The sequence below is a fragment of the Rhodococcus sp. NPDC003383 genome (assembly GCF_053589115.1).
The window spans coordinates 1-57,237 of sequence record NZ_JBSFRG010000033.1; the positions used below are offsets into that span (position 1 = coordinate 1).

Annotated in this window: 56 protein-coding genes, 1 tRNA gene and 1 riboswitch (1 of these 58 only partly in view); of the genes, 24 read left to right on the forward strand and 33 right to left on the reverse strand. The window is 70.5% G+C overall.

Going from position 1 to position 57,237, the window contains the following annotated elements:
* Positions 1-148 precede the first annotated feature (148 nt).
* From ACWDTS_RS23310 to ACWDTS_RS23335, 6 genes are read left to right on the forward strand one after another with little or no spacing between them, the layout of a single operon-like run.
* Positions 149-451, forward strand: a complete 303-nt coding sequence (locus ACWDTS_RS23310) for an urease subunit gamma (RefSeq protein ID WP_068160404.1) — start codon at positions 149-151, stop codon at positions 449-451.
* A gap of 10 nt (positions 452-461) precedes the next feature.
* Complete coding sequence (gene ureB, locus ACWDTS_RS23315) at positions 462-830, forward strand: urease subunit beta (RefSeq protein WP_197252624.1); 369 nt, start codon at positions 462-464, stop codon at positions 828-830.
* Between the two features lie 4 nt (positions 831-834).
* Positions 835-2,538, forward strand: a complete 1,704-nt coding sequence (locus ACWDTS_RS23320; protein WP_450119116.1) for an urease subunit alpha — start codon at positions 835-837, stop codon at positions 2,536-2,538.
* A gap of 19 nt (positions 2,539-2,557) precedes the next feature.
* Positions 2,558-3,214 carry an urease accessory protein UreF gene (locus tag ACWDTS_RS23325; RefSeq protein WP_450119117.1) on the forward strand — a complete coding sequence of 219 codons (657 nt, stop codon included), beginning with the start codon at positions 2,558-2,560 and terminating at the stop codon, positions 3,212-3,214.
* Positions 3,180-3,968 (forward strand): urease accessory protein UreG, encoded by a 789-nt coding sequence (ureG, locus tag ACWDTS_RS23330; protein ID WP_450119118.1) that lies wholly within the window; start codon positions 3,180-3,182, stop codon positions 3,966-3,968. The genes ACWDTS_RS23325 and ureG overlap by 35 nt, the downstream gene beginning before the upstream one ends.
* Positions 3,965-4,717 carry an urease accessory protein UreD gene (locus ACWDTS_RS23335; RefSeq protein WP_450119119.1) on the forward strand — a complete coding sequence of 251 codons (753 nt, stop codon included), beginning with the start codon at positions 3,965-3,967 and terminating at the stop codon, positions 4,715-4,717. The genes ureG and ACWDTS_RS23335 overlap by 4 nt, the downstream gene beginning before the upstream one ends.
* Positions 4,718-4,753: 36 nt before the next feature.
* Here ACWDTS_RS23335 and ACWDTS_RS23340 read toward each other — a convergent pair whose 3' ends face one another.
* Complete coding sequence (locus tag ACWDTS_RS23340; RefSeq protein ID WP_450119120.1) at positions 4,754-6,349, reverse strand: GMC oxidoreductase; 1,596 nt, start codon at positions 6,347-6,349, stop codon at positions 4,754-4,756.
* Positions 6,350-6,423: 74 nt separating this feature from the next.
* A complete protein-coding gene (locus ACWDTS_RS23345; protein WP_450119121.1) occupies positions 6,424-6,993 on the reverse strand; it encodes a TetR/AcrR family transcriptional regulator in 570 nt (189 codons plus the stop codon).
* 133 nt (positions 6,994-7,126) lie between these two features.
* On the opposite strand from ACWDTS_RS23345, the gene ACWDTS_RS23350 reads away from it, so the two are divergent.
* A complete protein-coding gene (locus ACWDTS_RS23350) occupies positions 7,127-8,158 on the forward strand; it encodes a tyrosine-type recombinase/integrase (protein ID WP_450119122.1) in 1,032 nt (343 codons plus the stop codon).
* Positions 8,159-8,300: 142 nt separating this feature from the next.
* Positions 8,301-9,704, forward strand: coding sequence for an NAD(P)/FAD-dependent oxidoreductase (locus tag ACWDTS_RS23355; protein ID WP_450119123.1), 1,404 nt, complete (start codon positions 8,301-8,303; stop codon positions 9,702-9,704).
* Positions 9,705-9,758: 54 nt separating this feature from the next.
* Here the strand turns inward: ACWDTS_RS23355 and ACWDTS_RS23360 are convergent, their stop codons facing one another.
* Both ACWDTS_RS23360 and ACWDTS_RS23365 read right to left on the reverse strand, forming a co-directional pair.
* Entirely contained in the window at positions 9,759-10,193 is a 435-nt protein-coding gene (locus ACWDTS_RS23360) for a PaaI family thioesterase (RefSeq protein ID WP_450119124.1), read from the reverse strand.
* A 238-nt stretch (positions 10,194-10,431) separates the two neighbouring features.
* Positions 10,432-11,145: a hypothetical protein gene (locus tag ACWDTS_RS23365; RefSeq protein WP_450110752.1), complete on the reverse strand. Its 714-nt coding sequence runs from the start codon at positions 11,143-11,145 to the stop codon at positions 10,432-10,434.
* A gap of 206 nt (positions 11,146-11,351) precedes the next feature.
* Between ACWDTS_RS23365 and ACWDTS_RS23370 the strand changes: the two genes are divergently transcribed.
* The 13 genes from ACWDTS_RS23370 (at position 11,352) to ACWDTS_RS23430 (ending at position 27,655) form a co-directional block, all read left to right on the forward strand.
* Positions 11,352-12,779: a FecCD family ABC transporter permease gene (locus ACWDTS_RS23370; protein ID WP_450119125.1), complete on the forward strand. Its 1,428-nt coding sequence runs from the start codon at positions 11,352-11,354 to the stop codon at positions 12,777-12,779.
* Positions 12,780-12,793: 14 nt separating this feature from the next.
* Positions 12,794-13,897 carry a FecCD family ABC transporter permease gene (locus tag ACWDTS_RS23375; protein WP_450119136.1) on the forward strand — a complete coding sequence of 368 codons (1,104 nt, stop codon included), beginning with the start codon at positions 12,794-12,796 and terminating at the stop codon, positions 13,895-13,897.
* Positions 13,894-14,817 carry an ABC transporter ATP-binding protein gene (locus ACWDTS_RS23380; RefSeq protein WP_450119126.1) on the forward strand — a complete coding sequence of 308 codons (924 nt, stop codon included), beginning with the start codon at positions 13,894-13,896 and terminating at the stop codon, positions 14,815-14,817. The genes ACWDTS_RS23375 and ACWDTS_RS23380 overlap by 4 nt, the downstream gene beginning before the upstream one ends.
* Positions 14,818-14,860: 43 nt before the next feature.
* Positions 14,861-15,271: a BlaI/MecI/CopY family transcriptional regulator gene (locus ACWDTS_RS23385; RefSeq protein ID WP_197252634.1), complete on the forward strand. Its 411-nt coding sequence runs from the start codon at positions 14,861-14,863 to the stop codon at positions 15,269-15,271.
* Between the two features lie 13 nt (positions 15,272-15,284).
* A complete protein-coding gene (locus tag ACWDTS_RS23390) occupies positions 15,285-16,238 on the forward strand; it encodes a M56 family metallopeptidase (protein ID WP_197252635.1) in 954 nt (317 codons plus the stop codon).
* An 86-nt stretch (positions 16,239-16,324) separates the two neighbouring features.
* Positions 16,325-17,785: an NADP-dependent phosphogluconate dehydrogenase gene (gene gndA, locus ACWDTS_RS23395; protein ID WP_450119127.1), complete on the forward strand. Its 1,461-nt coding sequence runs from the start codon at positions 16,325-16,327 to the stop codon at positions 17,783-17,785.
* Between the two features lie 7 nt (positions 17,786-17,792).
* On the forward strand, positions 17,793-18,692 hold the full coding sequence (locus ACWDTS_RS23400) for a DMT family transporter (RefSeq protein WP_450119128.1): 900 nt from the start codon (positions 17,793-17,795) through the stop codon (positions 18,690-18,692).
* Positions 18,693-18,906: 214 nt separating this feature from the next.
* Positions 18,907-20,328 carry a hemolysin family protein gene (locus ACWDTS_RS23405; protein ID WP_450119129.1) on the forward strand — a complete coding sequence of 474 codons (1,422 nt, stop codon included), beginning with the start codon at positions 18,907-18,909 and terminating at the stop codon, positions 20,326-20,328.
* Positions 20,325-21,413, forward strand: coding sequence for a hemolysin family protein (locus ACWDTS_RS23410; RefSeq protein WP_450110757.1), 1,089 nt, complete (start codon positions 20,325-20,327; stop codon positions 21,411-21,413). Before ACWDTS_RS23405 ends, ACWDTS_RS23410 begins: the two co-directional genes overlap by 4 nt.
* Positions 21,414-21,420: 7 nt before the next feature.
* Entirely contained in the window at positions 21,421-22,377 is a 957-nt protein-coding gene (locus tag ACWDTS_RS23415) for a 3-methyladenine DNA glycosylase (RefSeq protein WP_450119130.1), read from the forward strand.
* Positions 22,378-22,451: 74 nt separating this feature from the next.
* Positions 22,452-24,635: a malate synthase G gene (locus ACWDTS_RS23420; RefSeq protein WP_450119131.1), complete on the forward strand. Its 2,184-nt coding sequence runs from the start codon at positions 22,452-22,454 to the stop codon at positions 24,633-24,635.
* 106 nt (positions 24,636-24,741) lie between these two features.
* On the forward strand, positions 24,742-26,502 hold the full coding sequence (locus ACWDTS_RS23425) for a substrate-binding domain-containing protein (protein ID WP_450119132.1): 1,761 nt from the start codon (positions 24,742-24,744) through the stop codon (positions 26,500-26,502).
* A gap of 4 nt (positions 26,503-26,506) precedes the next feature.
* Positions 26,507-27,655: a metallophosphoesterase gene (locus ACWDTS_RS23430; RefSeq protein WP_450110761.1), complete on the forward strand. Its 1,149-nt coding sequence runs from the start codon at positions 26,507-26,509 to the stop codon at positions 27,653-27,655.
* Between the two features lie 35 nt (positions 27,656-27,690).
* Here ACWDTS_RS23430 and ACWDTS_RS23435 read toward each other — a convergent pair whose 3' ends face one another.
* The 14 genes from ACWDTS_RS23435 to ACWDTS_RS23500 all read right to left on the reverse strand — a co-directional run bounded on the left by ACWDTS_RS23435 (position 27,691) and on the right by ACWDTS_RS23500 (position 41,135).
* Entirely contained in the window at positions 27,691-30,090 is a 2,400-nt protein-coding gene (locus ACWDTS_RS23435) for an ATP-binding cassette domain-containing protein (RefSeq protein ID WP_450119133.1), read from the reverse strand.
* Between the two features lie 181 nt (positions 30,091-30,271).
* Entirely contained in the window at positions 30,272-30,682 is a 411-nt protein-coding gene (locus ACWDTS_RS23440) for a VOC family protein (RefSeq protein WP_197250438.1), read from the reverse strand.
* 10 nt (positions 30,683-30,692) lie between these two features.
* The gene (locus ACWDTS_RS23445; protein ID WP_197250437.1) at positions 30,693-31,130 is read right to left on the reverse strand and encodes a helix-turn-helix transcriptional regulator; all 438 of its coding nucleotides are present in this window, start codon (positions 31,128-31,130) and stop codon (positions 30,693-30,695) included.
* Between the two features lie 179 nt (positions 31,131-31,309).
* Complete coding sequence (gene gcvP, locus ACWDTS_RS23450) at positions 31,310-34,162, reverse strand: aminomethyl-transferring glycine dehydrogenase (RefSeq protein WP_450110763.1); 2,853 nt, start codon at positions 34,160-34,162, stop codon at positions 31,310-31,312.
* 170 nt (positions 34,163-34,332) lie between these two features.
* Positions 34,333-34,427, reverse strand: a riboswitch (glycine riboswitch).
* Between the two features lie 88 nt (positions 34,428-34,515).
* Entirely contained in the window at positions 34,516-35,082 is a 567-nt protein-coding gene (locus tag ACWDTS_RS23455; protein WP_231609861.1) for a MerR family transcriptional regulator, read from the reverse strand.
* A 314-nt stretch (positions 35,083-35,396) separates the two neighbouring features.
* Positions 35,397-35,870, reverse strand: coding sequence for a bifunctional nuclease family protein (locus ACWDTS_RS23460; protein ID WP_197250434.1), 474 nt, complete (start codon positions 35,868-35,870; stop codon positions 35,397-35,399).
* A gap of 144 nt (positions 35,871-36,014) precedes the next feature.
* Positions 36,015-36,755, reverse strand: a complete 741-nt coding sequence (gene ftsR / locus ACWDTS_RS23465) for a transcriptional regulator FtsR (RefSeq protein ID WP_197250433.1) — start codon at positions 36,753-36,755, stop codon at positions 36,015-36,017.
* The gene (garA, locus tag ACWDTS_RS23470) at positions 36,755-37,222 is read right to left on the reverse strand and encodes a glycogen accumulation regulator GarA (protein ID WP_197250432.1); all 468 of its coding nucleotides are present in this window, start codon (positions 37,220-37,222) and stop codon (positions 36,755-36,757) included. The genes ftsR and garA overlap by 1 nt, the downstream gene beginning before the upstream one ends.
* A 179-nt stretch (positions 37,223-37,401) precedes the next feature.
* Positions 37,402-37,806, reverse strand: coding sequence for a glycine cleavage system protein GcvH (gene gcvH, locus ACWDTS_RS23475; RefSeq protein WP_450110764.1), 405 nt, complete (start codon positions 37,804-37,806; stop codon positions 37,402-37,404).
* Positions 37,807-37,849: 43 nt separating this feature from the next.
* Complete coding sequence (locus tag ACWDTS_RS23480; RefSeq protein ID WP_450110765.1) at positions 37,850-38,587, reverse strand: DUF881 domain-containing protein; 738 nt, start codon at positions 38,585-38,587, stop codon at positions 37,850-37,852.
* A gap of 3 nt (positions 38,588-38,590) precedes the next feature.
* Entirely contained in the window at positions 38,591-38,956 is a 366-nt protein-coding gene (locus tag ACWDTS_RS23485) for a small basic family protein (protein WP_197250429.1), read from the reverse strand.
* Positions 38,953-39,813, reverse strand: coding sequence for a DUF881 domain-containing protein (locus ACWDTS_RS23490; RefSeq protein WP_450110766.1), 861 nt, complete (start codon positions 39,811-39,813; stop codon positions 38,953-38,955). Before ACWDTS_RS23490 ends, ACWDTS_RS23485 begins: the two co-directional genes overlap by 4 nt.
* Positions 39,810-40,436, reverse strand: a complete 627-nt coding sequence (locus tag ACWDTS_RS23495; RefSeq protein WP_450110767.1) for a CDP-alcohol phosphatidyltransferase family protein — start codon at positions 40,434-40,436, stop codon at positions 39,810-39,812. Before ACWDTS_RS23495 ends, ACWDTS_RS23490 begins: the two co-directional genes overlap by 4 nt.
* 81 nt (positions 40,437-40,517) lie before the next feature.
* Positions 40,518-41,135 carry an NUDIX hydrolase gene (locus ACWDTS_RS23500; RefSeq protein WP_450110768.1) on the reverse strand — a complete coding sequence of 206 codons (618 nt, stop codon included), beginning with the start codon at positions 41,133-41,135 and terminating at the stop codon, positions 40,518-40,520.
* A gap of 174 nt (positions 41,136-41,309) precedes the next feature.
* Between ACWDTS_RS23500 and ACWDTS_RS23505 the strand changes: the two genes are divergently transcribed.
* On the forward strand, positions 41,310-41,705 hold the full coding sequence (locus ACWDTS_RS23505; protein WP_450110769.1) for an MmcQ/YjbR family DNA-binding protein: 396 nt from the start codon (positions 41,310-41,312) through the stop codon (positions 41,703-41,705).
* Between the two features lie 31 nt (positions 41,706-41,736).
* On the opposite strand, the gene ubiG is transcribed toward ACWDTS_RS23505, so the two are convergent.
* Positions 41,737-42,525 carry a bifunctional 2-polyprenyl-6-hydroxyphenol methylase/3-demethylubiquinol 3-O-methyltransferase UbiG gene (ubiG, locus tag ACWDTS_RS23510; RefSeq protein WP_450110770.1) on the reverse strand — a complete coding sequence of 263 codons (789 nt, stop codon included), beginning with the start codon at positions 42,523-42,525 and terminating at the stop codon, positions 41,737-41,739.
* Between the two features lie 789 nt (positions 42,526-43,314).
* On the opposite strand from ubiG, the gene ACWDTS_RS23515 reads away from it, so the two are divergent.
* A complete protein-coding gene (locus ACWDTS_RS23515) occupies positions 43,315-44,217 on the forward strand; it encodes a class I SAM-dependent methyltransferase (protein WP_450110771.1) in 903 nt (300 codons plus the stop codon).
* A gap of 130 nt (positions 44,218-44,347) precedes the next feature.
* Here the strand turns inward: ACWDTS_RS23515 and ACWDTS_RS23520 are convergent, their stop codons facing one another.
* Positions 44,348-45,349 (reverse strand): SMP-30/gluconolactonase/LRE family protein, encoded by a 1,002-nt coding sequence (locus tag ACWDTS_RS23520; RefSeq protein WP_450110772.1) that lies wholly within the window; start codon positions 45,347-45,349, stop codon positions 44,348-44,350.
* A gap of 117 nt (positions 45,350-45,466) precedes the next feature.
* On the opposite strand from ACWDTS_RS23520, the gene ACWDTS_RS23525 reads away from it, so the two are divergent.
* Positions 45,467-46,159, forward strand: coding sequence for a Clp protease N-terminal domain-containing protein (locus tag ACWDTS_RS23525; protein ID WP_450110773.1), 693 nt, complete (start codon positions 45,467-45,469; stop codon positions 46,157-46,159).
* Positions 46,160-46,190: 31 nt separating this feature from the next.
* On the opposite strand, the gene ACWDTS_RS23530 is transcribed toward ACWDTS_RS23525, so the two are convergent.
* From ACWDTS_RS23530 to ACWDTS_RS23590, 13 genes are all read right to left on the reverse strand, one after another.
* Complete coding sequence (locus ACWDTS_RS23530) at positions 46,191-46,607, reverse strand: VOC family protein (protein ID WP_450110774.1); 417 nt, start codon at positions 46,605-46,607, stop codon at positions 46,191-46,193.
* Between the two features lie 84 nt (positions 46,608-46,691).
* The gene (locus ACWDTS_RS23535; protein WP_450110775.1) at positions 46,692-47,888 is read right to left on the reverse strand and encodes an NAD(P)/FAD-dependent oxidoreductase; all 1,197 of its coding nucleotides are present in this window, start codon (positions 47,886-47,888) and stop codon (positions 46,692-46,694) included.
* A 78-nt stretch (positions 47,889-47,966) separates the two neighbouring features.
* Complete coding sequence (locus tag ACWDTS_RS23540) at positions 47,967-48,911, reverse strand: RNA polymerase sigma-70 factor (protein ID WP_450110776.1); 945 nt, start codon at positions 48,909-48,911, stop codon at positions 47,967-47,969.
* A 214-nt stretch (positions 48,912-49,125) separates the two neighbouring features.
* Positions 49,126-49,199: transfer RNA gene (locus ACWDTS_RS23545), tRNA-Pro, on the reverse strand.
* A gap of 92 nt (positions 49,200-49,291) precedes the next feature.
* On the reverse strand, positions 49,292-50,710 hold the full coding sequence (der, locus tag ACWDTS_RS23550; RefSeq protein WP_450110777.1) for a ribosome biogenesis GTPase Der: 1,419 nt from the start codon (positions 50,708-50,710) through the stop codon (positions 49,292-49,294).
* Positions 50,707-51,369: a (d)CMP kinase gene (gene cmk / locus ACWDTS_RS23555; RefSeq protein WP_450110788.1), complete on the reverse strand. Its 663-nt coding sequence runs from the start codon at positions 51,367-51,369 to the stop codon at positions 50,707-50,709. Before cmk ends, der begins: the two co-directional genes overlap by 4 nt.
* 17 nt (positions 51,370-51,386) lie before the next feature.
* Complete coding sequence (locus ACWDTS_RS23560; protein WP_450110778.1) at positions 51,387-52,403, reverse strand: pseudouridine synthase; 1,017 nt, start codon at positions 52,401-52,403, stop codon at positions 51,387-51,389.
* A gap of 10 nt (positions 52,404-52,413) precedes the next feature.
* The gene (scpB, locus tag ACWDTS_RS23565) at positions 52,414-53,127 is read right to left on the reverse strand and encodes an SMC-Scp complex subunit ScpB (protein WP_450110779.1); all 714 of its coding nucleotides are present in this window, start codon (positions 53,125-53,127) and stop codon (positions 52,414-52,416) included.
* Positions 53,124-53,957, reverse strand: coding sequence for a segregation and condensation protein A (locus tag ACWDTS_RS23570; protein ID WP_450110780.1), 834 nt, complete (start codon positions 53,955-53,957; stop codon positions 53,124-53,126). The genes scpB and ACWDTS_RS23570 overlap by 4 nt, the downstream gene beginning before the upstream one ends.
* A 3-nt stretch (positions 53,958-53,960) precedes the next feature.
* Positions 53,961-54,896, reverse strand: a complete 936-nt coding sequence (locus ACWDTS_RS23575) for a ParA family protein (RefSeq protein WP_420753761.1) — start codon at positions 54,894-54,896, stop codon at positions 53,961-53,963.
* Between the two features lie 100 nt (positions 54,897-54,996).
* Positions 54,997-55,914 carry a site-specific tyrosine recombinase XerD gene (gene xerD, locus ACWDTS_RS23580; protein WP_197250246.1) on the reverse strand — a complete coding sequence of 306 codons (918 nt, stop codon included), beginning with the start codon at positions 55,912-55,914 and terminating at the stop codon, positions 54,997-54,999.
* 4 nt (positions 55,915-55,918) lie between these two features.
* Complete coding sequence (locus ACWDTS_RS23585) at positions 55,919-56,551, reverse strand: NUDIX domain-containing protein (protein ID WP_248676330.1); 633 nt, start codon at positions 56,549-56,551, stop codon at positions 55,919-55,921.
* A 3-nt stretch (positions 56,552-56,554) separates the two neighbouring features.
* Positions 56,555-57,237: the end of a CTP synthase gene (locus ACWDTS_RS23590; protein ID WP_450110781.1), read on the reverse strand. It continues 1,060 nt past the right edge of the window; the window shows 683 of its 1,743 coding nt (coding positions 1,061-1,743); its start codon lies beyond the right edge, outside the window; it ends in the stop codon at positions 56,555-56,557.

Consider the following 57,237-nt stretch of genomic DNA (forward strand, 5'->3'; position numbering starts at 1 on the left):
GTGTGCCTTTCTGGCGGCTCCAGCCGCCAGAAAGGCACACCGGCGGCGGAGCCGCACCGTGGAAACGCGGGTGAAACATGGGTGGGCATATGCTGGCGCGCAGTATCCGGGCGTACCGGACACGCTGCGTTCGCACCGAGGAGGCCCCATGCATCTGACGCCCTCCGAACAGGAGAAGTTGCTGCTCGCCGTCGCCGGGATGGTCGCCCGGGACCGGCACGCGCGCGGCGTGAAGCTCAACTATCCGGAAACCACGGCGCTGCTCACCAACTGGGTCATCGAACGCGCCCGCGACGGGCTGTCGGTCGCCGAACTGATGGTCGCGGGCCGGGAGGTCCTGACCCGCGACGACGTGATGGACGGGGTCGCGGAGATGCTCCCCGACGTCCAGGTGGAGGCGACCTTCCCGGACGGCCGCAAACTCGTCACCATCCACCAGCCGATCGCCTGAGGAGCACGCCATGGCAGGTCTGAACACCACCGGCCCCGGAGCGATCCGTGTCCGCGACGGCGACATCGAACTCAACGCCGACCGGGAACCGGACGAGCGCCTCGAACTGGTCATCGTCAACACCGGCGACCGTCCCGTGCAGATCGGCTCGCACCTGCATCTGCCCTATGCGAATCCGGCGCTCGAGTTCGACCGGGACGCCGCGCACGGGTTCCGCCTCGACATTCCGTCGGGGACCTCCCACCGTTTCGAGCCGGGCGCGTCCCGCACCGTGCAGGCGGTCGCGTTGCGCGGCGCGCGGCGGGTGCCGGGCATCGCGATCGGTGTCCCCGACGGCGGCGCGCTCGACGGCCCCCTTTCCGAGCAGAACGGAGACTGATCCGATGGTTCGCATCTCACGGGAACGCTACGCCGCGCTCTACGGTCCCACCGTCGGCGACCAGGTCCGTCTGGGCGACACCGATCTGTGGATCGAGATCGAGGAGGACCGCACCGTCGGCGGTGAGGAAGCGGTGTTCGGCGGCGGCAAGTCCATCCGCGAATCCATGGCGCAGGGGTCCACGACCCGCGCGCAGGGCGCGCCGGACACGGTGATCACGAATGCGATCGTGCTGGACTGGTGGGGTGTCGTCCGCGCGGACGTGGGTATCCGGGACGGGCGGATCACGGCGCTGGGCCGGGCTGGGAACCCGGACATCGCGGACGGGGTGCATCCGGATCTGCAGATCGGTCCGTCCACGGACGTCATCAGCGGCGAGGGCAAGATCCTCACAGCCGGCGGCTTCGACACGCACGTGCACCTGATTTCGCCGTCGCAGATCCACGAGGCGCTCGCGACGGGGATCACCTCGATCGCCGGGGGCGGTACGGGTCCGTCGGAGGGCACGAAGGCGACGACGGTGACGCCGGGCGAGTGGCATCTGGGCACGATCCATCGGAGCCTGGAGTCGTTGCCGGTCAACGTGTTGCTGTTCGGCAAGGGCAACACGGTGAGCATGGACGGGCTGGCGGAGCAGGCGCTGGCCGGGGCCGCGGGCTACAAGGTGCACGAGGACTGGGGGTCGACGCCGGCGGCGCTGGATGCGGCGTTGCGCGCGGCCGACGAGTGGGGGCTGCAGGTCGCGTTGCATTCGGACTCGTTGAACGAGGCGGGGTTCCTGGAGTCGACGATCGAGGCGATCGGCGGCCGGTCGATCCACGCGTTCCACACCGAGGGCGCCGGCGGTGGGCACGCCCCGGACATCATGCGTCTGGCCGGTGAGCCCTATGTGTTGCCCGGGTCGACGAATCCGACGTTGCCGCACACGGTGAACACCGTCGCCGAGCATCTGGACATGCTGATGGTGTGTCATCACCTCAATCCGCAGGTGCCGGAGGATCTGGCGTTCGCGGAGTCTCGGATCCGGGCGACGACGATCGCGGCGGAGGACGTGCTGCACGACATGGGCGCGATGTCGATCACGTCGTCGGACGCGCAGGCGATGGGCCGGATCGGTGAGGTGATCACCCGGACCTGGCAGGTCGCACACGTGATGAAGGCGCGGCGCGGGTCGCTGGGGTCGTCGTTGCCGGCGGACAACGAGCGGGCCCGCCGGTATGTCGCGAAGTACACGATCAATCCGGCGATCGCGCACGGCGTGGATGCGCACATCGGCTCGGTGGAGGTCGGGAAGATCGCGGATCTGGTGTTGTGGGAGCCGAAGCTGTTCGGGGTGCGGCCCAGTGTCGTGCTCAAGGGCGGCGGCCTGGTGTGGGGTGCGCTCGGTGACCCGAACGCCTCGATTCCGACGCCGCAGCCGGTGTTGCAGCGCCCGGCGCTGACCGATGCGATCGGGGCGGACCTGTCGGTGACGTTCGTGTCGCCCGCGGCGATCGAGGACGGCCTGGCCGATCGGCTCGGGATGCGCCGGCCGCTGGTGGCGGTCGCCGACACCCGCGGTGTCGGGAAGGCGCAGATGCGCAACAACGACGTGTTGCCGCGCATCGACATCGACCCGGAGACGTTCGAGATCGACGTCGACGGGGAACGGATCGTGCCGGCCCCGGCCGAGCGGCTGCCGCTCGCCCAGTTGTATTCGCTGTTCTGACGTGGACCGGGAGTCGACGGTGCCGTCGCAGTCGCTGTTGCTGGCGTTGCTCGCCGACGCGCGGTTACCGACCGGTGCGCACACCCAGTCCGCGGGCCTGGAACCGGCGTTGCGGGCCGGGTTGCCGCCGGCGGACGTGCCGGGATACATCGCGGCCCGGTTGCGGACGGTGACGATCGTGGAGGCGGCGACCGCGGTCGTCGCCCGCCGTGTCGCGGTGGCCGGGGGCGATCTCGACGCGGTGGAGGCGGCGTGGGCCGCGCGCACACCGAGCGCGGCGCTTCGGGCCAGTTCCCGGCAGCTGGGCCGCGGATATCTGCGGTTGTTGCGGCGGTTGTGGCCGGATCAGGAACCGATTCCGCGGTCGTGGCGGCCGGCGCGGCCGGTGGCGGCGGGGATGCTGGCCGCGCGCGCGGGGTTGGATGCCGAGCACACGGCGCGGCTGGTCGGATACGACGATGCGCAGACCATCGCGGCGGCGACGCTGAAGCTCGAGCCGGTGGATCCGGCGGTGGTCACCGGCTGGGTGCTGGCGGCCGCCCCCGCCATCGAGCAGCTTGTCACGGCGGTGGCGGGATTGACCGAGCCACAGCAGATCCCGGCGTGCGCGGCGCCGCTCGTCGAACAGTGGGCCGAGAATCATGCCCACACCACAGAAAGGTTGTTCAGTGCCTGATCACAGTTGTGCCTCCACCCGTGCCCTGCGGCTCGGGGTGGCCGGTCCGGTGGGGACCGGGAAGAGTTCGCTGATCGCGTTGTTGTGCCGGGAGCTGTCCGGGGAGCTGGCGTTGGGAGTGATCACCAACGACATCTACACCGACGAGGATGCGCGGTTTCTGCGGTCGGCGGGGGTGCTGGATCCGGAGCGGATCCGCGCGGTGGAGACGGGCGCGTGCCCGCACACCGCGATCCGGGACGATGTGACGGCGAATCTGCTGGCGGTGGAGGATCTCGAGGAGGATTTCGCGCCGCTGGATGTGGTGCTGGTCGAGTCGGGTGGGGACAACCTGACGGCGACGTTCTCTCCCGCCCTGGTCGATGCGCAGATCTTCGTGCTCGACGTCGCCGGCGGCGGCGATGTGGCCCGCAAGGGTGGGCCGGGGATCGCGCGGGCGGATCTGCTGGTGGTGAACAAGACGGATCTGGCGCCCTATGTGGGGGTGGATGTGCCGCAGATGGTGGCGGACGCGGAGGCGGCGCGGGAGGGCCGGCCGGTGCTGGCGCTCTCGCGCACGGATCCGGAGTCGGTGGCGGCGTTGTGCGCGTGGGTGCGGTCGGTGCTGGCCGAGCACACCGGGGGCCGGTTGGTGCCGGTGGATCCGGGTCCGATGGCACCGCACTTCCATGCCGACGACCACGACCACGAGCACGGCCACGGGCATGGCCATGCACATGGTCACGGCCACGGGCACGCGTCGACGCCGCAGTGACCTCCCCGAACCCTGCGACCCCGCACCCTGCGATACAGCACCCCGCGACGACCGTCGCCGTGCACCGCGCGCACGGCCGCGCCCGGTGCCGGCTGGTGCCCGGCGCGTTCGGGCCGCGGGTGCTCGGCGGGGACGCGGACGGCGCGCGGGTCGCGCTGGTCGCGACCGGGGCGTTGCTGCTCGGCGGCGACGACGTCGTGATCGAGGTCGAGGTGGGGGCCGGGGCGTGGCTCGAGATCGTCGAGACCGCGGGCACCGTCGCCTACGACGCGGCCGGGCGGGCGTCGAGCTGGACGGTGCGGGCGCGGCTCGGGGCCGGTGCGACGCTGCTGTGGGACGGGTTGCCGTTCGTGATCGCCGACGGCGCCGACGTCACCCGCCGCACCGAGCTGGTGCTCGACCGCGACGCGCGGGTGCTGCTGCGGGAGACGCTGGTGCTCGGCCGCAGCGGGGAATTGGGTGGCGCGGTGCGCTCGCACACGGTCGCGACCCATGAGCAGCGTCCGCTGCTGGTCGAGGATCTGGACCTGTCCCCCGGGCTGCGCACGCTCCCGGGGATTCTCGGGTCGCATCGGGTGCTGGATTCGGTGCTGGCGTTGGGGTGGCGTCCCCCGCACGAGGATGCCGGGAACGGGGCGTATCGATTCGACCTGGACGGTCCGGGGGCGCTGGTGCGGTGGCTCGGCCGGGACCTGCACCGCTCGGGTGGGGTGGACGAGTGTGTGGTGGCGTGGCGTCACGGCCTGTGACGCCACGCCACCGTTCCCATCCCCCGGGTCTGTGGCTCAGATGAGCGTGCCGACGTCGCGGGCGACGATGTTGTCGAGGGCCCGCTCGGCGACGGCGGCGATGGTCATCGACGGGTTGCACGCGGCGGCGTTGCCGGGCATCAGCGCCCCGTCGAGCACGTACAGGCCGCGCTGCCCGAGGACGCGGCCGTCGAGGTCGCAGACGCTGCCCATGTTGGCGCCGCCGAGCGGATGCCAGGTGGACGGCACGATCGCGTTGGTGTCGACGAGGACGGCGGCGTCGCCGGCGATGCGGCGGACGGCGGGATCGATGTGGCCGTTCTGGATCCCGGCGTCGCCCTCGTGCGGCCAGCGCAGCACGGCGTCGTCGCGTCCGGCGTCGTAGACGAATTCGCCGCGGCCGTCGCTGACGCCGTAGCCGACGAGGACGGTGCTGCGGGTGTTCACCTCGAACGAGGGCAGCGACGCCTGGACCACGGTGTGGGCGTGGTGCGGATCGTCCCAGTTCTTGCTGCCGTAGACGACCGGGCCGCCCTGGACCGCCCCGAAGTCCGCGGCCATGTCGGTCCACATGTAGATGCGGTCGGCGTTGGTGCCCCAGCCGCGGCCGAGGTCGTCGGGCAGGTCGGTGATCCGTCCCTTGGCGGCGGCGCGCAGGAGCAGCCGGGTGGTGTTCAGGCTGCCCGCGGCGAGCACCAGCGCGTCGGTGGTGAGGATCTTGTTCTCGAGGACGGTGCCGGATTCGTCGGTGCGGTCGACGTACACGGTCCAGCGGCCGTCGGCGGCGCGTTCGATGTCGGTGACGTCGTGCAGGGCCTGCACGGTGGCCAAGCCGGTGGCCTCGGCGTCGGCGATGTAGGTGACGTCGACGGTGTGCTTGCCGCCGTTGTTGACGCCGAGCGCGCCGGCGCCGTCGGTGTAGGCGGGGGTCATCTCGCCGCGCAGTTCGGCGAGCGCGAAGTTCCAGTCGATCGGCATGGGGATCTTGTCGAGCGGCATGCCGGCGGCGCGGACCCGGTCGGCGAAGATGCGCGCGGCCGCGTAGTTGGCGGTGGCGACCAGTTCGTCGGGGGCGGTGGCCAGGCCGAGCATCTTCGCCACGCGCGGGTAGTGCACGCGGTTCATCAGGTCCCAGTCGAGTTCGTTCGGGAAGTGCGCGTTGAACACGTCCCGGTCCGGTTGCAGGGACATGCCCTGGTAGACGAGGGAGCCGCCGCCGACGCCGGCGGCGCACAGGGCGGTCATGTTGTCGCCGGGGACGGCTTCGACGAGGCCGACGTAGGGTTCGACGTTCAGGCGCCGGCCGAACACCTCGGGGAACGACTTGTGCCACAGCATGCGCTTGTCGGGGTCGGCGACGCGCGGGAAGGTGGTGGCGTTGGGGCCGGTGGGCCAGCGGCGGCCGCGTTCGAGGACGGTGACGGGCACCCCGGCCTGGGCCAGGCGCAGGGCGGTGACGCCGCCGCCGAAGCCGGAGCCGATGACGATCACGCGGTGCTCTTCGCGGGTGACGGCGACCCGCTTGACGCGGGCGCCGATGCCGGGGGCGGCGTGCGCGGTGGACGCGCCGGCCAGCAGTGTCCCGGCGGCGACGGCGCCGGCCAGGAAGGAGCGGCGCGTGAGTGCGGACAAGTCGATCCCCCATCGGTTTTCGGCACGGCGCAGGCCCGGACGCAAGCAAAACTAGACAGTCCGCGGCCGAAGTGTCAAGAATCGCGGGTGGGCCCGCCGAGGGACGCCAGAGCCGGCTGCAGCCAGCGCCGCAGGAACCCCCGCAGCTCGTCGTCGGATTCCATGGCGTCGCCGGTGAACATCAGCACCGACAGGCCCAGCAGCAGCGACATCACGACGATGTCGTCGACGTGCGGTTCCAGTTCCGGGTGCCGGCGCACCATCGGCGCCAGCAGCTGCCGCCCGATCGGTTTGGCGCGGTCGACCATGCCCGGATCGAACACCGGATTGTCGCCGTTCCCCCGCAGCAGCACCGCCAGCACCGGGTGCTCCCGCACCACCGTGCGCCCGAGGACGATGGTCTCCACGACGTACTCCCCCGGGTCCTCGATCTGCTCGAGCCGCGCGGTCATCTCCGCGTACGCCTCGAGCAGCTGCCCGCTGATCGCCTGGGAGACAAGCTCTTCCCGGCTCCCGAAGATCGAATACACGGTCTGCCGGGACACCCCCGCGGCCTGCGCCGCCCCGGCGATCGTGACACCTTCGAAGCCGACGTCGGCGATGAGCCCGAGCGTGGCGTCCAGAATCTTCGTGCGCGACCGCATCCGCCGATTCTCCCCCACCCGCGCGCGTCTCCGCGGCACGCGCCCCGCCCTGACCGAGCACCGCCCTGTCCGACCCCGATGTCAGACTGTGCTCGCACACATGTACGACACGAGCCGGCGGAAAGGGCGCACGATGGCGAGCGGGGACGAACCGGGCCTGCTGGAGTGGATCTCGGCCTACCTCGAGACCCTGCAGACGGCGAAACGGTCGGCGCACACCGTCAAGGCCTACCGGCTGGATCTGCGGGCGGTGTGCGAGCAGCTCGCCGCCACCCGGCAGGTCCATCCCGACGCGCTGACCGTGCAGGACGTGACGATCCGGTCGCTGCGCTCGGCGTTCGCCGCGTTCGCCCGGGAGCGGCAACCGGCGTCGGTGCGCCGCGCCTGGTCGGTGTGGAACAGTTTCTGCAACTTCCTGGTCTCCGAAGGGGTTTCGGAGGGCAATCCGATGGCGTCGATCGCCCAGCCCAAACGGCCGCAGCACACCCCGAAGGCGTTCAAGCCGGCCGCGATCGGTCAGCTGGTGGACACGCTCACCGTGCAGGCACAGCGCCCCGAGACCGGGCCACGGGACTGGCCGGGCCGCGACCTGGCGCTCATCGCGACGCTGCTGCTCACCGGCATCCGCTCGGAGGAACTGATCCAGCTGGACCTGGCGAGCATCCTCGGCGGCCGCGAGGCCCCGGTGCTGCGGGTGCTCGGCAAGGGCGCCACCGAACGGGAGATCCCGCTCGAGGACAGCTGGACGGCGATCGTCTCCGCCTATCTCGAGCAGCGGTACACCCGGTTCCCGCCGGCGCGGCGCACCGCCCGCGCCGACCGGGAGGACCTGGCGATCTGGGAACGATTCCCGCCGGAGGATCCGCTGTTCGTCGGCAGCGACGGCCGGCGCATCACCCGCGGCACCCTGCAGTACCGGGTCCGGCGGATGTACCGGCTGGCCGGGATCGAATCCGAACGCAAACGCGGCGCGCTCGCGCACGCGCTGCGGCACACCTTCGCCACCAGCCTCGCCGACAGCGGCGCGACCATGGTCGAGCTGCAGCAGCTGCTCGGGCACCGGTCCCTGCAGACGGTGCAGATCTACACCTCGGCCACCAACGACGCGGTGCGGCACGCCGCCCGCCACAACCCGGTGTACGGGCTGCTGCGCGACCCGGACTGACCGCGCCGGACACGACTCGCCGATCGGTTCGACGCGTCACGGCCCGCGAATGCTGCGAGACTGGGGCTGTTCGCCGAGTGAGGCGGGGACCGCGCCGGCACCGATCGGCCCGGTCACTGACAGACGTCGAGGGAGCAATCAGATGAGCATCCAGCCGGTCGGGTCGGGTCGTCATCGGGTCGTGGTCATCGGATCCGGATTCGGTGGACTGTTCGCCACCCAGGCCCTCAAACGCGCGGATGTCGACGTCGTGCTGATCGCCCGCACCAGCCACCACCTGTTCCAGCCGCTGCTCTACCAGGTGGCCACCGGCATCCTGTCCGTCGGCGACATCGCCCCGGCCACCCGCATGGTGCTGCGCAAGCAGAAGAACGCGCAGGTGCTGCTCGGGGAGGTCGAAACGATCGACATCGACGCGCAGACGGTCACCTCCCGATTCCTGGACCGGGTCACCGTCACCGAATACGACAGCCTCATCGTCGCCGCGGGCGCCGGCCAGTCCTACTTCGGCAACGACCATTTCGCCGAATTCGCGCCCGGCATGAAGACCATCGACGACGCCCTCGAACTGCGCGGCCGCATCCTCGGGGCGTTCGAGCAGGCCGAGTTGTCCGACGACCACGACGAGCGCACGCGGCTGCTGACGTTCGTGGTGGTCGGCGCCGGCCCCACCGGGGTGGAGTTGGCCGGGCAGATCGCCGAACTGTCGCGGCGCACCCTCAAGGGCGCGTTCCGGCACATCGACCCGACCGAGGCGCGGGTGGTGCTGCTCGACGGCGCCCCGGACGTGCTGCCCGTGTACGGGGGCAAGCTCAGCCGCAAGGCCCGCAAGACGCTCGAGCGGCTCGGGGTGGAGATCCAGCTGGGTGCGATGGTCACCGGCGTCGACGCCGAGGGCCTGACCGTCAAGGACAAGGACGGCACCGAACGGCGCATCGAGTCGCAGTGCAAGGTGTGGTCGGCCGGGGTGGCGGCGAGCCCGCTCGGCAAGCAGCTCGCCGGGCAGTCCGGCGCCGGCATCGACCGGGCCGGTCGCGTCCAGGTGCAGCCCGACCTGACGCTGCCGGGTCACCCGAACGTGTTCGTCATCGGCGACATGATGGCGCTGGACAACCTGCCGGGGCTGGCGCAGGTGGCGATGCAGGGCGGCAAGTACGCCGCGCAGCAGATCGTCGCGGGCCTGCACGGGCAGGATCCGGCGCAGCGCAAGCCCTTCCACTACTTCGACAAGGGCTCGATGGCGACGATCTCGCGGTTCAGCGCCGTCGCGAAGGTCGGCAAGCTCGAGATCAGCGGGTTCATCGGCTGGATCGCGTGGCTGTTCATCCACCTGCTGTATCTGGTGGGGTTCTCGTCGAAGCTGTCGACGTTGTTGTCGTGGGCGCAGGCGTTCTTGTCCACCGGCCGCAACGAGATGGCCGCGACCGAGCAGCAGGTGTTCGCGCGGATCGCGATCGACCGGCTGCGGGAGCACACCGAGGCCGCCGAGGCCGCGGCGGCAGCAATCGAGAAGGGCGGCTCCGGGTCGGCCCGCGAGGCCGGCTGACGCCGCACCGGCTCGGGCACCGGGTGCCCGAGCCGGCAGACAGTGGTTCCGGTTCTAGTGGCCGATGCGGTCGGCGTCGGCGATGTTGGCCAGGCGCACCTGCCCGTGCGCGACCGTGCGGTCCTGCTCGTCGGTGATCGCGACCTGCCACAGCTGCTGGGTGCGGCCACGCTGCAGCGGGGTGCCGGTCGCGGTGAGCACGCCCTCGCGGGTGGCGCGCAGGAAGTCGGTGTTGTTGTTGACACCGACGACGTTGCCGCGGTCGCCGAACCACAGGGCACCGGCGATGCTCGCGACCGTTTCGATGACCGCGCAGTACACCCCGCCGTGCACGATGCCGTAGGGCTGGTGGTGGCTCGGGGTCACCGTCCAGCGCGCCACCACCCGATCCGGGCCGGTTTCGACGAATTCGAGCCCGAGCGCGGTACCGAAGCCGACGTTGTTGGCGTCGGTGGTGGCGGCGGGATCGGGGCTGAGTTGCTTGGTCATGAAGTCTCCGTCGTCTCGGCTGTCCGGGCGTTACCGCCCTGTCCTGTCGGATGGTAGGCGCCCGCCGGGGCGCGCCGCCGCCGGGACGCGCGGGCGGTGCGGGCCCGGAAAAGATCCGGCGGGCCCCGCGGTGATGCGGGGCCCGCCGTGGGAAGGACCGGGAGTCTCTGCAGCCCTCAGGACTCCGGCGCGGTCCGACAGTAGGTGACGACCATGATTGTAGGGAAGGCTGCCCTAATCAGGCAAGGCCTCGGACGGGAAACCCTGCGGAAACGAACGCGTCGAGCAGCTGCTGGCCGCGGCGCGCGGAGACCCGCCGCGACGACGCGGCGAGCATCGGCAGCTGCGCGGCGCCGGTGACGACCGCCCGGCCGACCAGCGCCCAGAACCGGGCGCCGTCGAGCGGCGCGCAGCCCTGCAGGGTCCGGTGCACCGTGGACAGGGCGGTCACGGCGCGGTGCGCCGTCCAGATCGCGAGGGCCTGTTCGCACGGCAGCACCACCACGCCGCGGGTGCCCTCGGCGGGATCGCCGGGCAGCACCCGCAGGGTGTCGTCGGCGACGCCGGCCCAGTCGATGCCGCCGTCGCTGTCCTGGTGGATCCACAGGTTCTCCAGGCCGGGATCCCAGGCGCGCCCGTCGAGGACGACCGGTGCCAGCACCCGCCCGACGACCACGTGGATCAGCGCCCCGGCGACCTGCTCGACGGCGATGCGCGGATCCTCGACGTCGTCGAGCACGCGGCGGTAGAGCAGGTCGACACGCTGGGCCCGGTCCTCGCCGGCCAGGCGCCACCAACGGCGGCGGGGTTCCTCGTCGACGCGGGCGACGGCGTAGACGCGGGGGGCGTCCGGCGCCAGCGCGCGCAGCCGGGTGCGCGTGTCGTCGAACGCGGACCCCGGGACCGCACAGATTTCCGGGACCTCGGGACGGGTCAGCAGCAGAGTCGACACCCACACACCTCCTGATCGGCAAGCAGCACCGCGGTTCCATACCCCACGGCTTGATTAGGTGAGCCTAACCTTGGCATGTGTGGGGTGGTTGCGCAACTCCCCAGGAGACGGGATAGATAGGATTCCGTAACCTAAGTTCCCGTACGTCTCTCCGCGGACCTCGTCCGCGTCCCCGGCAGGCACCGATCCCGAGGAGCACCCCGCCCGTGACCACGATCCGACACCCGGGAGACTCACCGGTCCTGCCCGATCCGGGCCCCCCGGCGAGCCCCGCGCGGCGCGTGACCGCCACCGCGCTCGACGCCGCCCTGCTCGCCGTGCCGCTGGTGATCGGCGCGCTGCTCGTCGACACCCTCGCCGACGCGAACGGCGGCGGCCAGACCGACCGCATCGTCTTCGGGTTCGCCGCCGTCGCCGCCGCCGCCGGATTCTGGCTGTGGAACAACGGCCGCCGCGAGGGCCACACCGGCAGCAGCCTCGGCAAGCAGTGGACCGGCCTGGTCACCCGCGACGCCGCCACCGGCGCCCCGGTCGGCACCCGGCGCGCGCTGCTGCGCCGCGACACCGAGGTGGTCACCGACAAGATCGCCGCCGCCGACGGCTTCGCCCCGCTCCCCCCGGACAGCAGCGTCGCCGGGCTGCGGCGCCGCCGCCTGCTCGGTCTGGCCGCGCTGATCGTGCTGCTCGGTTTCGTGTTGCTGGCCAGCATCTCCATCGGCGCCCGCCCGATGACCTTCGCCGAGGTCCTGCACGCGCTGACCGTCAACGACGGCTCCGAGACCGACCTGATCGTGCACAGCCTGCGCATCCCCCGCACCGTGCTCGGTCTGGTCGTCGGGATCGCCCTCGGCATCGCCGGTGCCCTCATCCAGGGGCACACCCGCAACCCGCTCGCCGACGCCGGCCTGCTCGGCATCAACGCCGGCGCCGCGTTCCTCGTGGTGCTCTCGATCTACCTGTTCGGGATGACCACCCCGTCGCAGTACCTGTGGTTCGCGTTCGCCGGCGCCCTGCTCGCCGCGGTCACCGTCTTCGGGTTCGCGTCCATCGGCGGCGGCAAGGCCAGCCCGCTGAGCCTGGCGCTGGCCGGGGCCGCCGTCGCGTTCTTCCTGCAGGCCATGACCAACACGGTGGTGCTGCTCGACCAGACCACCCTCGACGGGTTCCGCTTCTGGGTGGTCGGCTCGGTCGCCGGCCGCGGCACCGACGTGCTGTGGCAGGTGCTGCCGTTCCTGGCCGCCGGCGTGGTCATCGCCCTCGCGAGTACCCCCGGCCTCAACGTGCTCGGCCTCGGCGAGGACGTGGCCCGCTCGCTCGGCACCAACGTCGCGGTCAGCCGCACCGTCGGCATCGTCGCGATCACCCTGCTCACCGGCGCCGCCACCGCCGCGTGCGGCCCGATCGCGTTCATCGGGCTGATCGTCCCGCACATCGCCCGCGCCATCACCGGACCCGATTACCGCTGGCTGGTGCCCTACGCGGGCCTGCTCGGCGGAATCCTGCTGCTGCTCGCCGACGTGATCGGCCGTATCGTCGTGCGCCCCGGCGAGCTGCAGGTCGGTATCGTGCTCGCCCTGATCGGCGCACCGTTCTTCATCGCCCTGGTCCGCCGACGGAAGCTGGTGTCCCTGTGACCGACTCGACCACCCTGGAGGCCCCGGAGCGGCGCCCCCGCCGCCTGGTGCAGGTCTCCGCCGCGATCCCGTCCCGCCCGGCCCTGCGGATCGGTCCCGTGTCGCTGGTGTGGCGCGGCCGGCACCTGCTGGTGTGTGCGGCGCTCGCCGTCGCCGCCTTCCTGCTGCTGTGCGTGAGCCTCGGCCGCGGCGACTACCCGCTGTCGGTGCCGCAGGTGCTCGACGTGCTCGCCGGCGGCGGCGCACGCCTGGACCGGTTCATCGTGCTGGATCTGCGGCTGCCCCGCGGCATCGGCGCCGTCGTCGTCGGCGCGGCCCTCGCGGTGGCCGGCGCGATCACCCAGTCGCTCTCGCGCAACCCGCTGGCCAGCCCCGACATCCTCGGCATCACCGCCGGTGCCGGCGCCGCGGCCGTCGCCCTGATCGTGGTGACCGGCGGCGGCTCGATCGTCGGGCTCCTCGCCGGTCTGGGCCTGCCGCTGGCCGCGCTGCTCGGCGGCCTGCTCACCGCGTTCGTGATCTACCTGCTGGCCTGGCGCAACGGCGTCGAGGGCTTCCGGCTGGTGCTCATCGGCATCGGCGCCAACGCCATGCTCATCGCGCTGACCAACTGGATGCTCGTCTCCGCCGACATCAACGACGTCGCCCGCGCCCAGGTCTGGCTCACCGGCTCCCTCAACGGCGCCGCCTGGAGCCAGGTGGTGCCGGCCGGCATCGCCCTGGCGGTGATCGGCACCTGGACGCTGATCGCCGGGTTCACCGTCGGTGCCCTGCGCCTCGGCGACGACACCGCCCGCTCCCTCGGCATCCGGCTGCAGACCCAGCAGGGCCTGCTGCTCGCCGCCGCGTGCGGCCTGGCCGGTATCGCCACCGCCGCGGCCGGACCCATCGGCTTCGTCGCCCTGGCCGCCCCCCAGCTCGCGGTGCGTCTCGTGCGCGCCGACGGCCCCCCGATCGTCGCGTCCGCCCTCACCGGGGCGGTGCTCGTCGTCGGCTCCGACATCATCGCCCGCACCGTCCTGCCGGTCGCCCTGCCCGTCGGGCTGGTCACCTCCGCGCTCGGCGGCCCGTTCCTGCTCTACCTCCTCGTGCGCTCCAACCGGAAGGTTTCCGCGTGACCGACATCACGACGTTCGCCCCGACCGACCCCGACGCGGCGGCCACCGCCGACCCGCGGCTCATCGCCGAGCACCTGTCCCTCGGCTACGGCGACCGGCTCATCGTCGACGATCTCGACCTGATCGTGCCCACCGGCGTCGTCACCACCGTCATCGGTCCCAACGGCTGCGGCAAGTCCACGCTGCTGCGGGCGCTGAGCCGGTTGCTGCGGCCCCGCGCCGGCAGCGTGCTGCTCGACGGCCAGGTCATCACCTCGATGCGCACCCGCGAGGTCGCCCGGGTGCTCGGCATGCTGCCGCAGGCCCCCGTCGCCCCCGAGGGCCTGACCGTCGCCGACCTGGTCTCCCGCGGCCGGCACCCGCACCAGTCCTGGCTGCGGCAGTGGTCCTCCGACGACGAGCAGGAGGTCGGGGTCGCGCTGGAACAGACCGGCATCGCCGACCTCGCCGACCGGCCCGTCGACGAACTGTCCGGCGGGCAGCGGCAACGCGCCTGGATCTCGATGGCGCTGGCGCAGGGCACCGACATCCTGCTGCTGGACGAACCCACCACCTACCTCGACCTCGCGCACTCGGTGGAGGTGCTCGACCTCGTCGACCGGCTGCACAGCGAACTGGGCCGCACCGTGGTGATGGTGCTGCACGATCTGAACCTCGCGGTGCGCTACAGCGATCACCTCGTCGTGATGAAGGCCGGGCGCATCGTCGCCGCCGGCGCCCCCGCCGAGGTGATCTCCGTCGAGTTGCTGCGCGAGGTGTTCGGCCTCGACGCCGCCGTCATCGACGACCCGGTGTCCGGGCGGCCGTTGATCGTGCCGATCGGCGCGCGGCACGTCTACGGCACCGTCGGCGGCGCGGACCGGCCCGGGGTGAAGGGCCGCGACACGCCGGGCGACCAGGACCAAAGACCCTACGACTAGGGGTAGTACGCACAGCGTCGGAGAGAGTCCGTAGAATCGTTGCATGGCAGCACTCGGCGAACTCGAGCGAGCAGTGATGGACCACCTCTGGGCTTCCACCGAACCCCAGACGGTGCGGCAGGTCCACGAGGCCCTGTCCAGTCGACGGTCCCTCGCGTACACCACGGTCATGACCGTCCTGCAACGACTCGCGAAGAAGAATCTGGTCATCCAGCAGCGCGACGACCGTGCCCACCGCTACCTGCCGGTGCACGGCCGGGAAGAACTCGTCGCCGGACTCATGGTCGACGCCCTCGACCAAGCCGACAGCCGCGGCCGCACCGCCGCACTCGTCCACTTCGTCGGCCGCGTCGGCGCCGACGAAGCCGCAGCTCTGCGCGAAGCGCTGGCCGCCCTCGAAGCCAAGGAAGCCGACACGTCCACGACCCCCGAGCACGACGGCCGCACGAGCTGACACACTGGATGCCATGAACGCGACCACCGCGCTGGTCTTCGGCATCCTCGCGCTGTTCCTCGCCGGCCCCGTCCCGGCGCTGCTGAGCAGAGCGACCTGGCCGTACCGCACGCCCCGCGCCGCCCTGGTGCTGTGGCAGGCGGTCGCGCTCGCCGCGGTCCTGTCCGCGTTCAGCTCCGGCCTCGCCATCGCGGCGCTGCTACTCGTCCCCGGCGAGGACGGGCGGCCCACCACCGAACCGCTCCGCGAGATCGACGTGCTCGGGCTGCCGCTGTGGCTCACCTACGTGCTCGTGTTCACCGCGACCGTGCTCATCGGCGCCCGGCTGATGTACTCCACGCTGCGGGTGGCGGTGCGCACCCGCCGCCGCCGCTCCCGGCACCGCACCCTCGTCGACCTGCTCGACCGCCGCGAAAGCGGCGCCGCGATCCGCCAGCTCCCGCACGTGCGCATCCTCGACAGCGCCGACCCCATCGCCTACTGCCTGCCCGGGTTGCGGCACCGGGTGGTGCTCAGCGAAGGCACCCTCGATCACCTCGACGACACCGAACTGCGCGCCGTGCTCAGCCACGAGCACTCCCACCTGCGGGCCCGGCACGACCTCGTCCTCGAGGCCTTCACCGCCGTCTACGAGGCGTTCCCCCGCTGGGTGCGTTCCGGCTCCGCGCTCGGCTCGGTGCAGCTGCTCATCGAGATGCTCGCCGACGACTCGGCCGTCCGCGCCACCGGGCCCGTCCCGCTGGCCCGCGCCCTCGTCACCTGCGCCGAATCCCGCACCCCGAACGGCGCGATGGCCGTCGGCGGTCCCTCCACGCTGCTGCGCGTCCAGCGGCTCGCCGGACCGGGCGGCGACACCCGCACCGCCGCCGTCGCCTACATCGCCGCCGCCGCGATCCTCGTGATCCCCACCCTCGCGGTCGCGGTGCCCTGGCTCGTCGAGGTCGAACGCCTGCTGCGTTCCTGGTAACCCTCCCGCCGACAGTGACATAGGTCACATTCGGAAACGTGCGACCCCGATCTCCACACCGGCAGGTGACAGGGGAAGCTGTATCCATGACCGTCGAAGACTCCGCAACCCCCGCAACGCCCCGCGCCCAGATCGGCGTCACCGGCCTGGCCGTCATGGGATCGAACATCGCCCGCAACTTCGCCCGCAACGGGTACACCGTCGCCCTGCACAACCGCAGCATCGCCAAGACCGACGCGCTGCTCGCCGAGCACGGCGACGACGGCGACTTCGTGCGCACCGAGACCGTCGAGGAGTTCGTCGCCGCGCTGGAGAAGCCCCGACGCGTCCTGATCATGGTCAAGGCCGGCGACGCCACCGACGCGGTCATCGGCGAGCTCGCGGACGCCATGGAACCCGGCGACATCATCATCGACGGCGGCAACGCCCTCTACACCGACACCATCCGCCGCGAAGCCGAACTGCGCGCCCGCGGCCTGCACTTCGTCGGCGCCGGCATCTCCGGCGGCGAGGAAGGCGCCCTCAACGGCCCGTCCATCATGCCCGGCGGCCCCGCCGAATCCTATGCCGCCGTCGGCCCGCTGCTCGAGAAGATCGCCGCCCAGGTCGACGGCACCCCCTGCTGCACCCACATCGGCCCCGACGGCGCCGGACACTTCGTCAAGATGGTGCACAACGGCATCGAATACGCCGACATGCAGCTCATCGGCGAGGCCTACCACCTGCTGCGCGACGCGCTCGGCTACGACGCCGGCCAGATCGCCGACGTCTTCGCCGACTGGAACACCGGCACCCTCGAGTCCTACCTCATCGAGATCACCGCCGACGTGCTCCGCCAGACCGACGCCGCCACCGGCAAACCCCTCGTCGACGTCATCGTCGACGCCGCCGAACAGAAGGGCACCGGACGCTGGACCGTCAAGGCCGCCCTCGACCTCGGCGTCCCGGTCACCGGCATCGCCGAGGCCGTCTTCGCCCGCGCCCTGTCCGGCTCCCGCGACCAGCGGGCCGCCGCCCGCGGCCTGGCCGCCGGCACCCTCGGCGCCGCCCCCACCGACGCCGCCCAGTTCACCGAGGACATCCGCGCCGCCCTGTACGCCTCGAAGATCGTCGCCTACGCCCAGGGCTTCGACCAGATCGCCGCCGGCAGCGCCGAATACGGCTGGAACGTCGACCGCGCCGCGCTGGCCACCATCTGGCGCGGCGGCTGCATCATCCGCGCCCAGTTCCTCAACCGCATCAAGGAGGCCTACGACGCCGACCCGGCCCTGCCCAGCCTGATCCTGGCCCCCTACTTCCGGGACGCCATCGAGGCCGGCATCGACAGCTGGCGCCGCGTCGTGGTCACCGCCACCCAGCTCGGCATCCCGATCCCGGCGTTCGCCTCGTCCCTGTCCTACTACGACGGGCTGCGCGCCGACCGCCTGCCCGCCGCCCTCACCCAAGGCCAGCGCGACTTCTTCGGTGCCCACACCTACGAGCGCACCGACCGGCCCGGCAAGTTCCACACCCTGTGGAGCGGCGACCGCAGCGAAGTCGACGCCTGACCCGCACATGACCGGCACCGCGGCGGCCTCGGCGGCGTGCGCCCTCGCCGCCGCGGTGCTGTTCGCCGCCGCCAGCGTCGCCCAGCAGCGCTCGGCCGCCGCCGTCCCCGGCGACCGGCCCCTGCTGGGCGGGCTGCTGCGCAGCCCCCGCTGGTGGGCCGGCATCCTCGGCGACGGCGGCGGCTACCTGCTGCAGGTCGCCGCGCTCGCGCTCGGCGCGATCCTGCTCGTCCAACCCCTGCTCGTGACCTCGCTGCTGTTCGCGCTGCCGATGTCCGCGCTCGCCGGCGGCCGCCGCATCGGCCGCAGCACCTGGCTGCTCGCCGCCGCCCTGTGCGTGTCCCTGGCCGTGTTCCTCGTCGTCGGCAACCCCACCGAAGGCGCGCTCGACGCGGCCGCCCGGCACTGGGCGCTGCCGCTCGGCACGGTCCTGGCGGTCGCGGCCTGCGCGGCCGGCGCCGCCGCGCTCCCGGTCGGGGCCCCCACCCGGGCCCTGCTGCTCGGGTCCGCCGGCGGCATCCTCTTCGGCGTCGCCGTCGTGTTCACCAAACACGTCACCGACCTGTTCGAACACGGCCTCGGCACGGTCGTCGGCTCCTGGCAGACCTGGGCGCTGGTCACCGCCGGTCTCACCGGCGGCTACCTGCAGCAACTCGCCTTCCAGGCCGGGGCGCTCGGCGCATCCCTGCCCGCCCTGACCATCGGCGAACCCCTCGCCGCGGTGTTCCTCGGCATGACCGTGCTCGGGGAACGGCTGCGGGTCGACGGCCCCGGCCTGGCGCTGGTCGTCGCGTCCGTCGTCGCCATGCTCGCCACCACCGTCGCCCTGTCCCGCGACCAGGCGCACCACACCCCCGACACCGCCGCGCACCCGCACGACGCGACCGATCCGGACATCGCCCAGTAGAATGGTGCCCCATCCGACCACGCTCGGCGCGCGGCGACCGCGCGGCCGAGCCCGACGAGAGGAACCAGGTGCCCACGGCACCCACTATCACCAGCACGGCACTATCCCCGGTCGTCACGGCCGACGCGGACTCCGATTCCGCCGGTTCGGAGGGCTCCTCTAGCGAGCCGGGTGACAGACCCGGCGGAACCGAAACCCGGCAGGAGCGGCCCTGATGTCCGTTCTGCTGTCCATACTTTCCCTGGTCGGCTTCGTTGCGCTGACCGCCGGCACGGCCCTGTTCGTGGCCGCCGAATTCTCCCTGACCGCGCTCGAACGCAGCACCGTCGACGCCCACGCCCGGGACGGTGACCGCCGCGCCCGCCAGGTGCAGCACGCCCACCGCACCCTCTCGTTCCAGCTGTCCGGCGCCCAGCTGGGCATCACCATCACCACCCTGATCACCGGCTACCTCGCCGAACCGGTGCTGGCGCGGTTCCTGAACCCGCTGCTGCAGGCCGTGGGCCTGAGCGAATCCACCGCCTCCGGCATCTCCCTCGCCCTCGCCCTGATCCTCGCCACCTCCTTCTCGATGATCTTCGGGGAGCTGGTGCCGAAGAACCTGGCCATCGCCCACCCGCTCGGCACCGCCCGCGCCACCGCGGGACTGCAGGTCGCGTTCTCCCTCGTGTTCAAGTGGGCCATCCACTTCCTGAACGGCTCCGCGAACTGGGTGGTGCGGCGGCTCGGCATCGAACCCGCCGAGGAACTGCGCTCGGCGCGGTCCCCGCAGGAACTCGGCTCCCTGGTCCGCGCCTCCGCGGAAAGCGGTGCCCTGGACGAACGCACCGCGTTGCTCGTCGACCGCTCCCTGCGGTTCGGCGACCGCACCGCCGAGGACCTGATGACCCCGCGGGTGACCATCGAATGCCTCGACCAGCACGACACCGTGCTGGACCTGATCGACCTGTCCGACCGCACCGGCTACTCGCGGTTCCCCGTCGTCGACGGCGACCTCGACGCCACCCTCGGGGTCGTGCACGTCAAACACGCCTTCACCGTTCCGGGTCCGCGCCGCGCCCACACCCCGCTGCGCACCCTCGCCCGGCAGGTGCCGATCGTGCCGTCGACCCTCGACGGCGACGAGGTGATGGAACGCGTCCGCGCCGACGGCATGCAGGTCGCGCTCGTCGTCGACGAATACGGCGGCACCGCCGGCATCATCACCATGGAGGACCTCATCGAGGAGATCGTCGGCGACGTCCGCGACGAACACGACGAACCCGAACCCGACGCCCGGCAACTCGACGACGGCTGGTCCTGCTCCGGGCTGCTGCGCATCGACGAGATCGCCGGCCTCACCGGCTACCACGCCCCCGACGGCGACTACGAAACCATCGGCGGCCTGATCCTCGACGAACTCGGCCGCATCCCCGACACCGGCGACGAGATGCTGCTCCCGGCGCGTCCCGGCGACCACACCGAACGCTGGCTCGCCAGGATCCTGGCGATGGACGGACACCGCATCGACCGGATCCTGCTCACCCCGGTCCCCGCGGACACCGACCCCGACGCGGCCCCCGAGACGCACGACACCGACGGTGGCGCCGCGGACCACACCGACCCGGTCGCGCACACGAACGGAGAGCAGCGATGAACGACCTGCTCGGTGTCCTGCTCACCGTGGTGCTCCTCGCCGGCAACGCCTTCTTCGTCGGCGCCGAATTCGCGCTCATCACCGCCCGCCGCGACCGGCTCGAATCGCTCGTCGCCCAGGGCAAGAAACGCGCCGCGACCGTCATCGACGCCGGGGAACACCTGTCGCTGATGCTCGCCGGATCCCAGCTGGGCATCACCATCTGCTCGATCCTGCTCGGCCGCGTCGGCGAACCGGCGATCGCGCACCTGATCGAGGCGCCGCTGCACGCGGCCGGCCTGCCGGACTCGCTGCTGCATCCCCTCGCGTTCACCGTCGCGCTCGCGCTCGTGGTGATCCTGCACATCCTGCTCGGCGAGATGGTGCCCAAGAACATCGCGATCGCCGGACCGGAACGCACCGCGATGCTCCTCGTCCCGGTGCACCTGCTGTTCATGCGCCTGGCCAAGCCGCTCATCGCGTTCTACAACCTGTGCGCCAACCTGTCCCTGCGGCTGATGCGGGTCGAACCGAAGGACGAACTCGAGGTCACCGTCACCGCCATCGAACTGTCGGAGATGATCGGCGAATCCCGCTCCGAAGGGCTGCTCGACGAGGAGGAACACCGCCGCCTCACCCAGGCCCTGGAAACCAGCGGCCGCACCGTCACCGAGGTGATGATCCCCATCGACCGGGTACGGACCGTGCCGATCACCGCCGGCGGCACCACCCTCGGGGTGCTCGAACAGGCCGTCATCGACACCGGCTTCTCCCGCTACCCGACCCTCGACCCGACCGGGAAGGTCACAGGCTACCTGCACATCAAGGACGTGCTGGAGCTGGTGCGCGACGAGAACGCCGGACCCGACACGGTGATCCCGCCCGCGGAGGTGCGGGAACTGCCGCAGGTCGCGCTCACCAGCGCACTCGACGACGCCCTCGCGCTGCTGCGCCGCACCAGCTCCCACCTGGGCGGGGTGGTCGACGCCACCGGCACCGTCGTCGGCATCGTCGCCCTCGAGGACCTCGTCGAGGAATTCGTCGGAACCGTGCGCGACGCCACCCACCGCATCGCCGACCCCGCCCCGGGGAACCGCACCCCGTGAGCCGCCGATGACCCTCCACACCCGCACCGGCACCCGCACCGGAACCCCCGGCACGGCCGCGGCGGTGCGGTCCGAACCCGACTGGACCGCCCGCCGCGACCGGCACCGCGCCGCCGCCGACGAGCTGCTCGCCGGGCACCTGCGCCGGCGCGCGGCCCGGCAGGCCCATCCGGTGCACGACTTCCTGTTCACCTACTACAACCACCGGCCCAACCAGCTGCGGCGTTGGCATCCCGGTTTCGGGGTGGTGCTGCTCGGCGACGCCACCCGCGAGTACCGCGACCATCCCGCCTACGAACGCGTCGTCGTCGACGGGCAGCCCGGGGTCACGGTGTCCCGGCGCGCGGCGCTCGACCGGCTCGGCACGGTCGAGTTCGTACGGGATCTGCTCGCGGCCACCGCGTCCCGGCCGCCGCAGCTCGGCTGCTTCGGGCTGCACGAGTGGGCGATGGTGTACCGCACGGACGACGCCGGGGTGCGGCACAACGCGGTGCCGCTGCGGCTCGGGCACGACGGCACCGACGCGGTGGTGGAATCATTGCAGTTGCGCTGCACCCATTACGACGCGTTCCGGTTCTTCACCCCCGAGGCGGCCCCGCGCAACGCCGAGACCCTGACCCGGCAGACCCAGATCGACCGGGAACAACCCGGCTGCCTGCACGCCGGCATGGACCTGTACAAGTGGTGCTACAAACTGTCCCCGCTGGTCGAGTCGGACCTGCTCCTGGACTGCTTCCGGCACGCCCGGGCGGCACGCGAACTGGACATGAGGGCCAGCCCGTATGATCTGAGCGAATACGGCTACTCGCCCATCACGATCGAGACTGCCGCCGGACGCGCACAGTACGTCCGCGAGCAGTCGGCGCTCACCACCCGCGCCGCAGCCCTGCGCCAGGAGCTGTTGAATCGATGCACCGCGCTGGCGGCGTGTCTCACCGACACGCAGATAACTACCGGCGGGTAACATGTTGGTGTTTTTCGTGCGGCACCGGTCGGCCCGACCGCACCGGGTGCACAGTTACCGGAAAGAGTGAGGCAATGACAGAACGCATTCAGGTCGGCGGACTCCAGGTCGCCAAGGTGCTCTACGACTTCGTCAACAACGAGGCCATCCCCGGGTCCGGTGTCGACGCGGACGCGTTCTGGGCCGGCGCCGACAAGGTCATCCACGACCTCGCGCCCCGCAACCGGGAACTGCTCGCCATCCGCGACGACCTCCAGAGCAAGATCGACACCTGGCACCGCGACCGCGCCGGACAGCCCCACGACCCGGCCGCCTACAAGGCGTTCCTGCAGGAGATCGGCTACCTCGTGCCGGTGCCCGCCCCGTTCGAGGTGACCACCGCCAACATCGACTCCGAGATCGCCACCACCGCCGGCCCGCAGCTGGTCGTGCCGGTCCTCAACGCCCGCTTCGCGCTCAACGCCGCCAACGCCCGCTGGGGCTCGCTGTACGACGCGCTGTACGGCACCGACGCCATCTCCGAGGAAGGCGGCGCCGAAAAGGGCACCGGCTACAACAAGGTCCGCGGCGACAAGGTCATCGCCTGGGCCCGCGACTTCCTCGACAAGGCCGCACCCCTGGCGACCGGCTCCCACACCGGCACCACCGCCTACCGCATCGAGGACGGCGCGCTGAAGGTCACCCTCGCCGACGGCACCGTCACCACCCTCGCCCAGCCCGAGAAGCTCGTCGGCTACCTCGGCGACCCCGCCGCCCCCACCTCGGTCCTGCTGCGCAACAACGGCCTGCACATCGACATCCAGATCGACCCGGCCTCCCCGATCGGCAGCACCGACACCGCCGGCATCAAGGATCTCGTCCTCGAATCGGCCGTCACCACCATCATGGACTTCGAGGACTCCGTCGCCGCCGTCGACGCCGACGACAAGGTCGTCGGCTACCGCAACTGGCTCGGCCTCAACCGCGGCGACCTGTCCGAATCGTTCACCAAGGGCGACAAGACCCTCACCCGCACCCTCAACGCCAACCGTGTCTACACCGCACTCGACGGCAGCGACCTCGAACTGCACGGCCGCTCCCTGCTGTTCGTCCGCAACGTCGGTCACCTCATGACCAACCCCGCCGTCCTCGACAGCGAGGGCAACGAGGTCCCCGAAGGCATCCTCGACGCCCTGATCACCACCCTGTGCGCCATCCACGGCCTGCACACCGACGAGGCCCACGGCCCGCTCGGCAACAGCCGCACCGGCTCGATCTACATCGTCAAGCCCAAGCAGCACGGCCCCGACGAATCCGCCTTCACCACCGAGCTGTTCGGCCGCGTCGAGGACGTCCTCGGCCTGCCCCGCAACACCCTCAAGGTCGGCATCATGGACGAGGAACGACGCACCACCGTCAACCTCGCCGCCTGCATCGAGGCCGCCTCCGAGCGCGTCGCGTTCATCAACACCGGCTTCCTCGACCGCACCGGCGACGAGATCCACACCTCCATGGAAGCCGGCGCCGTGGTCCGCAAGGCCGCCATGAAGCAGCAGAAGTGGATCCTCGCCTACGAGGACTGGAACGTCGACACCGGCCTCGCCTGCGGACTGCAGGGCAAGGCGCAGATCGGCAAGGGCATGTGGGCCATGACCGACCTCATGCACGACATGCTCGTGCAGAAGATCGGCCAGCCCAAGGCCGGCGCCAACACCGCCTGGGTGCCCTCGCCCACCGGCGCCACCCTGCACGCCACCCACTACCACGAGGTCGACGTCTTCGCCGTCCAGGACGAGCTCGCGGGCAAGACCCGCGCCACCGTCGACGACATCCTCACCATCCCGCTCGCCGAGAACACCGACTGGTCCGACGCCGAGAAGCGCGAGGAACTCGACAACAACTGCCAGTCCATCCTCGGCTACGTGGTGCGCTGGATCGACCAGGGCGTCGGCTGCTCCAAGGTCCCCGATATCCACGACGTCGCGCTCATGGAGGACCGCGCCACCCTGCGCATCTCCAGCCAGCTGCTCGCCAACTGGATCCGCCACGACGTCGTCAGCGCCGAGGACGTCGTCGCCGCCCTCGAGCGGATGGCTCCCGTCGTCGACCGGCAGAACGCCGGCGACGCCGCCTACCGCCCGATGGCCCCGAACTTCGACGACAGCATCGCCTTCCAGGCCGCCAAGGAACTGATCCTCGAAGGCACCAAGCAGCCCAGCGGCTACACCGAGCCGATCCTGCACCGCCGCCGCCGCGAGTACAAGGCCAAGTACGCCTGATCCGCAGCACACGACGCGGGGCCCCGTCCGACCCGGACCGGGGCCCCGCCCCGTTTTCCGTACACTGCGGGAGCCCGGAAAGAGAAGAAACGAGGCGGACGAACACGTGAGTCGACATCGCAGTTCCGGCGGCGTCCGAGGCATCAGCAAAGGCCCGATCATCGCCGTCGTCACCATCGTGCTGCTCGTCCTCGCCACCATCGGCTGGTTCCGGCTCCGCGACCACATCGACGACCAGGGCATCCAGGCCGCCCAGACCTGCGTCGAAGGCGACGCCGTCCTCCAGGTCAGCGCCGACCCCGCGATCACCCCCGCCCTCACCACCCTGGCCGAACAGTGGACCGCCGACACCCGCCGCGTCATCCGCGACCACTGCATCACCGCCCGGGTCACCGCCACCCCCGGCACCCCCGCCGCCGCGGCCCTCGCCACCGGCGGCTGGGACCCCGCCCTCGGACCCGAACCCGCCCTGTGGGTCCCCGCCGACACCCGCGCCACCACCCGCGCCGCGGACGCCGTCGCCGGACAACCCAAATCCCTCGCCGCCTCCCCCCTCGTCCTCGCCGTCCCGCCGGAACTCGCGCAAGCCCTCACCACCGCCGGGATCGACTGGGATCGACTGCCCGACCTGCAGGCCCGGCCCGACGCACTCGACACCCTTGGACTGCCCAGGTGGGGTGCCCTGCGCCTCGCCCTCCCCACCGGCGCCGACACCGACGCGACCACCGCCGCCCTCGAGGCCGTCGCCGCCGCCGTGACCGGCACCGGCACCGGTGCCCTCACCCTCGACCGGGCCGAGTCCCGGCCCGCCGTCGCCGCCGTCACCGCACTCGCGCTCGGCGCCAACCCGCTCGGCGCCGCCGCCGGCCCCACCACCGCCGACGCGCTCACCGCCGTCGCCACCGCACCCACCGCCACCGGCGCCGTGCACGCCGTCCCCGTCGTCGAACAACACCTGTACACGGCGCTGAAGAACCACACCCTCGCCGGCATCACCACCTACCGGCCCGCCGGCCCCGCCCCGACCGCCGACTACCCCGCCGCCATCGTCGACGCCCCCTGGGTCGACGAAACCCTCTCCCGCGCCGCCGCCGAATTCGTCGACTACGTCCGGCAACCCGAGCAGGCCCGCGTCCTCGCCGACGCCGGATTCCGCGTCGACGGACAACCCACCCCCACCGGCGCCCCGCTGCCGTTCGAACCGCTCGGCCCCGCACTCGCCACCCCCGACGCCGCCACCGTCGACGCCCTCCTGCACACCCGGCTCAACCCGGTCCCCACCCGCACGACCGTCCTCCTGATCGACACCGGCGCATCCGACCCGCTCGGCACCGTCACCACCACCCTCGCCGCCGTCCTGGACCGCTCACCCGACAACTCCGAGATCGGACTGCGGTTCTCCCCGAACAGCGACGACACCACCGATCCGGCCGCCGTCGACCTCGGTGCCCTCATCGCCGACCGGCGCGCGGCGCTCACCGCCGCGCTGTCCGATCCCGACACCGGATCGCCGCTCACCTACGACGCGATCACCGAGGCCTACCGCGACGCCGCCAACGGGTACCGCCCCGGCCGCCCCAACTCGCTGCTCATCGTCACCACCGGAATCGACGACACGGCAACCGACGACACCGCCCGCGAAGAACTCCTCGACCTCGTCGCCGAAACCCAGGCCCGCGACCGGGACATCCGCATCGACATCGTCCTCCTCGATACCACCACGACCGACACCACCACGACCGCGAGCACCGCCACCACCGGCACCGACCTCGAAACCCTCGCCGACGACACCGGCGGCACCTTCGTCACCGTCGACCCGGACAACGGCACCACCCTGTCCGACACCCTCCGAAAGCTGATGTCCTGACACCGTGATCCGGCTACTCGTCGTAGGAACCTTCCTCGCCCTCCTCACCTTCTGGCTGCACCGCCGCTACGTCCGCGCCCCCGAACTGCGCGGGCCGGCCGCCATCGCCGCCACCACCGTCCTCGTCGCCGGAGCCGCCCTCACCCTCACCGCCTCCCTCGTCGGCACCACCCTCGACCCCGCCTGGGCACGCCCCCTCGGCTACCTCGGCTGGACCTGGCTCGCCGTCCTGCTGTACCTGACGCTCTGGGCCGTCGTGATCGGCCTGACCCGCCTCGCGAACCGGCTGTCCTGGTCCCTGCGACGCACCGAACGACCCACCGCCCCCTCCCGACGCCGCACCCTGCGCATCGCCACCGCCGTCGCCGCCCTCACCTCGGTCACCGCCGTCGCATACGGAACCGTCGAAGCCTCCCACCCCCGCATCGCGCACGTGCGGGTACCGCTCCAGCGCCTGCCCGCCGAATTCGACGGGCTGCGCGTCGCCCTCGTCACCGACCTGCACGTCGGCCCGGCGCGCGGCGCGGACTTCACCCGCAAGGTCGTCGACCTCGTCGCCGGCGAGAACCCCGACCTGATCGTGCTCGGCGGCGACCTCAGCGACGGCACCATCGCGCGCGTCGCCGCCGACCTCGAACCCCTCCGGGACCTGGACGCACCACTCGGGGTGTTCGGGGTCAGCGGCAACCACGAGTACTACTCCGACGACGCCCTGGCCTGGCTCGACCACTGGGAAACCCTGGGCGTGCAGACACTGCGCAACGAACACGTCACCCTCACCCGCGGCGCCGACAGCATCGACATCGCCGGGGTGTACGACTGGACGGCCCCTGCCCCGCACGAAGCCGACCTCGCGGCGGCCCTCGACGGCCGCGACCCGAACCGGTTCGTGCTGCTCGCCGCGCACCAGCCCCGCCAGGTACTCGACGCCGCCGAACTCGGCGTCGACCTGCAACTGTCCGGCCACACCCACGGCGGCCAGATGTGGCCGCTCGGCCTGTTCGTGCCCCTGGCCAACCCGAGCGTCACCGGACTCGACCGGTTCGACGACACCACCCTCTACACCTCGCGCGGCGCCGGCGCGTGGGGGCCACCCGTCCGCGTCGCCGCACCCCCCGAGATCACGATCCTCGAACTCGTCACCGAACCCTGATCGAATCCGGACCCCTGCGTGCCCGGACCCTGCGGTCAGGCCCCGACGTACTGCGCGAGGTGCTCCCCCGTCAGCGTCGAGCGCGCGGCGACCAGATCCGCCGGGGTGCCCTCGTAGACGACCCGGCCACCGTCGTGGCCGGCACCGGGTCCGAGATCGATGATCCAGTCGGCGTGCGCCATCACGGCCTGATGGTGCTCGATGACGATCACCGACTTCCCCGCATCCACGAGCCGGTCCAGCAGCGCCAGCAGGTTCTCGACGTCGGCGAGATGCAGGCCCGTCGTCGGTTCGTCGAGGATGTACACTTCGCCGCTCTCGCCCATCTGGACGGCCAGCTTGAGACGTTGCCGCTCGCCGCCGGACAGCGTCGTGAGCGGCTGCCCGATCTTGATGTAGCCGAGCCCCACGTCGGCGAGGCGCGCGAGGATCCGGTGCGCCGCCGGGATCTTCGCCTCGCCCGACCCGAAGAACTCCTCGGCCTCGGCCACCGACATGTTGAGGACCTCGTCGATGTCCCTACCGCCGAACCGGTATTCGAGCACCTCGGCCTGGAATCGCTTGCCCTCGCACACCTCGCACGGCGTCGCCACCCCGGCCATCATCGCCAGGTCCGAGTACACGACGCCCGCACCGTTGCAGTTCGGGCACGCACCCTCCGAATTCGCGCTGAACAGAGCGGGTTTGACCCCGTTCGCCTTCGCGAACGCCTTGCGGATCGGTTCCAGCAGACCCGTGTACGTCGCCGGATTGCTGCGCCGTGAGCCCTTGATCGCCCCCTGATCGATCGCGACGACACCGTCCCTGCCCGCGACCGACCCGTGGATCAGCGAACTCTTCCCCGACCCCGCCACACCCGTCACGACGACGAGCACCCCGAGCGGAATGTCGACGTCGACGTCCTGCAGATTGTGGGTGTCCGCCCCACGGATCTCGAGTGCCCCCGACGGCGTCCGCACCGAAGTCTTCAGTGCCGCACGGTCGTCCAGATGCTTACCGGTCAGCGTCCCGCTCGACCGCAGCCCCTCGACCGTGCCCTCGAACACGATCTCGCCACCGTCGGCCCCGGCGCGCGGGCCGAGGTCGACCACATGATCGGCGATGGCGATCGCCTCGGGCTTGTGCTCGACGACGAGCACCGTGTTTCCCTTGTCGCGCAACTGCAACAGCAGTTCGTTCATCCGCGCGATGTCGTGCGGGTGCAGGCCGATCGTCGGCTCGTCGAATACATAGGTCACGTCGGTGAGCGACGACCCGAGATGCCGGATCAGCTTGGTGCGCTGTGCCTCGCCACCGGACAGGGTGCCGGCAGGCCGGTCGAGGCTCAGATAGCCGAGTCCGATGTCGACGAACGAATCGAGGGTCCGGCTCAGCGATTTCAGCAGCGGGGCGACCGACGGCTCGTCCAGCCCCCGCACCCATTCGGCGAGGTCGCTGATCTGCATCGCGCAGGCGTCGGCGATGCTGATGCCGCCGATCTTCGACGACCGGGCCTCCGCCGAGAGACGGGTGCCCTCACAGTCGGGACACGTCTGGAAGGTGACGGCCCGGTCCACGAATGCCCGGATGTGCGGCTGCATCGCCTCCCGGTCCTTGGACAGAAACGACTTCTGGATCTTCGGGATCAGGCCCTCGAACGTGATGTTGATGCCGTCGACCTTGACCTTCGTCGGCTCCTTGTACAGCAGATCGTTCAGCTGCTTCTTCGTGAACTTCGAGATCGGCTTGTCGGGGTCGAAGAATCCGCATCCGCGGTAGATCCGGCCGTACCAGCCGTCCATGCTGTACCCGGGGATCGTCAGCGCACCCTCGTTGAGGGACTTGCTGTCGTCGAACAGCGCGGTGAGATCGAAATCGGAGACCTTGCCCATGCCCTCGCAGCGCGGGCACATGCCGCCGGTGATGCTGAAGCTGCGGCGTTCCTTCACGGTCCGGCCGCCCTTCTCGACCATCACCGCCCCGGCGCCGCTGAGCGACGCCACGTTGAACGAGAACGCCTGCGGCGAACCGATGTGCGGCTTGCCCAGCCGGCTGAACAGGATGCGCAACAGCGTGTTGGCGTCGGTTGCGGTGCCGACCGTCGACCGCGGATTCGCGCCCATCCGCTCCTGATCGACGATGATCGCCGTGGTCAGGCCCTCGAGCACATCCACGTCCGGACGAGCGAGCGTCGGCATGAATCCCTGCACGAACGCGCTGTACGTTTCGTTGATCATGCGCTGTGACTCGGCTGCGATCGTCGCGAACACCAGCGAGCTCTTCCCGGATCCCGACACCCCGGTGAAGACCGTCAGCCGTCGCTTGGGAATCTCGACATCGACGTTCTGGAGGTTGTTCTCGCGAGCACCGTGCACCCGGATCAGGTCGTGACTGTCGGCCGGGTGTCGCCCCCCGGTGGGCACCGTCCTCGTCGCCGTCTCGGTCCTCGTGCCCATCGCATCTCCCCGTTCCGTTCTGTTCGCTCTCACCCCGGTTACCCGCCGGAGCAGTATCGCCGATCGGTGTGACAACCCCGGACGGATTCACCTGTCCCGGCGCCCGATCCGCGCATTCCCCTGCTGCTGCTTCCCCCGAGAGAACACACCCACGCCGGCGGCTCTGCCGTCCGGGGCCTCGTCATCGCACCTCGTTGATGCGGATCATGTTTCCCGCGGGGTCGCGCACCGCGCAGTCCCGGATCCCGTAGGGCTGCTCGATGGGCTCCTGGACGATCTCCGCACCACCGGCTTCGAGCGCCGCGAAGGTCGCGTCCAGGTCGGGTGTCGCCAGCGTGAGCATCGCAAACGTGCCCTTGGCCATCATTTCGCTGATCACGCGCCGCTCCTCGTCGGTGATTCCGGGATCCGCGGCGGGCGGATTCAGGACGAGCGACGTCTCGGGCTGGGCGGGATGCCCGAGAGTGATCCAGTACATGTCGTTGTAGCCGACCTCCTTGCGCACCTCGAAACCGAGCAGGTCCCGATAGAACGCGAGGGCGGCGTCACGGTCGTCGTGCGGAAGAAACGCGTTGTGGATGGTGAGGTTCATGGCAACCACGCTAGATTCGGGACGCGGCCGACGCTTCTCGAATCCTGATCGGTCTCGTCACCTGTTTCGTGACGCACGAAGGCATCTCGGCGTCCGAGCGCGCCTGCGCGCGGTACACGCTCGGAGACACCCCCACCAGCTCGGTGAATCGCGTGCTGAATGTCCCGAGGGACGAACACCCGACCTCGAAACACACCTCGGTGACGCTCAGATCGCCACGTCGCAACAGCGCCATCGCCCGCTCGATCCGACGCGTCATCAGGTAGGTGTACGGCGGTTCGCCGTAGGCCAGACGGAACTGCCGGCTCAGATGGCCCGCCGACATGTGCACGTCCCGCGCGAGCTGTTCCACGTCCAGCGGCCGGGCGTACTCGCGGTCGATGCGGTCCCGGACCCGGCGCAGCCGTGCCAGATCCCGCAACCGTTCGGAGTCTGCTCGCGTCGCCACGCCCCCATGCTCGCACGTCCGGTCGTGGATGGGTGATTGATGCGGGACGTGAGGTAATAGGTGTCGTGCGGTGTGCTGGGTGAGGTAGTGTTCGGTTTTTTAATTTGTTCCGTCCTGTGCAGAATATTGTTCGATCGAAGTTCGGGGTGCCGGTCTCACCGGCACCCCGAATCGGACGATCAGTCGGCGTACGCCTCGAGCGGTGGGCAGGAACAGACGAGGTTACGGTCCCCGTGTGCCCCGTCGATGCGCCGGACGGACGGCCACACCTTCGCACGCGACTTCCCCAGCGGGAACACCGCGATCTCCCGCGTGTACGGGTGGTTCCACTCCCCGACCAGGCATTCCGCCGTGTGCGGAGCACCCCGCAGCGGGTTGTCGTCGACCGGCCACTCCCCTGCCCCGACGCGGTCGATCTCCTTGCGGATGGAGATCATCGCGTCGACGAAGGCGTCGAGTTCGGCCAGATCCTCGCTCTCGGTCGGCTCCACCATCAACGTTCCCGCGACCGGGAAACTCATGGTGGGCGCGTGGAACCCGTAGTCCGCCAACCGCTTCGCGACATCGTCGACGGTGACGCCGGTGTCCTTGGTGATCTGGCGCAGATCGAGGATGCACTCGTGTGCGACCATGCCGTTCTCTCCGGTGTACAGCACCGGGAAGTACTCGTCGAGACGGCGGGCGATGTAGTTGGCGGACGCAATGGCTGTCAGCGACGCACGGCGCAGGCCCTGCGCACCCATCAGCTTGATGTACGCCCACGTGATCGGCAGGATCGACGCCGAACCGTAGGGCGCGGCCGACACGGGTCCGGCGCCCCCGAGCTCGGGTGCCTCCGGATGACCCGGCAGGTAGGGCGCGAGGTGCTCGCGGACACCGATCGGTCCCACGCCCGGCCCGCCGCCGCCGTGCGGAATGCAGAACGTCTTGTGCAGGTTCAGATGGCTCACGTCGCCACCGAACTTGCCCGGCCGCGCAAGACCGACGAGCGCGTTGAGGTTCGCCCCGTCGATGTACACCTGACCGCCCGCGTCGTGGACGGCCCCGCAGATCTCGGCGATCTCGTGCTCGTACACACCGTGGGTCGACGGGTAGGTGATCATGATCGCGGCCAGGCGCTCGGCATGATCGGCGATCTTCGCGCGCAGATCGTCGAGATCGACGTCGCCGTTCGGACGGCACGCAACGACCTCGACCCGCATCCCGGCCATCACCGCGGAGGCCGCGTTGGTGCCGTGGGCGCTCGACGGGATGAGGCACGTGTCGCGATGGTCGTCGCCCCGGTCGAGGTGGTAGTGCCGGATCGCGAGCAGACCGGCGTATTCGCCCTGGCTGCCGGCGTTGGGCTGGAGGCTGACGCGGTCGTAACCGGTGATCGCGGCGAGCCAGCCCTCGAGGTCCGCGATCAGCCGGCGGATCCCGGCGGTCTGCTCCGCGGGTGCGAACGGGTGCAGGTCGGCGAACTCCGGCCAGGTGATCGCTTCCATCTCGGCGGCGGCGTTGAGCTTCATCGTGCACGAGCCGAGCGGGATCATCGTCCGGTCGAGCGCCAGGTCCTTGTCGGACAGTCGCCGCAGGTACCGCATCATCGCGGTTTCGGTGCGGTACTTCGTGAACGACTCGTGCTGCAGGAATGCGCTGGTGCGGGCCAGTGCGGCCGGGATCGCCGATCCCTCGCTCTGCGCGGTGTCCGGGGCGCCGAAGGCGTCGAGCACCGTGCCGATGTGCGCGCTGGTGGTCGCTTCGTCGCAGGAGATGCCGACGTGGTCGTCGTCGACGAGACGCAGGTTGATGCCCGCCTCGCGAGCGTTCGTGACGATCTGTGCGGCGCGACCGGGAACCCGCGCCAGAACGGTGTCGAAGAACCCGGCGTGCACGATCTCGATGCCGGCGGCGCGCAGCGCGGCGGCGAGGGTTTCGGCGTGCGCCGCGACCCGGCGGGCGATCGCGGTCAGGCCGTCTGCGCCGTGGTACGAGGCGTACATCGCGGCCAGGACCGCCAGCAGAACCTGCGCGGTGCAGATGTTGCTCGTCGCCTTCTCGCGGCGGATGTGCTGTTCACGGGTCTGCAGGGCCAGCCGGTAGGCGGGATCTCCGTCCGCATCGACGGACAGGCCGACCAGGCGGCCCGGAAGGTTGCGGGTGTGCGCCGTGTTCACGGCGAGGTAGCCGGCGTGCGGGCCACCGAAGCCCATGGGCACACCGAAGCGCTGGGTGGTGCCGAAGCAGGCGTCCGCGCCCTGCTCGCCAGGCGGGGTGATCAACGTCAGGGCCAGCAGGTCGGCGCCCACCGCCACGAGTGCACCGCGGTCGTGTGCGGCGGCGATGATCGGGGCGGCGTCGAACACCCGTCCGGATGCGCCGGGGATCTGGAGGATGACCCCGAAGAAGTCGCCCTCCGGCAGTCCGTCGTCGACGAGATTCGCGGTGACGATCTCGATGCCCAGCGGCTCGGCGCGGGTGGCGAGGACGGCCGCGGTCTGGGTGAAGAGATCGGAGTCGACGAGCACGCGGGGGCTCTTCGACTTGCGGTTGGCGCGGCGGAGCAGGGTCATCGCCTCAGCGGCGGCGGTGCCTTCGTCGAGCATCGACGAGTTCGCGACCTCCATGCCGGTGAGGTCGGAGACCATCGTCTGGAAGTTGAGCAGGGCTTCGAGCCGGCCCTGGCTGATCTCCGGCTGGTACGGGGTGTACGCCGTGTACCACGCCGGGTTCTCGATGATGTTGCGCAGCAGCACCGGCGGCGTGAGGGTGCCGTAGTAGCCCTGACCGATCATCGAGGTCGACACGGTGTTCTGCGCTGCGAGCTCGGTCAGCGCGGCCAGCACCTCGTGCTCGGACAGCGGCGCGTCCAGCACGTCCAGCCCGTCGGCGATCCCTCCGGTGGCCGGGTCCAGGATCGCGGCCGGCAGTGCCTTCGCCGCGAGGTCTGCGAGTGCGTCGACGCCGACGACGTCGAGGATGCGGCGCAGTGCCGCCTGATCGGGGCCGACGTGACGGTCGGCGAACGTGGAGGTGACGGCATCTGTCATGTGCGATTCCCGGGTGATCGGAGGTCCACGTCCGCGCACGGTCGCACGGCGTGCTTCCCTCCCCCTCTGTCGCGAGCTCGGCGGGCGAGCGCCTGAGAGATTCGGTGACCGGACGTCCGGTCCCTTTCCCCGTGGGCGGGTGGGTGCTCCCACCGCTTTCCAGAGGCGTCGGAGCCCGCACGGTCCTCGGTACCTGAGAGATTGACGGGGAGGTGCTGCTCCTTCGGTGCCCGGATCGGATCCGGAACTCTCCCGTGCGGCGGCGACGCATTGGCGATTCTAGTCCACGGCGATCGCCGCAATCGCGGTCACGGACGCCTTCGCGGTGTGATGAACGTCTAAAATCCCCGGCTCTAGCCGATGCGGCGATTGATGCGGTTGCGGCGACGGGACGCGAGCTCGTCCTCGGGTCGCTGCTCGGCGGCACCTCCGTCGGCGCGCTCGGCCGGGAAGTCCGCGATGCTGCCGGTCAGCTCGCGCATCGCACCGCTGACCGCGATACCGAACACGCCCTGTCCGCCCTGCAGTAAATCGACGACTTCCTCAGGCGACGTGCATTCGTACACGGTGGTGCCGTCGGAGAACAGCGTGATCTTCGCCAGGTCCCGCACCCCGCGCTCACGCAGGTGATCGACCGCGACGCGGATGTTCTGCAGCGAGATGCCCGTGTCCAGCAACCGCTTGACGATCTTGAGGACCAGGATGTCCTTGAACGAGTACAGTCGCTGGCTTCCGGAACCGGCTGCGCCACGGATCGACGGCACGACGAGGTTCGTTCGAGCCCAGTAGTCGAGCTGGCGGTAACTTATTCCGGCGATCTGGCATGCGATGGGAACGCGATAACCGACGAGTTCGTCGGGAACCGAGTCGTCCGGGAACAGACCCGGCTGGATGTCGTCCGTTTGTTGCGTCGACGACATCGAGGTCGAGCGGTTCCCTTCGTCGATATCGCCGTGCCCCTGTCCCTGCGGCCGATCTCGCACTGTGTTGACTCCCTCTTACGTGCCCACCCGTCGCCCCGTAACAACGGACGGGCGGATTCCCCCCCACCCATCCGATCGTCGCGTGCTAGTCAAGGCCCGTCGAGCAGATCCGAATTGCGGATTCACTCAGCGTACGCTCTGTCTCGAGCGTAGGGCAGCAACACGCCGACCGGTCGTAAAACCTTCGAGTCGTACCGCGTGCCCCGACCCGGAGGGATCGAGGCACGGTAGAACAGCCGATGACGTCCGATTCAGCCGTCCGTCGCCTTGAAGTCGTCGGGCGACACGGACTCGAGAAATTCCTTGAACTTCTCGACCTCGTCCTCCCGTTCGTCGGGCATGACGAGACCGGCCTCCGCCAGCACCGGTTCCTCGACGAAGACCGGTACACCGACGCGCAACGCTACAGCGACCGCGTCCGAAGGGCGGCACGACACGCGCATGCCACCCTGGAAAATCATGTCGGCGTAGAAGGTCCCCTCCTGCAGGTCCACGATCCGGATCTCCTGTAGGACATGCCCGAATGCTTCCAGAAGGTTCTTGATCAGATCGTGCGTCAGCGGACGCGCCGGTTCGACGCCCTGCTGTTCGAGCGCGATCGCAGTCGCCTCCATCTGACCGATCCAGATCGGCAGATACCTGTCGCCGTCGGCCTCTCGCAACAGCAGGACCGGCTGGTTCTGCGGCTGTTCGACCCGAATGCCCACTATCCGCATCTCGCTCATGCCGGTGCCTCCATCCCGCTGGCCGTCCGGGGACGAACCCCGCGTGGCAATCCTGCCTGAATTCTAGTGCGATCCGGCAGGCGCGTCAGGTGCCGGCGGTCGTCGGGGTTCTCACCGCGATCACCGCCGGCGTGCACGAACGGTTCAGCGGTCGAGTGCGCCGTGAACCGCTGCCTTCACCAGGCACGTGTGCAGCGTCAGTGACAGCGCCGCCAACTCCCGGACCATCTCCTCGGCTCGCGCCCGCGCTCCCGCGTCGCGCCCCTTGGCGATCGGACCCGCGATCTGCGCGACCAGGCTCGCTTCCCGGTCCGCCGCGAGCTTGAACGCCCGCAGGTGCCGCACCTCGAGCCCGAACTCCGACATGGCCTTGGCGGTTCGGGCGAGCAGCACCGCGTCCCCGTCGAAGAATCCCGCCGCGCCCGGCACGATCAGCCCGGCACGAACCAGCTCGGTCAGGAAGCCCACGTCGATTCCGGCGCGCTCGCACAGATCGTCGCGGCTCATGCGGACTTCACGGTCGGTGCGCAGCACCTCGGGCGAGACCTCGCCCGGCGCCACGGCCAACGGCCGTGGACGCTTCGGGCGGGACTCCACTGCGCCCACCGTTGCGGCACCTCGGTCGATCGCCTCGAGCTGTTCCTTGATCACCTTCAGAGGCAGGTACTGATCCCGCTGCGCGGTCAGCACATACCGCAGTCGCTCGCAGTCCTCGATCGAGAAACGTCGATATCCCGAGGGCGTGCGTTCCGGGCTGATGAGCCCCTCGGCCTCGAGAAACCTGATCTTCGAGATCGTCACGTCCGGAAACTCCGGGCGGAGCCGATCGAGAACCGACCCGATCGACATTCCGCCCGGTGCCGTTTGGCGGGCAGCAGCGGTCATCAGCTACCTGCGCCCTGGTTTCCTCGCGGACCGGTGAGGAACACCAGCCGGAACTTTCCGATCTGCACCTCGTCGCCGTTCGCCAGCACCGCCGAATCGACCGGCTCCCGGTTGACGTAGGTGCCGTTGAGGCTTCCCACGTCGACGACCTGGAACTCACCCTCGTCCTGACGGAACTCGGCGTGCCGACGGCTGACGGTCACGTCGTCGAGGAATATGTCGCTGTCCGGGTGCCGTCCCGCGGACGTCGTCGGCTGGTCCAGCAGGAAACGCGATCCCGCGTTGGGTCCACGCTTGACGACAAGCAGTGCCGACCCGGCGGGCAGTCCCTCGACACCCGAGACCGGAGCCTCCGAGGTCGCCGCCCCCGAGCCGGCGGTTTCCAGTTCACTCAGGAAGTCGGCGCGAAACACCGAAGTGGTTTCCGCAGGGGTTTCCTCGTATCCCGCGTTGCCGTTCTCGCTCACCGTTACTCCTTATCCGTTCGACCGATCGGGCAAACCACCCCGACCGGTCGTTGTTTCGTTCAGCCACGATCACTTTCGACTACGGACCCGCGCCCCCGACAACGGCACACGCCTGACACGACCGTACCCTGAGCCGGCTCCTCGGCGTAGGCGGACGCGGTTGTCGCGCACGGGAACCGTCAGTTTTCGATGAGAGCGCGGTAGGCGTCGGCGTCCAGCGTCTCGCCGAGCGCCGCGTCCAGCTCACCCTCGCTACCGACCTCGACGTCGACGAGCCACCCTTCGCCGTAGGGAGCCGAGTTCACCAGCTCGGGGTTCGCCTCCAGATCCGTGTTGACCGCAACCACTTTCGCGCTGATCGGCGCGTACACGTCCGAGACGCTCTTCGTCGATTCGACCTCGCCGAAGGATTCACCGGCGGTCACCTCGGTCCCGGTCTCCGGCAACTGCACGAACACGACGTCGCCGAGCTGCGACTGCGCGTACGCGGTGATACCGATCCGCGCGGTGGTCGCGCTCGTCCGCTGCACCCACTCGTGTTCCGCCGTGTAACGCAGATCGGCGGGGGTTTCGAACTCACTCACGACAGGGTCCTTTCGGCGACGACATTCGTCACGAACGTCTGATTCAGTTTCCGGGCTGAGAGTATTGGCGGGCTTCGACCTGCCGCAAGGCGGACACGTCGACCTGCGGAGACTGTTCGATCACCAATGTTCCTCCGGTCCGCGCGACAGTGTCCACAACTCCGCCGGGGATGTTCAGCGCGGCCGCGAGGGTCGGTCCGTCCCCGATCGCGGTGACCGTGTACGGGGCGACGAGCGGGACGTCGTCGACGACCACGGCACCGCCGGGACCGGTCACCCACGAGTCCACGCCGATCCGGACGGGCGGGCCGCCGGCCCCGGCGATCTGGATGGCTTCCGCTCCGGCCGCACGCAACTCCTGGATCATGTCGAGGACGACCTCCGAGCCGATGCCGCGCACCGGATCGGTCACGGTCAGTACGACACCCGGGCCGGTGGCCGGGACCGTGCCGACCTGGATGGCCAGGTCCGAGAGCCGCGCGCGGGCCTCGTCGAGAGCGGCCTCCGATCCGTTCTGCTCCAGGCTGGTCAGCGTCGATTCGAGCGCGGTGATCTCCTGACGCAGCTCGGCCTCGGTGCGGTTCAGGTTGTCGAGCAGCACGAGCAGGTCGGCCGGGCGGGCCGAGTCGAGGGCATCACCGGATTCGGTGTTGCGGACCTGGGTGGCGATCGCGACGCCGAGCAGCACGATCAGCAGCCCGGCCAGGGCCGGGAAGAGCAGGCGGCCGCGGCGCGGGGCCGATTCCGGTGGGTCGTGCAGTTCGTGTCGTCCTTCGGCCACGGATCACGCTCCGAACAGGCGGCGGCGCAACGCGGACGCGTTGCCGAAGATGCGGATGCCGAGGACGACGATGACGGCGGTCGACAGCTGGGTGCCGACGCCGAGTTGGTCGCCGAGCCAGACGATCAGGGCCGCGACGAGCACGTTGAACACGAAGGACACGACGAAGGTCTGGGCGTCGAAGATGTCGTCGAGGTACGCGCGCAGGCCGCCGAACACGGTGTCCAGGGCGGCGACGACCGCGATCGGAAGGTACGGCTGGATGACGTCGGGTACCTGTGGGCTGAAGATCACCCCCGCGGCGATGCCGATCGCGAGGGCCAGTACCGCGTAGAGCGCGTGGCCGTGCCTGAGCCCGTTCTGTTTCAACGATCTCCCTCCAGTGCAGATTCGATGTCGCGCACGGCCGCGGCCGGCATGGTGAGGTCGTCGGCCTCGGCGACGGTGAAACCTACCCCGTACAACTGCTGGACGCCGGACATCCGCAGGTAGGCGTCGCTGACGACGAACGCGGTCTGCAGGCGGCTCGGCGATCCGATGGCCGACACGACGTACGGGGAGAACACCGGCCGGTTGTCGACCAGCATGGCCCCGCCCGCCTGCCGGACGGTGACTCCGGGACCGATGCGCACGTCGTCGACCGCGACGGCTTCGGCGCCGCCGGCCCACAGGGCGTTGATCACCGCTTGCAGGTCGCGGTCGAGCAGGACGGCGGTGCGGGGGTTGCCGCGTTGCCCGGAGTCCGACAGGTTCGGTTTCGCCGCCGGGTCGCTGAGCGTGACGGTCACGCCGGGACCGTGGACCTCGGTGGCTGCGGCGGCGTCCTCGGTGCGCCGGAGTTCGTCGAGGATGTCGGTTCCGGCGCCGTTGTCGGTGAACAGTTCCTCGCGGCGCCGGTCGATGTCGGCGGTGAGGTCGTCGCGGGTTGCGGTGAGGGTGTCGACGCGTTCGGAGGCTGCGCGGACGCCGGCGAGGATCTCCGCCTGCGTCCGGTCGGAGCCGGGCCCGGGTTCGGTGGTGTTCGAGTAGGCGATGCCGATGGTGAGGCCGGTGAGGAGGGCACCGACGGTGAGCCAGGCGAGGACGCCCTTGCGGGCGGGCCGGGTGTGTTTCGTGGTGCGGTCCTCGGCGGCCGCGGCGTATCCGGGATCGAGGTGGTCCTCGAGCAGGGCGGTGAGCAGCGACGGTGTCGGGTTGCGGCGGATCTGTTCCCAGTGCTGGTTCATCGGGGTTCCCGGTGGCCGCCGATCGGTGGTGTGACGCGCGCGGTTTCGACGGCGCGGTACAGGTAGAGGGCGCCGGTCCAGACGTACAGGACCGTTCCCCAGATCAGCGCGGCCCAGCCGAGCGGCTCGGCGATGTCGGCGGTCGCGGGGACGGCGAGCGCCAGGAGCAGCAGCGGCAGAGCGCACATCAGCAGGAAGGTCGCGCCTTTGCCGAGGTAGAGGACGTCGGGCGGGGGCAGACCGCGTCTGCGGTACACCGCGAGGGTCGGGGCGAGGACCAGTTCGCGCCCGATGAGGATCGCGGCGATCCACCACGGGAGGATGTCCCGGGCGACCAGGGCGACGAGTGTGGTGACGATGTAGAGGCGGTCGACGAGCGGGTCGAGCAGGGCACCGAGCCTCGAGGTCTGGTCGAGCAGCCGGGCGAGTTTGCCGTCTGCCCAGTCGGTGGCGCCGCTGAGGGCCAGTACGGCCAGTGCCCACCCGTCGGCGTGCGGGACGAGCATCAGCCAGAGGAACAGCGGGATGCCGACGAGTCGGACGAAGCTGAGCAGATTCGGGACGGTGAGGATGCGATCGGACGCGGCCGGTGCGGAGCCGGCGGTCGTCGCGGCGTCGTTCATCGTCGAACCTGCCTCGTGTTCGTGGTGACGGTCGGGTTCCGACAGCCTCCCATAGTCACGTTCCGGGTCCGGTCCGGCGGGTCAGCGCCAGGCGAAGACCGGTTGTTCCAGATCGTCGATGCGGGTGTGCCGGCCGTGCAGCGCGACCTCCCGGAACTGGTACACGACGGCGGCGGTGGGTGCGTGGACCAGGTGACCACGGAACGGCCACTGGATGACGGGCTTGTCGGATTCGGGGATGGGGACGAACCGGGGTTCGCTGTCGATCTCGGTGGCGGTAACGGCGAAGAGTTCGGCGACCTCGTCGGGGCTGGGCTGCAGGTCGGCGACGGGGACGTCCGACCACACGACGAACGGGGACATGACGTAGCCGGATCGGGTGATGTAGTCGTCGAGGCGGCCGACGATCTGGGTGTGGTCGGCCCGCAGTCCGAGTTCTTCGTGCAGTTCGCGCAGGGCCGCTTCTTCCGGTGTTTCGCCGGGGTCGAGGCGTCCCCCCGGGAGCGCGAACTGTCCGGGGTGGGCGCGCAGTCGCGTCGGCCGGCGGGTGAGGGGCATGACGCCGTTGCCTGCTCCGTCGTCGAGGATGGCGACGACCACGGCGGCGTGGCGTCGGCCGTCGAGAGGGAGACGTCGCGATTCGAATGCGGCGAAGGTCTCTGAGAGGGCATCGCGAGCGAGGGGTTCGGGCACCGGCATGCCCTCGACAGTACGACGTCGGCACGCGATCCGGAGGTTTCCGCGGTCGTGGTGGAGGTGGGATCGCGGTGGACCGATCGACTGTGTAGTTCGGAATATTTATATGTTCCGTATGGTCCGAAATTTTTCTCTGGGAGACAGAAGGACATGCCGGCACGCGGGTACGCTGCCCGCATGCCGCATCCGATCATGTTCGACGAGGCCGATCCCCTGCTGGCGCGCATCCGGTCGCTGGCCCTCGCGTTTCCCGGTGCCGGCGAGAGGATCTCGCACGGACGCCCGTTCTTCCACACGAAGACGGCGTTCGCGGTCTACGGCGGCTCCGACAAGCCCAGCGGCACCCCCTTCCCCCGGTCGGTGATCATCAAGCCGGAACCCGAGGAACGCCTCGCACTGCTCGAGGAACCGCACACCTACCTGCCCGCCTACTTCGGGCCGTCGGGCTGGGTGGGCTACGACCTGGACCGGGACGACGTGGACTGGGACGAGATCGGCGAACTGCTGGACATGTCGTTCCGGGTGACCGCGCCGACATCGCTGATCCGCGAACTGGACGCATCCTCGAAGTGAGGCCGGGGTCCGCCCCGCTCCCCTCCCCCGGTCAGCCGCGCGCGCCGGTCTTGACGGCGTACCCCATGTAGTTGGCGCCGGTGTAGGGCACGCGCCCGAAGTTGAGACGGCGGCTGAATTCGCCGTAGGTGATGCGTCCCTGCCGCGCGCGGTGCATGTCGACGAGGCGGCGGGGGTCGAGGGTGCGCAGCCCGAGGCCGGTGAGTTCGGCCGGGCGCAGGCCGTGGCGCTCGAGCGCGGCGGTCAGTTCGGCGGGGGTGATGAACATGGACCAGTCGTGGATGGGGGTGTCGAACATCCGGGTCCATCGCCATTCCTGCATGATCTTGATGACCACCAGTTTGCCGAGCCACGTGCGGTTGATGGTGTCGAAGAAGTACAGACCGCCGGGCGCGAGCGCGCGTGCGGTTTCGGCGAGGACGGCGTCGAGGTCGTCGACGTGTTCGAGGACGTCGCAGCAGTAGGCGAGGTCGAACGACGCGTCGGGTACGGGCAGGCGTTCGCCCACTCCCCTGCGGTAGTCGATGGTGAGGCCGTTCGCCGCGGCGTGCCGCTGTGCGGTCTCGAGCGACACGGTGGAAGGGTCGATGCCGACGACCGCGCAGCCGGCTTTCGCGAAGCGTTCGGCGAGGAATCCTCCGCCGCTTCCGATGTCGAGGGCCCGCAGCCCGTCGAGGGTCGCGTAGCCGCGTTCGCGGAGGACGCTGCGGAAGTAGTCGTACCGCGCCGGGGTGAGGCTGCCCTGCAGCAGATTGAGCGGGTTGGATTCGTCCCACCAACCCACACCGATCCGGTCGTAGACGTCGTTGTCGATCGGCACGGCGGTCACCGTCCTGCGCTCGAGGTGCGATGTCTTCCACGGTCCCCGTCCGGGACCGTCCCGTCCAGGTTGCCGGATCGGACCGCGCCGCGTGGTCGTTGTGTCGATGTCGGGTGAGTAGACCGTCGTAACGCCAGGAAATTCTGTCAATTCTTGTGTTCCGTACGCTCCGAAATCTCACCGACCCGCGCGAGGCATCACGAGTGAATTTTGCAGGCCGACAGCGGGAATGCCGATCGCTCTCGGCCTGTTGTGGATACAAGTTGCAACTCTCGAAATCGGATCGATGGTCGATCCGGCCCGGCCCGCAGTCGCGGGCCCGAGCCGCACACCGTATCGGTCACGGCCGCCTGCACGGGTCCTCGCCGCGCGAGTCCATGGCCGAGTGCAGATCGGAGTTTCACCAATGAAATCGACACCGCCCACACATTCACGTCGCATTCTTCGCTGGGCCGCCGTAGCCACGATGTCGGTGGCACTTCCCCTCGGCCTCGCCGCAACGCCCGCTGTCGCCACCGCAGTCCCGGACAGGACGATCGAGAGCGTGTGGCAAGCCTGCGACTGCGACCCCAGCGACCCCTGCCTGGGGGAGCAGAATCCCGGACAGTTGGATTTGCAGTTGGGCTTGGGCGACTGCGACCGCGACGATGACAGGGAACGACAGCGCTCGCACGACCAGGGGCAGTCGGATCGCGACCGTGACATGTCACCGCAGGTCCCGCGGTTCGACGACTTCTGAACCGGCGCCGCGCGCAACACCCGGACTGCCCGGATCGAGGGGTGATACAGATGCGAGAAGACAGGGACACCTGGGACATCGTGAGCAGCGTGGGCCGCACAGCGCTTGCGGTGGCGACCTTCCGGGCGCTCGAATCCGAACGTCCCGACGCGTTGATCTCCGATCCGTTCGCCCGCTGGTTCGTCGAGGCTGCGAACGATCCTCAGTTCGTCGCCTTGCTGAGTGACCCTTCCGCGCTGGAGAAGCTCCCGTTCTTCTTCCCGCGTTTCATGGGTCTGCGCACGAAGTTCTTCGACGACTTCTTCACGACGGCGACCGCGGACGGGGTGCGGCAGGTGGTCATCGTGGCCGCCGGACTCGACGACCGCGCCTACCGCCTCGCGTGGCCGTCCGGGACGGTCGTGTTCGAGATCGACCAGGCGTCGGTGCTCGAGTTCAAGTCCGGCGTGCTCGATTCGCAGGGCGCGCAACCGACTTCGGATCGGCGGTCGGTCGCGGTCGATCTCCGCGACGACTGGCCTGCCGCCCTCGCCGAGGCCGGCTTCGTCCGGGAGCACCCGACCGCGTGGTCGGCGGAGGGGTTGCTGCCGTATCTGCCGGGGCCCGCGCACGACGCTCTCTTCGAGCGCATCGATGCGTTGTCCACTGCCGGTAGCCGACTCGCTCTCGACGGATTCGGCACGAGCCACGGTTTCGCGCGGTTCGCCGCCGTGCGGGACAAGTACTTCGGAGGCAAGTCGTTCTTCGGCAACTTCGACGTGACACGGCTGTTCTACGACGATGCCCGGGTCGATCCGGCGCAATGGCTCGGCGCCCACGCGTGGGACGTGCGGACGTCGAGCATCGCGGACCTCGTCGCGGCCTATCGCATTCGGATGCCGTCGCTCCCGGACGAGCTGTCGGAGCTGACCAGCACGGAGGCCTATCTGACGGCCACGAAGAACACCGGCTGACCCGTCGGTCTCCCCCGACGGGTCGGCATCGAACACGGGGGCACTCCCACGGATTCGGTTTATTCTTCGGTTCCGTAGCGTCCGGATTCATCCTCGGCCGGCCCCCTCCCGGACCCGCGCGCGGCGGCGGTCAGGGCAGGTCGAGGACGAGGATCCCGGGTTGCTCCAGGCTGCCCAGATACAGCCGCCCGTCGTGTTCGGCGACCCCGGTGACCATGTGGAAGTCGACGTCGTCGGCCTGCAGGTCGTGCAGGATGCGCCCGTCCTCCCCCACGCACAGCACCCAGGTGGTGCGGCCGGGCATGGTCAGCAGCCGGGTCGGCAAGCGCCAGAGCAGTTTCCGCAGCCACGGCGGGGTGGCCCCGAGACGGTCCAGCAGCCGATTCCGGGGCGTGACCATCGCGATCCACAGCCGGCCGCCGCGCGCTCGGGAGACGTTGTCCGGCATGCCCGGCAGGTTGTCGAGCAGAACCTCGGGCACGTGCGGGTCCTCGACCGGGACGCGGGTGAGGCGATATCCGTCGGTCTCGACGAACAGCACCGCGGTCTCGTCCTCGGTGAGGGTGATGCCGTTCGGGAAGTGCAGGCCGTCGAGCACGACGTGGAGGGTGCCGTCGGGGTCGCGGCGCAGCACCCGGCCACTGCCGCGGTGCTCGAGCACGGCGCCGACGTAGCGGTCGAGATCGTGGCGGGTGCTCGACTGCGTGAACCAGACGGTGCCGTCGCGGGCGGCGGTGGCGTTCGAGCAGAAGCGCAGGGGCTCGCCGCCGACGGAGTCCACGACCGTGGTGAGCACACCGGCTTCGGGGTCGAGCCGGAGCAGGCCCCGGTAGGCGTCGCAGACCAGCACGGTGCCGTCGGCGCAGGCCTCGAGGCCGAGCGGCCGGCCACCGGTGGTCGCCAGCGTCTTCACGGCGCCGGTCTCGGGGTCGATGCGCAGGATGCGTCCGTCGTCGACGCCGCACAGCAGTCGGCCCTGCGCGTCGACGACGACGTCCTCCGGCGCGTGGCCGCTCAGCGGGAGCAGCCGGTGCCGCGGGAAGGGCTCGGGTCCGGTGCGCTGCGCCGCGCGCGGCGGGGGTGGCGGGAGGCGACGAACGACGGGATCGAGGGGCGGTTTTCGGTGGGCCACTGGACGATTGTGCCGCGCGCGGGGCAGGGATCCGATGGGTTCGGCCCGATCGTCGTGGCATTCGACTGGCGTCAACGAGTCCTTGACCAGTCTGTGGCGTCAACCTATCGTTGACGCATGACGACACCTCGACTGGACGACCTCATCGACGGCATCCGCACCGGCTACCCGGATCAGCCCCTGGATCAACTCACCGCCGCCGTGCTGGCCGCGGAACACATGAGCGAGATCGCCGACCATCTGATCGGCCACTTCGTGGACCAGGCCCGCCGCAGCGGCGCCTCCTGGACCGAGATCGGACGTTGCATGGGCGTGACCAAGCAGGCCGCGCAGCAGCGCTTCACCCCCAAGGCCGATGCGAACATGTTCGCCCGGTTCACCCCGCGTGCCCGCACGGCGATCGTGCGGTCCCAGGAGGAGGCGCGCGCCGCACACCTGACGGAGATCGGGGCCGCGCACCTGCTGCTCGGTCTGACCACGGACCCCGACAGCCTCGCGATGCGCGCCCTCGCCGAGCAGGGCGCCGACGCCGCGGCGATCAGGGCCGCTGCCGAGGCGACGGTGCCCGCCGGCGATCCCGACACCGAGCCCCCCACCCTGATCCCCTACGACGGGGCATCGAAGAAGATTCTCGAGCTCACCGTGCGGGAGGCGCTGCGCCTGGGTCACAACTACGTCGGCACCGAGCATCTGCTGCTCGCCCTGCTCGCTCCCGAGAGCCCGACCTCCGAACTGCTCGGTGGCCTCGGGATCACCACCGAGGCCATCGAGTCGTACGTGATCGCCGCGCTCGCGGAACTCGAGAAATAACGCTCGCGCGGTGCCCGTGAAGTAGCGTGCGCTACTGGGGGTTCCCGGCGATGTTCACCATCCACGGAATACCGAACCGGTCCGTGCACATGCCGAAGGTGTCCCCCCACGGCGCCTTGGCCAGGGGCATCGCGACGGTGCCGCCGTCGGACAACTTGTCCCAGTAGCCGCGCAGTTCTCCCTCGTCGTCTCCGCTGAGGGAGATCGAGAAGTTGCTCCCCTCCTTCAGTTCCATCGCGTTCGGGGTGTCGGCCCCCATCAGCACCAGGCCGTGGGGGGCGACCAGCTGCGCGTGCATCACCTTCTCCTGCTCCTCCGGCAGGTCACTGGCGTGGAAGTCGCCGAACGTGCTCACGGTCAGTTCGCCACCGAAGACGTCTCGGTAGAACTCCATCGCCTGCCTGGCGTTGTCGCGGAAGCTGAGATACGGATTGAGCTGGGTACCCATCGAACGACCTCCTGATCGACGTGCGTCGGTTCGTGACGTCATCCGATTGTTCTCGCCGTCACCGGCTCGCGGGCGGGAATCCCCTCAGCCGGCGGCGATCTCCGCGGTCGAGCGGGCAGGAACGAGGCGACGGTGGCGCGGCAGCACGAGCGGGTGCGCCACGCTCCAGGCGGCGCCCGCGCACACGAACTCCTTGATCCAGGCTCCGGCCCGGCCGGTGACGGCGGTGGACGTCGCTCGGTCGTCCGGGGTCACCCGCTGGATGATTCCGTCGCGCCGGCCCAGGCTGATGCACTGCACCGTGTAGCCGATGGTGGTTTCGGGGACCACGCGGCCGGTCAGGCGGGCGGCCAGTGCGTCCGCGGCCGCCCACGCCATCGGGATTCCCGACGCGCAGGACATGCGCAGGGGCTTGCCCCCGGCCCCCTCGGCGAGCGCTGCGTCACCGATGGCACAGACGTCCGGATGCGACACCGAGCGCATCGTGCGGTCCACCACGATCCGGCCCGTGTCGGACACCGTCAGGGTGGTGGCGGCGGCGATCGGGTGGACCGCGAATCCCGCCGTCCACACCGTCACGTCGGCCGGGATCGTGTCTTCTGCCCCGGAATCCGCTGTGCGGACGGCGATTTCGTGTGCGTCGACGCGGGTGACGTCGGTGCGCTCGTGGACGGTGATGCCGAGCCGGTCGAGAGCCGCGCGCAGGTGGCGTTGCGCCTTGTCGCTCAGCCAGCCTCCGACACGCTCGCGGGCGACGAGTGCGACGGCGAGGTCGCGGTGGGATTCGGCGATCTCGGTGGCGGTTTCGATGGCGGTCAGGCCGCCGCCGACGACGAGGACCCGCGCGCCGGGGTGCAGGTCGGCAAGTCGTGCCCGCAGGCGCAGTGCCGCCCCCTTGCCCGCGACGTTGTGGGAATGCTCGGCGGCGCCGGGGACGCCGTGATCGGCGACCGCGCTGCCGAGGGCGTAGACGAGGCTGTCGTAGGTGAGGGTCGCGGCTCCGTCGGGGCCGGTCAGGTCGACGGTGCGGCGGTCCACGTCGAGGGCGGTGACGCGCGCGGTCAGGACGCGGACGCCGTGGCGCCCGACGATGTCGTCGAGTACTCGCCGCGGCAGGTCCTGTCCGCTAGCGAGCTGGTGCATGCGCACGCGTTCGACGAAGTCGGGGTCGGCGTTGACCAGGGTGATGTCGACGTCGTCGTGGTCGAGCCGCCGGGCGAGGCGGCCGGCGGCGTTGGCTCCGGCGTATCCGGCTCCGAGGACGACGATGCGGTGCTTCATGACGTGCTCCTTCCGATGGGGTTCACCTCCTGAACCGGATAGGGGCACGATCCCTGACAGATCGAAGTGTGATCTGCATCACCATCGAGCGATGAGCGGCTCGTGCGGGCCGGTCTCCGCCCAGCTCCGGGTGATCCGGTCGAGCTTGTCGGGATTGACCTGGATGGTCAGGCCGGCGACCTGCCCGTCGGTCACGTCGAGGCAGAAGACCCCGACCACGCGGCCGTCCACCTCGACGAGCACGGCGGGCCCGCCGTTGACGGCGGCGGCGTACACCGCCGGGCTGCCGCCGATGACGGCGCGTTTGGCTTCGGTCGGGTGGAACAGCCCGCGCAGGTACTTGGCGATCGCGACCGCACCGGTGACCGGGCCCCGGCGGGCCGGAACGCGGCCGCCGCCGTCGGCGACGCTGACGGCATCGGCGGTGAGCATCGCGACCAGCGGCTGGGTGTCGCCGCTCAGGGCCGCGGCGACGAACTGTTCGGTGAGCTTCGAGGCAGCGGCCGCGTCCACGTCGGCGCGGACCCGGTCGGCGGCGATGTGCTGCCGGGCGCGACGATGGATCTGCTGGCAGTTCGATTCGGTGAGCCCGAGGATGCCGGCGATCTCGCGGTGCGGGAACCCGAACGCCTCGCGCAGCACGTACACGACGCGTTCGTTCGGGGAGAGCCGTTCGAGCAGCGTGAGCATCGCCATGGACACGGTGTCCTTCTGCTCGGTACTGTCGGCGGGGCCGAGCATCCGGTCGCCGGCGAGCAGCGGCTCCGGAAGCCACTGTCCGACATAGGTTTCCCGCCGGGCCCGCGCGGAGGTGAGCTGGTTGAGGCAGATGTTGGTGAGCACCTTCGTCAGCCACGCCTCGGGGCTCTCGATGTGGTCGTGGTCGACGGCGTGCCAGCGCAGATACGTGTCCTGGACCGCGTCCTCGGCGTCACCGGCCGATCCCAGCAGCCGGTAGGCGATCGCCTCCAGCCGTCCCCGGGAACGCTCGAACACTTCGGCATCGCTGCCCACGGTCGACATCACCCCATGATCGACGAGGCCGGGTGCGACGTCCAGCGGTCGCGCTTCTCTCCCCCCGGCCCTTTCCGGGTCGTCCCGCCCCTTTTTCCGAGCGAACGGTACATTCGGTCGATCCAAGGAGACGAGCGGTACATTCGCTCGGAGAAACCGGGGGCCCGGAAACGAGTCAGGCCCCGGATTCTCGGAAGAATCCGGGGCCTGCCCCTACTGCCTGTCGGGCTGACAGGATTTGAACCTGCGACCACTTGACCCCCAGTCAAGTGCGCTACCAAGCTGCGCCACAGCCCGTCCGCGCTCTCGTCGAGCGCTCGTTGAGATTACAACAGTGACGGACCGAAGCACCAATCGCCTGGTCAGAAAGGCTTTTCGGCCGCGGAGAGCTACTTGCGGACGCGCTTTTCCCGCACCCGCACCGAGATCCGCACCGGGCTGCCGTCGAAGCCGAACTCCTCCCGCAACCGGCGCTCGAGGAACCGGCGGTAGCCGGCCTCGAGGAACCCGGTGGTGAACAGCACGAACGTCGGGGGCCGGGTGGCCGCCTGGGTGGCGAACAGCACCCGCGGCAACCGGCCGCCGCGCATCGGCGGCGGCGTCGCGGCGACGACCTCCTTGAGCCAGGTGTTGAGCCGACCCGTGGAGATGCGCTTGTCCCACGACTCGAGCGCCGTCTCCATCGCCGGCACCAGCTTCTGCACGGCCCGGCCGGTCTTGGCGGAGATGTTCACCCGCGCCGCCCACGGCACCCGCAGCAGGTCCCGTTCGATCTCGCGGCCCAGTTCGTAGCGGCGGTCCTCGTCGACGAGGTCCCACTTGTTGAACGCGATCACCAGGGCGCGACCGGATTCGACGACCATCGTGATGACCCGCTGATCCTGCTCGGTGATCGGCTGCGAGGCGTCGATCAGCAGCACCGCGACTTCGGCGGCGTCGATCGCGCCGCGCGTGCGCAGCGACGCGTAGAACTCGGCGCCGGACGCGCTGTTGACGCGCTTGCGCAGGCCGGCGGTGTCGACGAACCGCCACGGCTTGCCGCCGAGTTCGACGATCGAGTCCACCGGGTCGACGGTGGTGCCGGCGACGTCGTGCACGACGGACCGTTCGTCCCCGGACAGCTTGTTGATCAGGCTGGACTTGCCGACGTTCGGCTTGCCGACCAGCGCGACGCGCCGCGGCCCGCCGCCGCCGGTGCCTTCCCGCGGGGTTTCCGGCAGCGCCTCGAGCAGCACGTCGAGCAGGTCACCGGTGCCGCGGCCGTGGGTGGCCGAGACGGTGTGCGGCTCGCCGAGGCCGAGCGACCACAACGCGGCCGCCTCGGCTTCGACGCGGTCGTCGTCGACCTTGTTGGCGACGAGGATGACCGGGGTCTTGGAGCGGCGCAGCACCTTCGCGACGGCCTCGTCGACGGAGGTCGCGCCGACGGTGGCGTCGACGACCACGAGGATCGCGTCGGCGGTGCGCATCGCGACCTCGGCCTGCCGGGCCACGGACTGTTGCAGTCCCTTGGCGTCGGGTTCCCACCCGCCGGTGTCCTGCACCATGAACCGCCGGCCGTTCCAGCTGGCCTCGTAGGAGACGCGGTCGCGGGTCACGCCCGGCACGTCCTCGACGACCGCTTCGCGGCGGCCGATGATGCGGTTGACCAGGGTGGACTTGCCGACGTTGGGGCGTCCGACGACCGCGACGGTGGGAACCGGCACGAACTCCTCGAGGTCGCCGCCCTCCCCGAACTCGATGTCCCAGTCGGATTCCTCGGACCAGGTGCCGTCGCCGGCGAATTCGATGGTCGTGTCGTCGCTCACAGCGCCGCTCCCGTCTGTTCGGCGACCACCGCGACCAGCGCGGCGATCACCTCGTCGATGTTCATGTCGCTCGTGTCCACGTGCACGGCGTCGTCGGCCGCGCGCAGCGGGGACACCGCCCGGGTGGAGTCGAGATGGTCGCGGCGTTGCACGGCGGCCAGCACCGCGTCGTAGTCGTCGCCGCGACCTTCCGCGATGTTCTGGGCGTTGCGCCGGTGCGCGCGTGCCTCGGCGGAGGCGGTCAGATAGATCTTGACGTCCGCTTCCGGGAACACGACGGTGCCGATGTCGCGGCCTTCGACGACGATGCGCTCGGCGGCGCGGCCGATCTGCCGTTGCGCGGCCACGAGCATCTCCCGCACCTGCGGCACCGCGGACACGGCGGACACGGCGGCGGTGACCTCGGCGCCGCGGATCTCGTCGCGCACGTCCTGGCCGTCGAGACGGATGTCCTCGACCGTCGGGTCGGTCCCGATCGACCAGGGCAGATCGGCGGTGGCGGCGGCGATGGCGTCCGGGTCGATCAGGTCGGTGCCGCGGCGCAGCGCGTGCAGCGTCGCGAGCCGGTACATCGCGCCGGTGTCGAGATAGGCGGCGCCCAAGTGCTCGGCGAGCCGTTTGGAGACGGTGGACTTGCCGGTGCCGGAGGGCCCGTCCATCGCGACGATCAGCGCGGTCACAGGCCCACCGCCTGGTACAGGCCGCCGACTTCCTTGCGGCCGAGGACGCGGAGGGTGCCGGGCCGCTGGTCGCCGAGCGCGACGGGGCCGATGTCGGTGCGTACGAGCCGCACCACCGGGTGCCCGACGGCGTCGAGCAGGCGGCGCACGATGTGCTTGCGGCCCTCGTGCAGCTCCAGCCGGACCAGGGACTGGCCCTCGTTGACCTGGAGCAGCGCGAAGCTGTCGACCTTGGCGGGACCGTCCTCGAGTTCGACACCGGCGCGCAGCTGCTTGCCGACGCCGCGGGCGAGCACGCCCTTGACGGTGGCGAGGTAGGTCTTGGTGACCTCGAAGGAGGGGTGCATCAGCCGGTGGGCGAGTTCGCCGTCGTTGGTGAGCAGCAGCAGGCCCTCGGTGTCGGCGTCGAGCCGGCCGACGTGGAACAGGCGCTGACCGGCGGCGACGCGTTCGGAGACGATGTCGCCGACGCAGGGGCGGCCCAGGTCGTCGGACATGGTGGACTGCCAGCCGCGGGGCTTGTTCAGGACCAGGTGCACGAGGTCCTTCTTGACGACGACGCGGATGCCGTCGACGCGGATGACGGTGTTCTCGGGGTCGACGCGCAGCCCCTGCGAGGTGACGATGTTGCCGTCGACCTCGACGCGGCCGGCGGCGATGAGTTCCTCGGCGGCGCGGCGGGAGGCGACCCCGGCCTGGGCGAGCACCTTCTGCAGGCGCACGCCCTCACCGGCGGGAAGCTGGGTGGGCGCGGCGGAGCTGTGCTGGTGCCGGGCGGGCTTGGCGTTGCTGATGGTGGGGATCGGGTCGGGACGCTTGGCGGTCGGTTTCGGGGCGGCGGGCCGGCCTCGCTTGTTCAGCTTGGTCTGCGGGGTGCTGCCCTTGCGGTGCGCCTTCTTCGGGGCCTCCGACCGGCCCGAGGCCTGTGCCCTGGACGAAGCCGGGGTCTTGCCCGAGCGGGAGGTGTTCTTCTTGCGGTCCGGTGTGCCATCACGGCGAGCGGGTGTATTCAAGATTTTCCTGTCAGTTGTCTGGCTCGAACTCCGCGATCGAGACGTCCTCGGTGCGCGAGTTCCCTCCCATTCTCGCAAATCGCGGGTCCGACTCGAGGCTCTCGGAGATGTCATCGATCACATCCACGTCCGGGAGCAGCGGCGCGACGGGCGGCAGATCCTGCAGGGACGCCACCCCGAGGCGCTCCAGGAACAGCTCGGTGGTGACGTAGAGGGTGCCGCCGGTCTCCGGGTCGGTGCCGGCCTCGGCGATCAGGTCGCGGGCGAGCAGGGTGCGCATCACCCCGTCGACGTTGACGCCGCGCACCGCGCTGACGCGGCTGCGGGTCACCGGCTGCCGGTAGGCGACGACGGCGAGGGTTTCCAGCGCGGCCCGGGTCAGTTTGGTGCGGGCCCCGCCCTGCAGGAGCTTCTCCACGTACGGCGCGTAGTCCCGGCGGGTGTAGAACCGCCAGCCGTCCCCGGCGTAGCGCAGGTCGATACCGGAGCCGCGCGCGGTCAGCTGCGCAGCCATCTCCAGCAGCGCGGTTTCGACGCGGGTGGCGGTGACACCGATCGCGGCGGCGAGCTGCTCGTTCGAGGCGGGGGTGTCGACGACGAGCAGCAGCGCCTCGAGGGCGGCGGCGAGTTCCTCGTCGGACATGTCGAGCAGTTCGGCGTCGAGATTCGGTCCCGCATCGAGATTCGGTTCGGCGGTGATATCCGTGTCGGGGTTCTCGGTCATCCGTAATCCTCGTCGAAATTCACAGCGGCGTCGTCGTTCTCGCCGGTCCAGGTGATGAGCAGCTCCCCGAGCGGTTCCGGCTGGTCGAACTGGACGGCGCGTTCGCGGTACAGCTCGAGCAGCGCGAGGAACCGGGCGACGATCTGCAGTCCGCTCTCGCATTCGGCGGTCAGCTCCCCGAATCCGGTCCAGGTGCCGGCGCCGCGGGCGCGCAGCAGCTCGAGCAGCCGCGCGGCCTGCTCGGGCACCGACACCTTCGGCACGTGCAGGTGATCGAGCCCGACCGTCGGTGGGGGTTTGGGGCGGAACGCGGCGGCGGCGATCTCCGCGAACATGTGGGCATCGACGCCGAGGGTGACCTCCGGCAGCAGTCCCTCGTAGCGTTCCTCGAGGGACACCGCCCGCGGGTAGCGGCGCAGCGCGGCGGATTCGAGGGCGGCGAACAGTTCCGCGACCTGCTTGTAGGCGCGGTATTGCAGCAGCCGCGCGAACAGCAGGTCGCGGGCCTCGAGCAGCGCCAGGTCCTCGGGGTCCTCGACCTCCCCGGACGGCAGCAGCCGCGCGGCCTTCAGGTCGAGCAGGGTCGCGGCGACGACGAGGAATTCGGTGGTCTGGTCGAGTCCCGCCTCCGGGCCGAGGGTGCGGGTGTAGGCGATGAATTCGTCGGTGACCTCGTGCAACGCGACCTCGGTGACGTCGAGGCGGCGTTGCGAGATGAGGTTGAGCAGCAGATCGAAGGGGCCCTCGAAGTTGCGGAGCCGGACCCGGAATCCGCCGGTGTCGGGTTCGTCGACGGGGGTGGCGTCGGGCAGCAGGATGTCGTCGGGCACGGATCAGCGGCCGGAGCGGTGAATGACTTCGCGGGCGAGCGCCCGGTAGGACTCGGCGCCACCGGATTTCGGGGCCCAGGTGGTGATCGGTTCGCCGGCGACGCTGGTCTCGGGGAACTTGACGGTGCGGTTGACGACGCTGTCGTAGACGAGGTCGCCGAAGACCTCCACGACGCGGGACATCACCTCCCGCGCGTGCAGGGTGCGGGCGTCGAACATGGTGACCACGATGCCACCCACGGTCAGCCGCGGGTTGAGCCGGTCGCGGACCTTGGCGACGGTGTCGTTGAGCAGGGCCAGCCCGCGCAGGCTGAAGAACTCGCATTCCATCGGGATGATCACCGAATCGGCGCAGGCCAGGGCGTTGACGGTGAGCAGCCCGAGCGACGGCTGGCAGTCGACGAGCACGTAGTCGTAGCGGTCGAGCACCGGGTAGAGGGCGCGGCCGAGGGCCTGTTCGCGGCCGACCTCGGAGACGAGCTGGATCTCGGCGGCGGACAGGTCGATGTTGCTGGGCAGCAGGTCCAGTCCCTCGACGCGGGTGCGCATGAGCACCTCGTCGACGCCGACGCGCGGTTCGACGAGCAGGTTGTGGACGGTCAGGTCCAGGTCGTGGTGGGCGACGCCGAGTCCGGCGGACAGCGCACCCTGCGGGTCCAGGTCGACGAGCAGTACCCGGCGCCCGTATTCGGCGAGGGACGCCCCGAGGTTGATGGTCGAGGTGGTCTTGCCGACCCCGCCCTTCTGGTTGCACATCGCGATGATCTTGGCGGGCCCGTGGACGGCCAGCGGCGGCGGTTCCGGGATGTGCCGGCGCGGGCGGCCGGTCGGTCCGAGATCCATGTCGGCTGCAGAGGCCACCGGCCGCGCGTCGTGCGAGGTCGACGCGGGCGGAGCCGGGTAGGTCGTGTCCGTTGCGGGTGAGTGTGGTGTCCCCACGGTCCGGTCCTCCCCCTGTTCGGCGTCACTGATCTGTTGCCCAAACGCTACCGCTTCGGCCCCGGGTTCCGTGGACGGACACGCGTCCCGGGCGTGGTGCTCAGCGGGCCCGCGGATGCGCACCGGCCCACACCTCCCGCAGCGCCCCGACGGTGACGAGCGTGTAGATCTGGGTGGTGGTGACCGAGGCGTGACCGAGCAGTTCCTGCACGACGCGCACGTCGGCGCCGCCGTCGAGCAGGTGGGTGGCGAACGAGTGCCGCAGGGTGTGCGGGGAGACGGCGGCGGTGATCCCGGCGCGTTCGGCGGCGGTCTGCAGGACCTGCCAGGCGCTCTGCCGGGACAGGCGGCCGCCGCGGGCGTTGAGGAACAGCGCCGGGGTGCGCCCCTGGGACAGGCCGGGCCGGCCGCGCACCAGGTAGGCGTCGAGCGCGGCGAGGGCGGGCCGGCCGACCGGGACCACGCGTTGCCGGCCGCCCTTGCCGCGCAGCAGCACCGAGCGGGCCTCGGTGTCGATGTCGTCGACGTCGAGGCCGACGGCTTCGGAGATGCGGGCGCCGGTCGAGTACAGCAGTTCGAGCAGCGCCCGGTCGCGCAGGCCGCGGGGCCCGTCGGATTCGGTGCCGGTCGCGTCGAGGATCGCCAGCACCTCGTCGACGGTCAGCGATTTCGGCAGCCGCCGGCCCGGCGGGGGTGGTTTCACGGCCCGCGCCACGTCGACGGGGGTGTGCCCCTCGGCGGTCGTGAACCGGTGCAGCCCGCGGACCGCGATGAGCGCGCGGGCCGCGGAGCCGGCGGCGAGGGCGGGCCGGTTGCGGTCCGGGTCGCCGCGCTGCAGCACGATCACGAAGTCGCCGATGTGGTCCTCGCGGACCTCGGTGAGGTCGTCGACGCCGCGGTCGGTGAGGTACTCCTGGTAGCGGGCCAGGTCCCGGCGGTAGGAGGCGATCGTGTTCGCTGCGGCGCCGCGTTCGACGGTGAGGTGGTTCAGGTACGCGTCGATGTGGCGGGACAGCACCGGGTCAGTTCCCGAGCTCGGCGCGGGTCCGCGCGAAGGCCTGCGGCCGGTCCGGCCATGCGGTGTCCGGGGAGCGCGGCGGCAGGCCGGCGCTGCGGGTCGCGGCCAGCGCGAGGATGCCGGACACAGCGGTGGCGTTGACGATGTCCCCGCGCAGCACCATCGCCACGGCCTCGTCGACCGGGACGAAATGCAGTTCGAGGTCCGCTTCCTCGTGTTCGGGATCGGGCCGGTCGACGGGATACAGGTCGCGGGCGGCGAACACCCGGACCGCTTCGTCGGTGAATCCCGGCGACAGGGCGATGTCGACGAGCAGGTCCCAGCGGTGGGCGGCGAACCCGGTCTCCTCGGCCAGTTCCCGGCGGGCCGCGTCGAGCGGGGATTCACCGGGGGCGTCGAGGAGACCGGCGGGCAGTTCCCACAGCCGGTGGCCGAGCGGATGCCGGTACTGGTGCACCAGCGCGAGGCGGTCCCGGTCGTCGACCGCGGCGACCGCGACGGCCCCGTGGTGTTCGACGACTTCCCGCTGCACGGCGTGCCCGTCCGGCATCCGCACCTCGTCCACGCGCAGCGACACGATCGCGCCGGTGTAGACGCGCCGTGACGACAGGGTCTCGAATTCGTGTCGCTGCGCCACGGACTAGTCGACCTCGGCGGCGGCCGGTTCGGTGGCCTCGGGAGCCTCGGTGTTCTCGTCGCCGTGCACGTCCACCGGCAGCCGTTCGGCGGCCTTGTACCGCAGCGCCGCGGCGATCAGGCCCGAGAACAGCGGGTGCGGGCGGGTCGGGCGGCTCTTGAGCTCCGGATGCGCCTGGGTCGCAACGAAGTACGGGTGCACGTCGGCGGGGTACTCGACGAACTCGACGAGCCGTCCGTCCGGGGAGGTGCCGGAGAACTGCAGACCGGACTTGGCGACGCGGTCGCGGTAGGCGTTGTTGACCTCGTAGCGGTGCCGGTGCCGTTCGGAGACCTGCTCGGTGCCGTAGGCCTTCGCGACGACCGACCCCTTGGTGAGCACCGCGGGGTAGGCGCCGAGCCGCATGGTGCCGCCCAGGTCGGCCTCACCGGCGACGATCTGTTCCTGGTCGGCCATCGTGGAGATCACCGGGTGGGTGGTGTCCGGGTCGAATTCGGTGCTGGAGGCATCGGTGATGCCCACCGACCGGGCCGCCTCGATCACGACGCACTGCAGGCCCAGGCACAGGCCGAGCAGCGGGATCTTGCGGGTCCGGGCGAACCGGATCGCGCCGAGCTTGCCCTCGATGCCGCGGATACCGAAGCCGCCGGGGATCAGCACGGCGTCGACGTCACCGAGATGACGTT

Bases quoted from the DNA above. Each gene is read 5' to 3' on its own strand.
- ACWDTS_RS23310 (WP_068160404.1), top strand. From the start codon at position 149: ATGCATCTGACGCCCTCCGAACAGGAGAAGTTGCTGCTCGCCGTCGCC.
- ureB (WP_197252624.1), top strand. From the start codon at position 462: ATGGCAGGTCTGAACACCACCGGCCCCGGAGCGATCCGTGTCCGCGAC.
- ACWDTS_RS23320 (WP_450119116.1), top strand. From the start codon at position 835: ATGGTTCGCATCTCACGGGAACGCTACGCCGCGCTCTACGGTCCCACC.
- ureG (WP_450119118.1), top strand. From the start codon at position 3,180: ATGCCCACACCACAGAAAGGTTGTTCAGTGCCTGATCACAGTTGTGCC.
- ACWDTS_RS23345 (WP_450119121.1), bottom strand. From the start codon at position 6,993: ATGCGGTCGCGCACGAAGATTCTGGACGCCACGCTCGGGCTCATCGCC.
- ACWDTS_RS23350 (WP_450119122.1), top strand. From the start codon at position 7,127: ATGGCGAGCGGGGACGAACCGGGCCTGCTGGAGTGGATCTCGGCCTAC.
- ACWDTS_RS23355 (WP_450119123.1), top strand. From the start codon at position 8,301: ATGAGCATCCAGCCGGTCGGGTCGGGTCGTCATCGGGTCGTGGTCATC.
- ACWDTS_RS23360 (WP_450119124.1), bottom strand. From the start codon at position 10,193: ATGACCAAGCAACTCAGCCCCGATCCCGCCGCCACCACCGACGCCAAC.
- ACWDTS_RS23385 (WP_197252634.1), top strand. From the start codon at position 14,861: ATGGCAGCACTCGGCGAACTCGAGCGAGCAGTGATGGACCACCTCTGG.
- ACWDTS_RS23390 (WP_197252635.1), top strand. From the start codon at position 15,285: ATGAACGCGACCACCGCGCTGGTCTTCGGCATCCTCGCGCTGTTCCTC.
- gndA (WP_450119127.1), top strand. From the start codon at position 16,325: ATGACCGTCGAAGACTCCGCAACCCCCGCAACGCCCCGCGCCCAGATC.
- ACWDTS_RS23400 (WP_450119128.1), top strand. From the start codon at position 17,793: ATGACCGGCACCGCGGCGGCCTCGGCGGCGTGCGCCCTCGCCGCCGCG.
- ACWDTS_RS23405 (WP_450119129.1), top strand. From the start codon at position 18,907: ATGTCCGTTCTGCTGTCCATACTTTCCCTGGTCGGCTTCGTTGCGCTG.
- ACWDTS_RS23410 (WP_450110757.1), top strand. From the start codon at position 20,325: ATGAACGACCTGCTCGGTGTCCTGCTCACCGTGGTGCTCCTCGCCGGC.
- ACWDTS_RS23415 (WP_450119130.1), top strand. From the start codon at position 21,421: ATGACCCTCCACACCCGCACCGGCACCCGCACCGGAACCCCCGGCACG.
- ACWDTS_RS23420 (WP_450119131.1), top strand. From the start codon at position 22,452: ATGACAGAACGCATTCAGGTCGGCGGACTCCAGGTCGCCAAGGTGCTC.
- ACWDTS_RS23435 (WP_450119133.1), bottom strand. From the start codon at position 30,090: ATGGGCACGAGGACCGAGACGGCGACGAGGACGGTGCCCACCGGGGGG.
- ACWDTS_RS23440 (WP_197250438.1), bottom strand. From the start codon at position 30,682: ATGAACCTCACCATCCACAACGCGTTTCTTCCGCACGACGACCGTGAC.
- gcvP (WP_450110763.1), bottom strand. From the start codon at position 34,162: ATGACAGATGCCGTCACCTCCACGTTCGCCGACCGTCACGTCGGCCCC.
- ACWDTS_RS23455 (WP_231609861.1), bottom strand. From the start codon at position 35,082: ATGTCGTCGACGCAACAAACGGACGACATCCAGCCGGGTCTGTTCCCG.
- ACWDTS_RS23460 (WP_197250434.1), bottom strand. From the start codon at position 35,870: ATGAGCGAGATGCGGATAGTGGGCATTCGGGTCGAACAGCCGCAGAAC.
- ftsR (WP_197250433.1), bottom strand. From the start codon at position 36,755: ATGACCGCTGCTGCCCGCCAAACGGCACCGGGCGGAATGTCGATCGGG.
- ACWDTS_RS23490 (WP_450110766.1), bottom strand. From the start codon at position 39,813: ATGAACCAGCACTGGGAACAGATCCGCCGCAACCCGACACCGTCGCTG.
- ACWDTS_RS23495 (WP_450110767.1), bottom strand. From the start codon at position 40,436: ATGAACGACGCCGCGACGACCGCCGGCTCCGCACCGGCCGCGTCCGAT.
- ACWDTS_RS23500 (WP_450110768.1), bottom strand. From the start codon at position 41,135: ATGCCGGTGCCCGAACCCCTCGCTCGCGATGCCCTCTCAGAGACCTTC.
- ACWDTS_RS23505 (WP_450110769.1), top strand. From the start codon at position 41,310: ATGCCGCATCCGATCATGTTCGACGAGGCCGATCCCCTGCTGGCGCGC.
- ACWDTS_RS23515 (WP_450110771.1), top strand. From the start codon at position 43,315: ATGCGAGAAGACAGGGACACCTGGGACATCGTGAGCAGCGTGGGCCGC.
- ACWDTS_RS23525 (WP_450110773.1), top strand. From the start codon at position 45,467: ATGACGACACCTCGACTGGACGACCTCATCGACGGCATCCGCACCGGC.
- ACWDTS_RS23530 (WP_450110774.1), bottom strand. From the start codon at position 46,607: ATGGGTACCCAGCTCAATCCGTATCTCAGCTTCCGCGACAACGCCAGG.
- ACWDTS_RS23535 (WP_450110775.1), bottom strand. From the start codon at position 47,888: ATGAAGCACCGCATCGTCGTCCTCGGAGCCGGATACGCCGGAGCCAAC.
- ACWDTS_RS23540 (WP_450110776.1), bottom strand. From the start codon at position 48,911: ATGTCGACCGTGGGCAGCGATGCCGAAGTGTTCGAGCGTTCCCGGGGA.
- cmk (WP_450110788.1), bottom strand. From the start codon at position 51,369: ATGGACGGGCCCTCCGGCACCGGCAAGTCCACCGTCTCCAAACGGCTC.
- scpB (WP_450110779.1), bottom strand. From the start codon at position 53,127: ATGACCGAGAACCCCGACACGGATATCACCGCCGAACCGAATCTCGAT.